General features: G+C 64.4%; 40 protein-coding genes, 2 rRNA genes and 1 pseudogene (1 of these 43 running past the window's edge). 31 read left to right on the top strand and 12 right to left on the bottom strand.

The features are described from left to right. Nucleotides 1-2 precede the first annotated feature (2 nt). Nucleotides 3-118 (top strand): 5S ribosomal RNA (gene rrf / locus AC19YX_RS12805). Nucleotides 119-227: 109 nt separating this feature from the next. Next, nucleotides 228-343 (top strand): 5S ribosomal RNA (rrf, locus tag AC19YX_RS12800). Between the two features lie 191 nt (nt 344-534). Here the strand turns inward: rrf (AC19YX_RS12800) and AC19YX_RS12795 are convergent. From AC19YX_RS12795 to AC19YX_RS12780, 4 genes are all read right to left on the bottom strand, one after another. Next, nucleotides 535-1,710, bottom strand: coding sequence for a PepSY-associated TM helix domain-containing protein (locus tag AC19YX_RS12795; RefSeq protein ID WP_500606375.1), 1,176 nt, complete (start codon nt 1,708-1,710; stop codon nt 535-537). Between the two features lie 72 nt (nt 1,711-1,782). After that, nucleotides 1,783-4,272 (bottom strand): TonB-dependent siderophore receptor, encoded by a 2,490-nt coding sequence (locus AC19YX_RS12790; RefSeq protein ID WP_500606374.1) that lies wholly within the window; start codon nt 4,270-4,272, stop codon nt 1,783-1,785. A gap of 100 nt (nt 4,273-4,372) precedes the next feature. After that, nucleotides 4,373-5,383 carry a FecR domain-containing protein gene (locus AC19YX_RS12785; RefSeq protein WP_421549376.1) on the bottom strand — a complete coding sequence of 337 codons (1,011 nt, stop codon included), beginning with the start codon at nt 5,381-5,383 and terminating at the stop codon, nt 4,373-4,375. Nucleotides 5,384-5,388: 5 nt separating this feature from the next. After that, nucleotides 5,389-5,889, bottom strand: a complete 501-nt coding sequence (locus tag AC19YX_RS12780) for a sigma-70 family RNA polymerase sigma factor (protein ID WP_500606373.1) — start codon at nt 5,887-5,889, stop codon at nt 5,389-5,391. A gap of 312 nt (nt 5,890-6,201) precedes the next feature. On the opposite strand from AC19YX_RS12780, the pseudogene AC19YX_RS12775 reads away from it, so the two are divergent. Both AC19YX_RS12775 and AC19YX_RS12770 read left to right on the top strand, forming a co-directional pair. Continuing rightward, nucleotides 6,202-7,227, top strand: a pseudogene (locus tag AC19YX_RS12775) (HAMP domain-containing protein); the annotation flags it as partial. 69 nt (nt 7,228-7,296) lie between these two features. After that, complete coding sequence (locus AC19YX_RS12770; protein ID WP_371106565.1) at nt 7,297-8,082, top strand: methyl-accepting chemotaxis protein; 786 nt, start codon at nt 7,297-7,299, stop codon at nt 8,080-8,082. 72 nt (nt 8,083-8,154) lie between these two features. Here AC19YX_RS12770 and AC19YX_RS12765 read toward each other — a convergent pair whose 3' ends face one another. Next, complete coding sequence (locus AC19YX_RS12765) at nt 8,155-8,949, bottom strand: thioesterase II family protein (RefSeq protein ID WP_500606372.1); 795 nt, start codon at nt 8,947-8,949, stop codon at nt 8,155-8,157. A 110-nt stretch (nt 8,950-9,059) separates the two neighbouring features. Continuing rightward, on the bottom strand, nt 9,060-9,749 hold the full coding sequence (locus AC19YX_RS12760; RefSeq protein ID WP_078469161.1) for a GntR family transcriptional regulator: 690 nt from the start codon (nt 9,747-9,749) through the stop codon (nt 9,060-9,062). Nucleotides 9,750-10,046: 297 nt separating this feature from the next. Here AC19YX_RS12760 and AC19YX_RS12755 point away from each other — a divergent pair, with 297 nt between their 5' ends. The 7 genes from AC19YX_RS12755 to AC19YX_RS12725 all read left to right on the top strand — a co-directional run bounded on the left by AC19YX_RS12755 (nt 10,047) and on the right by AC19YX_RS12725 (nt 19,313). Then, the gene (locus AC19YX_RS12755; protein WP_500606371.1) at nt 10,047-10,967 is read left to right on the top strand and encodes a LysR family transcriptional regulator; all 921 of its coding nucleotides are present in this window, start codon (nt 10,047-10,049) and stop codon (nt 10,965-10,967) included. A gap of 125 nt (nt 10,968-11,092) precedes the next feature. Beyond that, nucleotides 11,093-12,637 carry an MFS transporter gene (locus tag AC19YX_RS12750; RefSeq protein WP_078469163.1) on the top strand — a complete coding sequence of 515 codons (1,545 nt, stop codon included), beginning with the start codon at nt 11,093-11,095 and terminating at the stop codon, nt 12,635-12,637. Between the two features lie 25 nt (nt 12,638-12,662). After that, nucleotides 12,663-13,721 carry an HlyD family secretion protein gene (locus tag AC19YX_RS12745; RefSeq protein WP_078469164.1) on the top strand — a complete coding sequence of 353 codons (1,059 nt, stop codon included), beginning with the start codon at nt 12,663-12,665 and terminating at the stop codon, nt 13,719-13,721. Beyond that, nucleotides 13,718-15,217 (top strand): efflux transporter outer membrane subunit, encoded by a 1,500-nt coding sequence (locus tag AC19YX_RS12740; RefSeq protein ID WP_500606370.1) that lies wholly within the window; start codon nt 13,718-13,720, stop codon nt 15,215-15,217. The genes AC19YX_RS12745 and AC19YX_RS12740 overlap by 4 nt, the downstream gene beginning before the upstream one ends. A 71-nt stretch (nt 15,218-15,288) precedes the next feature. Then, the gene (locus tag AC19YX_RS12735) at nt 15,289-15,798 is read left to right on the top strand and encodes a sigma-70 family RNA polymerase sigma factor (RefSeq protein WP_020300726.1); all 510 of its coding nucleotides are present in this window, start codon (nt 15,289-15,291) and stop codon (nt 15,796-15,798) included. Then, nucleotides 15,795-16,748: a FecR domain-containing protein gene (locus AC19YX_RS12730; protein ID WP_500606369.1), complete on the top strand. Its 954-nt coding sequence runs from the start codon at nt 15,795-15,797 to the stop codon at nt 16,746-16,748. Before AC19YX_RS12735 ends, AC19YX_RS12730 begins: the two co-directional genes overlap by 4 nt. A gap of 102 nt (nt 16,749-16,850) precedes the next feature. Then, a complete protein-coding gene (locus AC19YX_RS12725; protein ID WP_500606368.1) occupies nt 16,851-19,313 on the top strand; it encodes a TonB-dependent siderophore receptor in 2,463 nt (820 codons plus the stop codon). Nucleotides 19,314-19,322: 9 nt separating this feature from the next. On the opposite strand, the gene AC19YX_RS12720 is transcribed toward AC19YX_RS12725, so the two are convergent. Further along, nucleotides 19,323-20,036: a DUF3142 domain-containing protein gene (locus tag AC19YX_RS12720; RefSeq protein ID WP_500606367.1), complete on the bottom strand. Its 714-nt coding sequence runs from the start codon at nt 20,034-20,036 to the stop codon at nt 19,323-19,325. A 3-nt stretch (nt 20,037-20,039) separates the two neighbouring features. Then, a complete protein-coding gene (locus tag AC19YX_RS12715) occupies nt 20,040-22,205 on the bottom strand; it encodes a PA5441 family protein (protein WP_500606366.1) in 2,166 nt (721 codons plus the stop codon). Between the two features lie 252 nt (nt 22,206-22,457). Between AC19YX_RS12715 and AC19YX_RS12710 the strand changes: the two genes are divergently transcribed. Genes AC19YX_RS12710 through AC19YX_RS12695 form a run of 4 tightly spaced genes read left to right on the top strand, consistent with a single transcriptional unit; the run spans nt 22,458 to nt 27,171 of the window. Further along, on the top strand, nt 22,458-23,237 hold the full coding sequence (locus AC19YX_RS12710) for an efflux RND transporter periplasmic adaptor subunit (RefSeq protein WP_500606365.1): 780 nt from the start codon (nt 22,458-22,460) through the stop codon (nt 23,235-23,237). Continuing rightward, on the top strand, nt 23,234-24,553 hold the full coding sequence (locus AC19YX_RS12705) for an efflux RND transporter periplasmic adaptor subunit (protein ID WP_500606364.1): 1,320 nt from the start codon (nt 23,234-23,236) through the stop codon (nt 24,551-24,553). The genes AC19YX_RS12710 and AC19YX_RS12705 overlap by 4 nt, the downstream gene beginning before the upstream one ends. Beyond that, entirely contained in the window at nt 24,553-26,649 is a 2,097-nt protein-coding gene (locus AC19YX_RS12700; RefSeq protein WP_078469172.1) for an efflux RND transporter periplasmic adaptor subunit, read from the top strand. Before AC19YX_RS12705 ends, AC19YX_RS12700 begins: the two co-directional genes overlap by 1 nt. A gap of 27 nt (nt 26,650-26,676) precedes the next feature. Then, nucleotides 26,677-27,171, top strand: coding sequence for a GNAT family N-acetyltransferase (locus tag AC19YX_RS12695; RefSeq protein ID WP_078469173.1), 495 nt, complete (start codon nt 26,677-26,679; stop codon nt 27,169-27,171). Here the strand turns inward: AC19YX_RS12695 and AC19YX_RS12690 are convergent. After that, nucleotides 27,164-27,475: a DUF6916 family protein gene (locus AC19YX_RS12690; protein ID WP_500606363.1), complete on the bottom strand. Its 312-nt coding sequence runs from the start codon at nt 27,473-27,475 to the stop codon at nt 27,164-27,166. The two genes, AC19YX_RS12695 and AC19YX_RS12690, sit on opposite strands and share 8 nt — an antisense overlap. 56 nt (nt 27,476-27,531) lie before the next feature. After that, nucleotides 27,532-28,122, bottom strand: coding sequence for a phage tail protein (locus AC19YX_RS12685; RefSeq protein WP_078469175.1), 591 nt, complete (start codon nt 28,120-28,122; stop codon nt 27,532-27,534). A 234-nt stretch (nt 28,123-28,356) separates the two neighbouring features. On the opposite strand from AC19YX_RS12685, the gene AC19YX_RS12680 reads away from it, so the two are divergent. From AC19YX_RS12680 to AC19YX_RS12650, 7 genes are all read left to right on the top strand, one after another. Further along, nucleotides 28,357-29,943, top strand: coding sequence for a glycosyltransferase family 39 protein (locus tag AC19YX_RS12680; RefSeq protein ID WP_500606362.1), 1,587 nt, complete (start codon nt 28,357-28,359; stop codon nt 29,941-29,943). A 164-nt stretch (nt 29,944-30,107) separates the two neighbouring features. Beyond that, nucleotides 30,108-30,953, top strand: a complete 846-nt coding sequence (locus AC19YX_RS12675) for a sulfotransferase family protein (protein ID WP_078469177.1) — start codon at nt 30,108-30,110, stop codon at nt 30,951-30,953. A gap of 98 nt (nt 30,954-31,051) precedes the next feature. Further along, nucleotides 31,052-37,099, top strand: coding sequence for an Ig-like domain-containing protein (locus tag AC19YX_RS12670; protein ID WP_500606361.1), 6,048 nt, complete (start codon nt 31,052-31,054; stop codon nt 37,097-37,099). 40 nt (nt 37,100-37,139) lie between these two features. Then, nucleotides 37,140-38,654: a TolC family protein gene (locus AC19YX_RS12665; RefSeq protein ID WP_500606360.1), complete on the top strand. Its 1,515-nt coding sequence runs from the start codon at nt 37,140-37,142 to the stop codon at nt 38,652-38,654. Continuing rightward, complete coding sequence (cysC, locus tag AC19YX_RS12660) at nt 38,638-39,243, top strand: adenylyl-sulfate kinase (protein WP_201128848.1); 606 nt, start codon at nt 38,638-38,640, stop codon at nt 39,241-39,243. Before AC19YX_RS12665 ends, cysC begins: the two co-directional genes overlap by 17 nt. Continuing rightward, nucleotides 39,240-40,031, top strand: coding sequence for an aspartyl/asparaginyl beta-hydroxylase domain-containing protein (locus AC19YX_RS12655; protein WP_500606359.1), 792 nt, complete (start codon nt 39,240-39,242; stop codon nt 40,029-40,031). The genes cysC and AC19YX_RS12655 overlap by 4 nt, the downstream gene beginning before the upstream one ends. Further along, complete coding sequence (locus AC19YX_RS12650; RefSeq protein WP_500606358.1) at nt 40,019-40,996, top strand: sulfotransferase family protein; 978 nt, start codon at nt 40,019-40,021, stop codon at nt 40,994-40,996. The genes AC19YX_RS12655 and AC19YX_RS12650 overlap by 13 nt, the downstream gene beginning before the upstream one ends. On the opposite strand, the gene AC19YX_RS12645 is transcribed toward AC19YX_RS12650, so the two are convergent. Continuing rightward, nucleotides 40,985-41,743 carry a slipin family protein gene (locus AC19YX_RS12645; RefSeq protein ID WP_078469183.1) on the bottom strand — a complete coding sequence of 253 codons (759 nt, stop codon included), beginning with the start codon at nt 41,741-41,743 and terminating at the stop codon, nt 40,985-40,987. The two genes, AC19YX_RS12650 and AC19YX_RS12645, sit on opposite strands and share 12 nt — an antisense overlap. Before the next feature lies 1 nt (nt 41,744). Continuing rightward, on the bottom strand, nt 41,745-43,115 hold the full coding sequence (locus tag AC19YX_RS12640; RefSeq protein WP_078469184.1) for an NfeD family protein: 1,371 nt from the start codon (nt 43,113-43,115) through the stop codon (nt 41,745-41,747). 234 nt (nt 43,116-43,349) lie between these two features. Between AC19YX_RS12640 and AC19YX_RS12635 the strand changes: the two genes are divergently transcribed. The 9 genes from AC19YX_RS12635 to AC19YX_RS12595 all read left to right on the top strand — a co-directional run. Beyond that, a complete protein-coding gene (locus tag AC19YX_RS12635; RefSeq protein ID WP_020296389.1) occupies nt 43,350-43,811 on the top strand; it encodes an aminoacyl-tRNA deacylase in 462 nt (153 codons plus the stop codon). Nucleotides 43,812-43,862: 51 nt separating this feature from the next. Next, on the top strand, nt 43,863-44,108 hold the full coding sequence (locus tag AC19YX_RS12630) for a DUF2789 domain-containing protein (RefSeq protein WP_020296390.1): 246 nt from the start codon (nt 43,863-43,865) through the stop codon (nt 44,106-44,108). 65 nt (nt 44,109-44,173) lie between these two features. Continuing rightward, the gene (locus AC19YX_RS12625; protein ID WP_201128853.1) at nt 44,174-44,419 is read left to right on the top strand and encodes a type II toxin-antitoxin system Phd/YefM family antitoxin; all 246 of its coding nucleotides are present in this window, start codon (nt 44,174-44,176) and stop codon (nt 44,417-44,419) included. Next, a complete protein-coding gene (locus AC19YX_RS12620) occupies nt 44,409-44,690 on the top strand; it encodes a type II toxin-antitoxin system RelE family toxin (protein ID WP_078469186.1) in 282 nt (93 codons plus the stop codon). The genes AC19YX_RS12625 and AC19YX_RS12620 overlap by 11 nt, the downstream gene beginning before the upstream one ends. Before the next feature lie 147 nt (nt 44,691-44,837). After that, complete coding sequence (locus AC19YX_RS12615; RefSeq protein WP_500606357.1) at nt 44,838-45,266, top strand: MarR family winged helix-turn-helix transcriptional regulator; 429 nt, start codon at nt 44,838-44,840, stop codon at nt 45,264-45,266. Continuing rightward, the gene (locus AC19YX_RS12610) at nt 45,263-47,347 is read left to right on the top strand and encodes an FUSC family protein (RefSeq protein ID WP_500606356.1); all 2,085 of its coding nucleotides are present in this window, start codon (nt 45,263-45,265) and stop codon (nt 47,345-47,347) included. The genes AC19YX_RS12615 and AC19YX_RS12610 overlap by 4 nt, the downstream gene beginning before the upstream one ends. Beyond that, nucleotides 47,344-47,553 (top strand): DUF1656 domain-containing protein, encoded by a 210-nt coding sequence (locus tag AC19YX_RS12605; RefSeq protein WP_020296394.1) that lies wholly within the window; start codon nt 47,344-47,346, stop codon nt 47,551-47,553. The genes AC19YX_RS12610 and AC19YX_RS12605 overlap by 4 nt, the downstream gene beginning before the upstream one ends. Beyond that, nucleotides 47,550-48,446, top strand: a complete 897-nt coding sequence (locus AC19YX_RS12600) for an efflux RND transporter periplasmic adaptor subunit (RefSeq protein WP_078469189.1) — start codon at nt 47,550-47,552, stop codon at nt 48,444-48,446. The genes AC19YX_RS12605 and AC19YX_RS12600 overlap by 4 nt, the downstream gene beginning before the upstream one ends. Next, on the top strand, nt 48,443-49,808 hold the 5' portion of the coding sequence (locus AC19YX_RS12595; protein WP_201128856.1) for an efflux transporter outer membrane subunit. Its footprint extends 83 nt past the window's final position; only the first 1,366 of its 1,449 coding nucleotides appear in the window; its start codon is at nt 48,443-48,445; its stop codon lies beyond the right edge, outside the window. Before AC19YX_RS12600 ends, AC19YX_RS12595 begins: the two co-directional genes overlap by 4 nt.

Raw genomic sequence — 49,808 nt, 5'->3', positions numbered from 1 at the left:
TTCTTGACGACCATAGAGCATTGGAACCACCTGATCCCATCCCGAACTCAGCAGTGAAACGATGCATCGCCGATGGTAGTGTGGGGTTTCCCCATGTGAGAGTAGGTCATCGTCAAGATTAAATTCCGAAACCCCTGATTGCTAACGCAATCAGGGGTTTTGTTTATGTAGAAGTCCATGATTTTCACCGGCACGTTGCTAGCGCAACGGACTGGTACACAGAATTTCTTGACGACCATAGAGCATTGGAACCACCTGATCCCATCCCGAACTCAGCAGTGAAACGATGCATCGCCGATGGTAGTGTGGGGTTTCCCCATGTGAGAGTAGGTCATCGTCAAGATTGAATTCCGAAACCCCTGTCTGCTCACGCAGACAGGGGTTTTGTTTTTGTGCGAGATAAAGCCTGAGGCGCGATTGAGCACGTGGCCCATGGCGAGCAAAGCCTTACTTCAGGATCACTAGTAGCGTCTATCGAAGCCGCTTGTAGCCAGCTTCGACACAGGCTCAACCCGTATTGGACAGCTCGCTAGCTCAACCCCTACGAGCCCTGGCGCTTCTGCGTGCAAGCAGCTTGCGCCACCAGATGTAGACACCCGTCACCGACAGCCCGGCAATCAATACGCCCAATACGGCAATCAGGATCTGCCCGGTCAACCCGATGATGCGCCCGCCGTGAATCGGCAGTTGCAGCCGATAAAAGCGCTCGCCGAGGGTGCCTTGGCCGGCGATTTCCTGGCCCAGCAAGCGCCCGTCTGTACCGTGGAAGAACAGCCAGGATTTACCATGGGCCTCGGTATCGTGCTGACCGAAACCGGCCCCGTAGAAGTTGTACTCGAAGCTGTAATACAGCTCACCGATCGCGGCTTTCAAACCCAGGCGCCGGCCTTCTTCCAGGGCGCGCTCATAGGCTTGTTGATAGCTGATTTGGGTCACCCCCAGCTCCGTCGCCGGCAGCCGCCCACGGGCCTCATACACGCTGGGTTCAACCGTGGAAAACAGTGACACCGCAGGCTTGAACACCTGACTGGGCAGGTTCATGGCCACGCTGCTGATGGCGATCGGCACCAGCAGCAGCCACAACCACAGGCCCCCGGCGCGATGCAGGTCATAGTTGAGCCGGTAGGCATGCCCGCCCTTGATCTTCCAGGCCGTCGACCACTTGCGCCAGAACGGCCGTCCGCGCGGCAAGGTCAGCAGCAGGGCCACCAGGCAATCGATGACCCAGGCGCAAGCCACCAGCCCCATCAGCCATAACCCCCAATTGCCCGGCAGGGCGAGGGTGTAGTGAAACTCCAGGAGGAACGGGATTAAGTTTTCCCGTTGCAGACAACACGCGCCCCATTCCCGGTGGCCTTGTTGCTCGCCGCTCACCGGGTCGAGGTAAAACACCTGATTGCTTTCGGCAAAGGGTTTGCCGGTGGCCGGATCGGTCCGGGGCACGGCGGCGAGCAATGCGGTATGCCCGCTTTCACTCGGGTACTCCATGTACCAGACCTGCAGCCGAGGATGTTGTGCCTGCAATCGGTCGACCAAGGCACCCGGTGGCAGCGCCTGGCCTTGGCTCGGGGTGGTGTAGAAGGTCGGGTTGAGCCATTCATCAAGTTCATGATGAAACGCCAGAATGCTCCCCGTGAGCCCGGCCAGCAGCAGGAACAGGGCAGTGGCCAGGCCAATGTAGCGATGCAGTAGAACCAGAAGTGCGCGCATGGAATTTTCCCGTAGAGACGACAAAGCCAGCGCCTGGTTTCGGGCGCTGGCTTTGGGGGGAACCGACAATGATTAGAACTGGTAGCTCAGGGTCGCCGCGACGTTGCGTTCTTCACCCATGTAGCAATAGCCCAGGCTGGCACAGGAGGCGATGTAGCTCTCGTTGGTCAGGTTGTTGGCATTCAGGCGCACGTCCAGGCCCTTGAGCCCGACCTTGCCCAGGTCGTAACCGACCGATGCGTCGAACAAGGTGTAGGCCGGCACCTTCATGGTGTTTTCCGCATCAGCCCAGCTGTACCCCACATAACGCACACCGCCGCCCAGGCGCAGGCCATCGAGGGCCCCCTGGCGGAAGTTGTAGTCGGCCCACAGCGACGCCATCTGGCGCGGGGCCTGAGTGGGCGAGTTGCCTTTGTTGTCGAGGGTGCTGCCTCTCAAGGCGCTCGGCATCGTCTTGGAATATTCGATATCGGTCAGGGTGTAACTGCCGAGCACTTTCAGGTTGTCGCTCAGTTGCATATGGGCTTCGAGCTCCAGGCCTTGGGATCGGACTTGGCCAACAGGGCGGAAGAAGTCCTCCTGAGGCTGTTTCGACGCGAGATTTTCCTGCTCGATGCGAAACACCGATGCCGTGAACAGGTTCTCGGTGCCTGGCGGCTGGTACTTGATACCCGCTTCCCACTGGGTGCCCTCGGTCGGCGCCAGAGGTTTGCCAGCCTGGTCGGTCACCGAGTTCGGATTGAAGGACTCGGAGTAGCTGATGTAGGGCGCGATGCCGTTTTCAAACAGGTACAGCACACCCGCACGACTGGTGAGTTTGCTCGGCGTGTCGGTGGACTTCGGCCCTTCGTTGATGCGGTCTTCACTGGAGGTCTTGACCCAGTCCTGGCGCACCCCGAGGGAGAAGCGCCATTGATCCAGCTCGATCAGGTCCTGCATGTACAACCCGGTTTGCTGCAGGCGGCGCAGGTAGCTGGTGGGCGGGTCGTATTGCACGCTGGTGTTGCCGTACTGCGGGTTGAAGGCGTTGAGGCTCGAAGCACTGCCGGTACGCCAGTCGACCACGGTTTTGCGTCGTTGGTAGTCCACGCCCAGCAGCATTGTGTGCTTGGCCGCGCCGGTAAGGAATTCGGCCTGGAGCATGTTATCGACGATGAACGAATGCAGTTTTTCATCGGCGCCGGAATAGTAGCGGTTCAGCTCGTTTCCGCTGGGGCCGCCCCAGGTGCCCAGGGAATAGATCTGATCGGATTTGACCGTCGAATCCAGGTAACGGAAGTTCTGCCGCGCGGTCAGGACATCGTTGAACCGGTGTTCGAACTGGTAACCGAACGATTGCTGATCACGGCTGTAACGATCGAGCCCCGGCTCGCCGTCGAAGAAGTGTTCGGAGATCCGCTGCCCGTTGTGCGGGTGCAAGGCACCATCCGCCGGGACCCCGCCGTGATAACCGCCATCGGGGTCATGTTGCAGATAGGCTTGCAGGGTCAGCGAGGTGTCTTCGCTGAAGTCGATGCTCAGGGTCGGGGCCAGGGCGTAGCGTTTTTCTTTGACGTGGTCGAACTGGGTGTCGGATTTGTCCGCAAGGCCTGTCAGGCGATAGGCAATGCGCTTGTCGTCATCCACCGGGCCACTGAAGTCGAAACCCACGCCGCGCTGGCCCTGGGTGCCTACCGTGGCTTGTACCTGATGGTAGGGCTCGTACAGCGGTCGCTTGCTGGTCAGCGCCACCAGGCCACCCGGCGAGCTGCGGCCGTAGAGCACCGAGGACGGGCCCTTGAGAATGTCCACTCGCTCAAGGAAGTACGGATCGACCTGCATGGTGCTGTAGGTCCCGCTGTCGCCCATGGACTTGAGGCCATCGAGGTAGATGTTATCCACCGAACCGTCGTTGAAGCCGCGCATGGCCACGTAGTCGAAGCGGTGTGTGGCGCCGTAGGGGTTGGTCAGTACGCCGGGGGTATAGCGCATGGTCTGGGCCACGGTTTGTGAGCCCTGGTCGTCCATCTGCTCGCGGGTCACTACCGAGACACTCTGCGAGGTCTCAAGCAGGGCGGTGCTGGTCTTGGTCGCGACCTGGCTGTGGGTGGCGTTGTAGCCTTCCATGCTGCCCAGGGCATTGCCCAGGGCGAAGCCCTTGATGTCGGTGGTCGGCAACGACAAGGCGCCGGTTTCAGGTGGCTCGCGCAGGATGTAGCTGCTGCCATCCTGGCTGACGGCCTCCAGCCCCGAGCCATTGAGCACCTGCTGCAGGCCTTGGTCCGCCGAGTACTGGCCCTGCAACCCCGGCGACTGCCGACCCTGGGTTTGCGCCGGGGTGGTGGACAAGGTGATGCCGGCCTGACGGGCGAACTGATTGAGTACGTCGCTCAAAGCGCCTGGGGCGATGTTGTAGCTTTGGCTGCTGAGGGCAGCATCAGCCGCGTGGCCCACGACCGGTAGCGCGCCCAGGCCCAGGGCCGAGCACAAGAGTGCGGCGCGGATGGCGTGGCGCAGTGCCTTGGGGGGAGTTGCAGTTCGCAAGTGTCCGAGATGGCAGTCAGGGGTGGCGCGGGCAGTCATGATGGTTTCCGTTGAAGTCGGTGAAGGCAGATTGAAGTGCTTACTGACTAAGCCGGACTTGCGGATAAAACCCGCCAAAAAAAATGCACGGTCTGATCGATCAGACCGCTCGCTCCAGGTTCACCCACCAGCGGGTGCGATAGCGCAGGCGCACCGGCAGGGTTTGCGGCAGGATCGCCAGCAACTTGTCGGTGTCTTGCAGGCGGAAGACCCCGGACAGGCGCAAGTCGGCAATCTCGCTCGAACAGCCCAGGTAGCCATGGCGATAACGTGCGACTTCCTGCAGGAAATCCCCCAGGCGCATATTACGCGTCACGATCAGCCCCTCGGCCCAGGCCCCCACATCCATATCCAGCGCCGGTGCCTGTTGCGCCTGGGAATGGCTGATGAGGTAGCTCTGCCCGGCCTGGACCATGGCCGGCAGGCCGCCGGCGGTGGTCGGCGTATGGATGGCGACGTGGCCGGCGGTCACGCTCAACCGGGTGCAGTTGCCCTCCAGGCGGACGATGAAGCGCGCATCTATCCCTTCGAATTGCCCATGACGGCTTTGCACCATCAGCGGGCGCGGATTGGCCACCTGCGAATCGGCGCCACAGGTGACCATGATCTCGCCGCGGGCAAGGCTGATCAGGCGCCGCTGCGGGCTGAAGTCGAGGTCGGCCGCACTGTCGGTGTTGAGCTCCAGGCGCGTGCCGTCAGGCAGCTGGAAACTGCGTCGCTCGCCGGTGGCCGTGGCGAAGTCGGCCGTCCACTGTTGCCAGCCCACCAGGTCCTTGCCGAGCCAGGCCGCCGTGCCCATCAGCATGGCGCCACTGAGCAGCTTCAACGCCTGGCGTCGACCCAGGCGCTGGCTGCTGTTTTCCAGGGTCTGCAGCGCCACCTGGGCGCCGGGTACGGCTTGCAGGTTGGCGCTGAGCTCCTGCTGCAGCGACTGCACCCGCTGCCAGGCCTGCTCGTGTTCGTGATGCGCCGCCCGCCACACCTCGCACTGCTGTTGCAGCTTGGTGTTGCCGGCATTGTTGCGCAGCCGCAGCAGCCAATTGATGGCCTGCCTGACCACCAGTTGATCGGGGTGTTTGTTCAAGCGCGGGGTGATCGAGGCAGTGTCCATGGTGCTCAAGGCTCGTAGCGCAGCAGGTAGCAGTGATAGAGCGCATCGGCGACATAGCGTTCGACCGTGCGCACAGAAATATCCATCTGTTGCGCGATCTGTTTGTGGGTCAGGCCTTCACACTGGGCCAGCAGAAATGCCTTGCGCACTTTGGGCTTCAGCCCTTCAAGCATGCGCGCGATGCTTTCCAGCAGCTCCAGCACCAGCGCCCGCGATTCAGCGCTAGGGGTCTGGGCTTCAGGCAGGCGGGCAATGGTTTCTAAGTAGGCGCGTTCGATTTCTTCGCGACGCCAGTGATCGATCACCAGGCCACGGGCGATGGTGCGCAAAAAGGCCCGGGGTGCCTTGAGCTCCAGGCGTTCGCCGCGCTGCAACAGGCGCACGAAGGTGTCCTGGGCCAGGTCCGCGGCATCGGCGGCATTGCCCAGGCGGCTGCGCAACCAGCTGTTGAGCCAGCCGTGGTGATGGCGGTAAAGCGTCTGTACGGCGAACGGCGATGATGACATTGAGGTACTGCCTGCATGTCACAAATGATAATCGGTCGCATTGTCTTTCATGGTCTGGCGATTTGGCAATATCGGCTCGACCAACCGGCATCGAAAAATATCGAGCAAAGGCTCTAAAGCGCCGTTCGGCGGGTTTCTGCTGGAACTAACGTGCATTTTCGATAAATCGCTAAGGGTTCTCGGATTGATGCCGACAGACTGGTGAGAAATGCGTGCACCAAAGTAGAGCGATCACAGAACATTGCCTGCGCTGTTAAATGGAATGTTGCATTCCGGACGCATCCCCCCTTTCGGCATAAGAAGTCCCATGACATGAATCTAAAGTTCAGCCATAAAATCCTTTTGGCCGCCTCTGGCGTAGTGGTTCTGGCTTTTGCGTTGTTCACTTTGTACAACGACTATCTGCAGCGAAATACCATCCGGCAAAACCTCGAGTCCTCGATCGAGCAAGCGGGCGAGTTGACCTCCAGCAGCGTGCAGAACTGGATGAGCGGGCGGATCCTGGTCCTGGAGAACCTGGCGCAGAACGTCGCTCACCAAGGCAGCAACGCAGACTTTCCGGGGCTGGTCGACCAGCCTGCCTTCACCTCCAACTTCCAGTTCACCTACGTTGGCCAGGCCAATGGCATCTTCACCCAGCGTCCCGACGCGAAGATGCCCGATGGCTACGACCCGCGTCAGCGCCCCTGGTACAAACAGGCGGTCGCGGCGGATAAAACCATGTTGACCCCGCCTTACATGGCGGCAGTGGGCGGCCTGGTGGTGACCATCGCCATGCCGGTCAAGAAGCAGGGTGAGTTGCTCGGTGTGGTTGGTGGCGACCTGAGCCTGGAAACCCTGGTCAAGATCATCAACTCGGTGGACTTCGGTGGCCTGGGCCACGCGTTCCTGGTCAGCGCCGACGGTCAGGTGATCGTCAGCCCGGACAAAGACCAGGTGATGAAGAACCTCAAGGACATCTACCCGGGCTCCAACGTACGCATCGAAAAAGGCAACCAGGAAGTGGTGCTGAACAAGCAGGATCGGATCCTCTCGTTCACCCCGGTGACCGGGCTGCCTAATGCCGATTGGTATATCGGTCTGTCCCTCGACAAAGAAAAAGCCTACGCACCCCTGAGCCAGTTCCGTACTTCGGCCTTGATCGCGATGTTTGTCGCGGTGGGCGCAATTGCCATTTTCCTGAGCCTGCTGATCCAGGTCCTGATGCGTCCGCTGACCACCATGGGCCGCGCCATGCAGGATATCGCCCAGGGCGAGGGCGACCTGACCCGGCGCCTGGTGTCGGTGACCAAGGATGAGTTCGGCGAATTGGCCGGGGCGTTCAACCAGTTCGTGGAGCGGATTCACGCGTCGATTTCCGAAGTGTCCTCGGCCACCCGCCAGGTGCATGACTTGTCCCAGCGCGTGATGGCGTCGTCCAACGCCTCGATCATCGGCTCCGACGAGCAGAGCGCCCGCACCAACAGCGTGGCGGCAGCGATCAACGAGTTGGGCGCGGCGACCCAGGAAATTGCGCGCAACGCGGCCGATGCCTCGCAACACGCCAGCGGTGCCAGCGAGCAGGCTGATGACGGGCGTCAGGTGGTGGAGAAAACCATCCTGGCCATGACCGAGCTGTCGCAGAAGATCAGCCTGTCCTGCACCCAGATCGAGACCCTGAATGCCAGCACCGACAACATCGGGCACATTCTGGATGTGATCAAGGGCATCTCCCAGCAGACCAACCTGTTGGCGCTCAACGCTGCCATCGAAGCGGCCCGTGCCGGTGAAGCCGGTCGCGGTTTTGCGGTGGTTGCCGATGAAGTGCGCAACCTGGCGCACCGGACCCAGGAATCGGCCGAGGAGATCCACAAGATGATCACCTCGCTGCAAGTGGGTTCGCGCGAGGCGGTCTCGACCATGAACGCCAGCCAGGTTTCCAGCGAAGAAAGCGTTGAAGTGGCGAACCAGGCGGGTGCCCGTCTGGTCAGCGTGACTCAGCGTATCGGTGAAATCGACGGCATGAACCAGTCGGTGGCCGCTGCGACCGAAGAGCAGACCGCCGTGGTTGAAACCCTCAACGTCGACATCAACCAGATCAATCTGCTGAACCAGCAGGGTGTGGCCAACCTCAACGAAACCCTGAAGGATTGCGATGCCCTGTCGCAGCAGGCCAGCCGTTTGAAACAGTTGGTGGACAGCTTCAAGATCTGATCGCGGCACCCCGGTGCCACGCTAAGGCCCGCTTTTGCAGTGATGCAGAGCGGGCTTTTTTCTGCCTGCAAACTAGTGCATCAGCGCCGAGCGGCGCAGAGGTTGTGCCGATTGCGGGCTCAGCAGCCCAAGGTGGGTGTTGATCACTTGCAGCAGGCGCTGGCGTTGCGACTTGATGAAGAAGTGATTGCCGGCCACTTCGATCAACTCGAATTCGCGGCGCGTGAATTCGCGCCAGTTCACCATGCGACTGGCCGGGGTCAGCAGGTCTTCGCTGCCGTACAGGGCCGTGAGGGGCACTTCGAGGCTGCCGCTGGAGGTGTCGAACCAGGTTTCGAAGAGTTTCAGGTCATTGCGCAGCAGGGCCTCATACAGCTGCTGGTCGGCTGCGCCGCGGGGTATTTCGATAGGGGTGGCGCCCAGGGTCAGCATCGCTTCGCGAAACGCCGGAGTCGGCAGCGAATGCAGCAATGGCCGGCCGGCGGGGCTGTCGGGGCTGCGGCAACCGGAAACGAACAGATGCTGGGTCTGGCCCGGGAAATGGGCCTGGGCGTACTTGGCCGTTTCGTAGGCCAGCAGCCCGCCGAGGCCATGACCGAACAATGCGTGAGGCTCACTGAGCAGCGGTTGCAGCGCCGCCAGTACCTCCTCGAGCAGCACCGGCCAGCTGGCGCAAGGTGCTTCGTCGCGGCGCACGCCGTGCCCGGCCAGGCGCACCACCACCAGTTCGATATGGTCGTCGAGTCCGGTGGACCAATTGCGCAGTTGTTCCGGTGCGGCGCCGGCCTGGGGAAAACAGATCAGGCGGATGCCGCTGGGTTGCCCGGAGTTGATCACCATCGTCCATTTCTTATTGTTGATATTCACAGCTCTTCCTTAAGCCTGAGTGACGGTTTTCCGTGAGTGCACCTGAGAAGCGCCGGGGTTCGCCCTGTCGATCCTGAAGGGCGCGCCGGGTGCGCGGTGTCGGGGTGGGCTCATGCCTCCCGTTGTTGCAGGTAATTCCTGATCGTGGTGGCGCCGCTTTCCAGGTGCCGTTCGAGGATGCCCAGTGCGCGCTCGATGTCTTTATCGCTCGCGGCATCGACCAATGCCCGGTGGTCATCCTGGGTGAGGGTGCCAAGGCCCATGGAGGATAGGTGAAAGCGCAGGAAGCGCTCTTCTTCATTGAGTTCGAGTTCGATCAGGTTCAGCAGCTTGCGGTTGGGCGCCTTGTGATAGAGCGCCATGTGGAACAAGCGGTTGAGCCGGCCGAGTTCGGCGTGATCGGTCTGGGTTTCCAGGGCCTCGATGTAGCTGCGTGCCAGGGCAATGTCCTGGGGCTCCAGCAACGGGATCGACAGGCGCAGGGCTTCTTTTTCCAGCAGCAGGCGCAGGGCGTAGGTGTCGACGGCGTCATAGTCGATCAGCGCGGCCACCACCGCACCCTTGTGCGGCACCACCTTGAGCAGCGATTGCGCTTCAAGCTGGCGCAAGGCCTCGCGCACGGGCATGCGGCTGACCCCGAACAGGTCCGCCAGATCCTGCTGGCGCAACGCTGCACCGCTGGGCAGGCGTCCATCGAGGATCGCCGCGCGCAGGGTTTCTTCGATCACTGAGCGCGCCAGATGGGCAGGTATGGGCCCGCTGACTTCGATCTTGCTCAGGATGCCGGGTTTTTTCGTCACGTTTGGGTGTCTCTACTTCTATAAATTGGATCCAATGCACACTAGGTAGTGTTGCAAGGCTTGTCAAAGCATCGGCGCCGCAAGGAGCGAGCGGCGCGCGGCGCGGGATTCTCCTTTGAAGCGGCGGTGATGCTCAAGCACCGGGGTGAAAACAGTCCGTGGATAGGCTCAAGTTTAGCGTTTGCTGCACACCATGCCGCGGGCAATGCTGCTGGCCTTGATCTTGCGCATTGCCGCTGTGGGCAAGGCTGCTAGGATTGCGCGGCAATCATTTCACCTCAGCCATGAGTGCTCAGCATGCAACTTCCGGATATGAACCTGCTGGTGGCCCTCGATGCCTTGCTCGACGAAGGCAGCGTGGTCGGTGCCGCACGCCGCATGAACCTCAGCCCGGCAGCGATGAGCCGGACCCTGACCCGGATCCGCGAGGCCCTCGGCGACCCGATCCTGGTCCGCGCCGGCCGCGGCCTGGTGCCCACGCCCAAGGCCCTGGAGTTGCGCGCTCAGGTGCGGGACCTGGTGGAGCAGGCCTCGCTGGTGTTTCGCTCCGGGGACCAGGTTGACCTCAATACCCTGCAGCGGCGCTTCAATGTGCGCGCCAATGACTTTTTTGTCGGGGTGTATGGCGGTCGGTTGATCGACACCCTGGAGCGCCAGGCGCCCCTGTGCGAGCTGCGCTTTGTGCCGGAAGGCGATGGCGACGACGAAGCCCTGCGCGAGGGGCGGATCGATCTGCGCATCAGCAACACGCGGCCGCTGACCCCGGAGGTCAAGGTGCAGAACCTGTTCTCCACCACCTTTGTCGGGCTGGTGCGCGAGGGGCATCCCTTGTTCGACGAAGAGATCACCGCCGAGCGCTTCGCCGCCTTTCCCCATATCAGCATGTCCCGCCGCGGTTTTGCCCGGGGGCCGATCGACACGGCCCTCAGCGCCCTGGGCCTGGAACGCCGGGTGCCGCTGATTGCGCCGAGCTTTCATGCGGCGATGTTTGTCCTGCCCGATTCGGACCTGATCCTGCCGGTGCCCAAGGAAACCCTGCTTAGCGTGAAACGCCTGGGGTTGCGCCTGCGTTCGTTTGCGCTGCCGATTCCGTTGCCGACCCTGGTCCTGACCCAGGCCTGGCACCCGCGCTATGACAAGGACCCGGCCCATAAATGGTTCCGCGAAACCCTGAAGGCGTCCTGCAGCGACACATGGCTGGCGGCGCAGCCGAGCTGACAGGGCACGTCTGATGCCTAGATAGTTGCGTCTGGTGCACTTATAAGCTGTCGATAAGTCAGTTTTCGTCAGTAGTCGGGCTGCCTAAACTGCTCCGGTATTTCCTGTCCGGAGTTGTACCTTTCATGAGTTCCCTCGCTGTTGCCGCGCCTGCGGGCGTGCCAGCCACCAGCAAGCCGGCAGTTGTTGCCCCGCCCGTGTTCGGCCCGCGGATCATTATCGGCCTGGTGGGTGTGTTGCTGGCGGTGCTGGTCTCGGGCCTCAACGAGATGGTGACCAAGATCGCCCTGGCCGATATCCGTGGCGCGCTGTACATCGGCTACGACGAAGGCACCTGGCTGGTGGCCAGTTACACCGCGACTTCGGTGGCGGCCATGGCCTTCGCGCCCTGGTGTTCGGTGACGTTTTCCCTGCGGCGCTTCACCCTCGGCGCCATCGCGCTGTTCACGGTGCTGGGCGTGCTCTGCCCGTTCGCCCCCAACTACCCCAGCCTGTTGCTGCTGCGCACCGTGCAGGGTCTGGCCGGCGGCGCGCTGCCGCCGATGCTGATGACCGTTGCCCTGCGGTTCCTGCCGCCCAACGTCAAGCTGTACGGCCTGGCCGGCTATGCCCTGACCGCCACCTTCGGCCCGAGCCTGGGCACGCCGCTGGCAGCGCTGTGGACCGAGTATGTCGGCTGGCAGTGGGCGTTCTGGCAAGTGGTGCTGCCGTGTGTGGTGGCCATGGCGGCGGTGGCCTACGGACTGCCCCAGGACCCGCTGCGCCTGGAGCGCTGCAAGCAGTTCAACTGGCGTGGCCTGCTACTGGGGTTCCCGGCGATCTGCATGCTGGTGATCGGCATCCTGCAAGGCAACCGTCTGGACTGGTTCGCCTCGCCGCTGATCACTCTGTTGCTGGGGGGGGGCCTGCTGTTGCTGGTGCTGTTTCTGATCAACGAATGGTCGCAGCCGATCCCGTTCTTCAAGTTGCAGATGCTGGGCATCCGCAACCTGTCGTTTGCCCTGCTGACCCTGGCTGGGGTGCTGGTGGTGCTGACGGCGGTGATCATCATCCCCTCCAGCTACCTGGCCCAGGTCCAGGGTTACCGCCCGCTGCAAACCGCGCCGGTGATGCTGGTCATGGCCTTGCCGCAGTTGCTTGCCCTGCCGCTGGTGGCGGCCCTGTGCAACCTGCGCCGGGTCGATTGCCGCTGGGTGCTGGGGATTGGCCTGGGGATGCTGGTCCTGTCGTGCCTGGGCGGGACGCAGCTGACCTCGGTGTGGAACCGCGACAATTTCTACTTGCTGCAACTGCTGCAGATTTTCGGCCAGCCGATGGCGGTGCTGCCGTTGCTGATGCTGGCCACCGGCAGTATCCAGCCTGTCGAGGGGCCTTTTGCCTCGGCCTGGTTCAACACCGTGAAGGGCTTGTCGGCGGTGATCGCCACCGGCGTGCTGGACGTCCTGACCACCCACCGCCTGCATTTTCACTCGACCATGCTGGTGGACAGCCTGGGCAATTCGCCCCTGGTCGACAGCGGCGTCGCCGGTCTGGCCCAGCGCCTGCACCAGCAGGCCGTGGTGCTGACCTCGATCGATCTTTATTACTGCATGGCAGGGCTGGCCGCGGCGCTGATCCTGCTGATTTTCTGGCTGCCGACGCGGGTCTACCCGCCGCGCGCGCCCACTTGAACGCTCAACGAGACAGAAGGTTTTTATGACGATTCATATCAAGCACAAAGTTGCCGTCAGCGTGACCGCGGTCGCGGTGCTCGGCGCATTGATCTACCTGGTCACCGGCAAGGCGACCGAGCAGACCACCAACGACGCCTACATCGCCGCCGACTACACCCTGGTGGCGCCCAGGGTCGCGGGGTTTATCAAAGAGGTGCTGGTGGAGGACAACCAGCAGGTCAAGGCCGGGCAGTTGCTGGCGCTGATCGATGACCGTGACCTGCGGGCCGCCGCCCAGGCCGCCGATGCCGACACCCTGATGGCCAAGGCGCAATTGCAAAACGCCCGGGCGACCCTGGAGCGCCAGAGTTCAGTGATCGCCCAGGCCCAGGCCACGCTGGTGGCGGCGCGGGCGGAAATGGCCTTCGCCGAGCATGAACTGGCGCGCTACAACCACCTGGCCGGTGTCGGTGCCGGCACGGTACAGAATGCCCAGCAAGCCAGGACCCGCATCGATCAGGCCAGTGCCCGGCAGGCGAATGCCGCGGCGGTGCTGGCGGCCGAGCGCAAGCAGGTGGAGATCCTCACGGCCCAGTGCGATGCGGCCGAAGGCGGCTTGAAACGGGCCCAGGCGGCGCTGGAAATGGCCAGCTACGAGCTGTCGTACACGCGCATCGTCGCCCCGGTGGACGGCATGGTCGGTGAGCGCGCGGTGCGGGTCGGGGCCTATGTCACCCCGGGCAGCAAGATCCTCGCCGTGGTGCCCCTGGAACGGGCCTATGTGCTGGGCAACTTCCAGGAGACTCAACTGACTGACGTCAAGCCCGGGCAAGAGGTGCAGGTGCGCGTCGACAGCCTCGGCGGCGAAGCCCTGTATGGCCGGGTCGAGAGCATTGCCCCGGCGACCGGCGTGACCTTTGCCTCGGTCAAGCCGGATAACGCCACCGGCAACTTCACCAAGGTGGTGCAGCGCATCCCGGTCAAAATCGTCCTCGACCCGGGCCAGGCCCTGGCCGAGCGCCTGCGGGTGGGGATGTCGGTGGAAGCCAGCATCGACACCCTGGGCAATGGCACCCGGGTGCGCGAGGTGACGCAGCGATGATGGGCCATTCCCCAAACCGCGATTCAGGCCAGGGCCATCGCATCAAGGCCGGCGTTCGCTCGGTGTGGGCGCTGAGCCTGCTGTCGTTGGCCGCCTGCAGTGTCGGCCCGGACTTCCAGCCGCCCCAGGCGCAGCAGGTCAGTGCCTGGTCCGTGCCGGACAAAGCCGCCGCCAGCCAGGCGGTCAGCCGCGACATGGATGAGCGCTGGTGGGACGTGTTCCACGACCCGCAGCTCTCGGCCCTGAGCCATCGCGTGCTGAGCGACAACCTCGACCTGCAACTGGCCACCAGCCGCCTGGCGCAGAGCCGCGCAGCGCGCCAGGTGATCGGCGCCGATCACTATCCAACCACCGCCGCGACCGGCAGCTACGGGCGCAAGCGCAACAGCGCCGAAGGCTTGAACGATCCGTCGGGGAACAGCGGCAAGTCCGCATTCAACCTGTGGGACGCCGGCTTCTCGGCGTCCTGGGAACTGGACCTGTGGGGTCGCGTACGGCGCGAAACCGAAGCCGCCGACGCCACCCTGGAGGTCGCGGAAAACGATCGGCGCGGGGTATTGCTGTCGGTGCTGTCCGAGACCGCCCAGGACTACATCCAGCTGCGCGGGGTGCAGAGTACCCGGGCCGTGACCGAGCAGAACCTGGAGGTGGCGCGGCACAGCCTGCAACTCTCGCGACTGCGCCTGGCCGATGGCGTGGCCACCGACCTGGACGTTGCCGAAGCCGCGGCCCAGGTGGCAACCATCGAAGCCCGGCTGCCGGCCCTGGAGCAACAGCAGGCGCAGTTGATCAACGCCCTGAGCCTGCTGCTCGGTGAGCCGCCCCAGGCCCTGCACGCCGAACTGGCGGCCGACGCCCCGGTGCCGCAAACCCCGCGTCAGGTGGCGATCGGCTTGCCGTCGCAACTGGCGCAACGGCGCCCGGATATCCGCCAGGCCCAGGCCCGGCTGCATGCCGCCACCGCCAGCATTGGCGTGGCCGAGGGCGATTTCTACCCGCGCATCACGCTGTCGGGCAACCTCGGTTCGCAAGCCATGCAGCTTTCGGATTTCGGCTCCTGGGGTTCACGCCAGTTCGGCATCGGTCCGCAGTTCAGCCTGCCGCTGTTCGACGGCGGGCGCCTGCGCGGCATGCTCCATCTGCGCGAGGCGCAACAGCAGGAAGCGGCCCTGGCTTACCAGCAGACCGTGCTCCGTGCCTGGCATGAAATCGATGATCAACTGACCCGCTACAACGCCAGCCAGCTGCGCCGCGACAGCCTGGCCGAGGCCGTGCACCAGAACCAGATCGCCCTGCGCACCGCGCAGCAGCAATACGTTGAAGGGGTGGTGGATTTCGTCAACGTGCTGACCGTGCAAGGCGCGTTGTTGACCACGCAAGAACAGTGGGTCGAAAGCTCGGCCGGCGTGTCGCTGGCCATGGTTGGCCTGTACAAGGCCCTGGGCGGCGGCTGGGAATCGGTGTATCCGCTGACGGACGCGCAAGCCTCCCGCTGAAGACGGGCTTTGCCTGGAGATATAAAAAAGTGTAATGATAATTGCTCTCAATCACGTGTGCGGTTCCTTTCATGGAAGCAACGACTGACGGCAAAGAGCAGGTTCATCGCCTTTACCGCGATCATCACGGCTGGCTGCAAGGCTGGCTGCGCAAGCGCCTGGGGGATCGTGAGCACGCGGCGGACGTGGCGCAGGACACCTTTCTGCGGTTGCTGGTCTCGGGGCGGTTTCCCGGGCCACTGGAAAGCCGCAGTTACCTGGCGCAGATTGCCCGCAACCTGGTGATCGACCAGTGGCGCCGCTTGCGCATCGAGCGCGCCTACCTGGAAAGCATCGCCCACCTGCCCGAGCCGGAGTCGCCGTCGCTGGAGACCCGCGCGCTGATTCTCGAAACCCTGATGCAGATCGACGCCATGCTTGATCGCATGCCGGAAAAAGTCCGCCAGGCCTTTGTCCTCTCGCAGTTCGAAGGCCTGAGCTACGCCTGCATCGCCGAGCGCCTGGAGGTGTCGGTCAGTTCGGTGCAGAAGTACATGATCCGCGCCATCCAGGCCTGCTATCAGGTCATCTACGAAGAATGAAACGCCACGACGCGCCGATTGCCCCGTCCATCGTCGAGCAGGCCAGCGAATGGCTGATGCTGCATTGGGGCGGGGAGATGGATCCGACCCAGCGCCAGGCTTTCGCCCGCTGGCAAACCGCCGATCCCGAGCACCAGCGTGCCTGGCAGCGCCTGCAGCAGTTGCAGCAGACCCTGGGTGCAGTGCCCGCCGAAAGCGCCCGCGCGGTGCTGCGCGATGTGCCGGATGCGCAACGACGTTCGGCGCTCAAGCTGCTGGGTCTGTTGCTGGTGGCCGGTGGCAGTGGCTACCTGGTGCAGGGCAGCCAGCCCTGGCGCAGCGCTTTCGCCGAGCAGCGCACCGCCACCGGCGAGATTCGCCACCTGACCCTCAGCGACGGCACGCGCCTGGACCTCAACAGCAACAGCGCCGTCGACTTGCGCTACAGCGCGCAGGAGCGGCGCATCCGCCTGATCAGCGGCGAGATCCAGCTGAGCAGCGGCCACGATGCCTCGCGGCCATTGATTGTCGAAACCGATGCCGGCGACATCCAGGCCCTGGGTACGCGCTTTACCGTGCGCGATGTCGACAACGGGACCCGGGTCGGGCTGTTCGAAGGCGCGCTGCGCATCAGCCCGCGCAACGCCCAGCCCGTGCACCTGGAGGCCGGCAACAGCCTGTGGTTCAGCGCCCGGCAGGTCGCGGCCAATCAGCCGTTGGACCTGAATGCCAGCAGCTGGAGCCAGGGCCGGCTGATTGCCGAGCGCCAGCCGTTGGGGCAGTTCATCGCCGAACTGTCGCGCTATCGCCCGGGCGTATTGCGCTGTGACGAGGAGGTGGCGCACCTGTTGCTGACCGGGGTATTTCCGCTCAATGACAGCGACGCGATCCTTGCCGCCCTGGAGCGCTCGCTGCCGGTGCGGGCCCAGGCCGTGACCCGTTACTGGGTCACGCTCAAGGCCCGGGTGTGACCCCCGCAAAAAAATAACTGCAGGCCCCTTGTCGATTTTGTCGTCTGGTCCGGGATAGCTGTTGAAAGCCGATCAAGACGCATTCTCATGGGGAGTTCCGGAATGCCTTACCAACCGTCACCGTCCACCCAAACCCTGAGCGCCGCCGTGCGCCATGGCCTGTTCGCCGGCCTGCTGGCGGTCGCGCCGCTGGTGCCCTGTGTGGCCCAGGCCGCCGAGGCCAGCCAGAGCGAGTCGCGCCAGTACAACATCGCCGCCGGCAGCCTCGACCAGGCCCTCAATCAATTTGCCAGTGCGGCCGGGATCCTGTTGTCGGTGGATGCGCAAATGACCCAGGGCAAGCGCAGCGCCGGCCTGCAAGGGCGCTATGACGTGGCCCAGGGCCTGCAACGCCTGCTGTTGGGCAGCGGCTTGCAGGCCCTGCAAGCGGGTGGTGGCTGGATGTTGCAACCGGCCCCGGCGGACGGTCCGCTGCAACTGGGCGCGACCCAGGTCAGCGCCCCTCAGGCCGAGGAAAGCGCCTGGGGCCCGGTGCAGGGCATCGTCGCCAAGCGCAGTGCCACCGGCAGCAAGACCGACTCGGCGCTGGTGGAGATCCCGCAGACGATCAACGTGGTCACTGCCACCGAGATCAAGGCCCGTGGCGCGCAAACGGTGACTGAAGCCTTGCGCTACACCCCGGGCATGACCGGCGGTGGCTTCGCCGACCGGGTGAAGATTTTCGATGAGCCGACCTCGCGCGGCTTCACGCCGACCCCGCTGTACCTGGACGGCCTGCACCTGCCCTATGGCGGCGGCAGCACTGGTGGCGCATTGCAGATCGAGCCCTATTCCCTGGAGCGCATCGAAGTGCTCAAGGGCCCGGCCTCGGTGCTGTACGGGCAGAACCAGCCCGGTGGCATCGTCAACATGGTCAGCAAGCGCCCCACAGCCGCGCCCCTGCATCAGGTGGTGCTCGAAGGTGGCAGCGATGACCACAAAAGCCTTGGCCTGGACCTGGGCGGCCCCCTGGACGAACAGGGGCAGTTCCTCTATCGCCTGACGGTCCTGGCCAATGACAGTGGCTCGCCGATCGATTACGTCGAGCAGAAACGCCAGTTCATCGCGCCCAGCCTGACCTGGCGTCCCAACGAAGACACCAGCCTGACCCTGTTCGCCCAATACCAGAAAGACAACGACGTGCCCGAGGCCCAGGGTTTGCCGCGCATCGGCACCCTGGTGCCCACGGTCAACGGCAAGATCAGCCGCGACCTGTTCCTCGGCGAGCCGGGAGTCAACGCCTACGACCGTGATCAGTTCGTCCTCGGCTATGAACTGTCCCATCGCCTGAACGAGGTCTGGACCCTCAAGCAGAACGTGCGCTACGCCGATGTCGACGACCATTACCGCGCGCCGCTGCACGGCTACAGCTTTGTCGCCAACCCGCTGACCGGGGCCAATGACCAGCGCTACATGACCCGCTTCGGTGTCGACTGGAAGCAGCACAACAAGGTGGTAGGGGTGGATAACATCGCCCAGGCCGAATTCGACACCGGGGCGTTCAAGCACACCCTGATCGTGGGCCTGGATTACTACCACTCCAACAGCCAGTTCGCCGGCAAGTACGACCGCACCAACCCGATCATCGATCTGTACAACCCGACCTACGGCACGCCGATCAATTTCAACGGGCTGTATCGCTGGGACAACACCGTGACCCAGACCGGCCTGTATGTGCAGGACCAGATCAAGCTCGACCAGTGGGTGCTGGTGCTCGGCGGCCGCTATGACTGGGCCGAGACCAACAACAAAGTGGTGCTGACCAAGCAGAACAGCGGCAGCAAGGACCAGGCGTTCTCCGGCCGTGCGGGGCTGGTCTACCTGTTCGATAACGGCCTGGCGCCGTTTGTCAGCTATTCCGAGTCGTTCATGCCGTTGAGCGGCACTGCCGAGGGCGGTAGCCCGTTCGAACCGTCCACCGGCAAGCAGTATGAAGTGGGCCTCAAGTACCAGCCGCCGGGGCAGGAAAGTTTCGTCCAGCTCTCGGTCTACCACCTGGACCAGGAGAACGTGCTCAACTCCATTCCCGCTAGCACGTTCAGTGACCAGAGCGGAGCGGTGCGCTCCCGTGGGATCGAGCTGGAGGCCAAGGCGGCCCTCAGCGAATCCCTGGACGTGATCGCTTCGGTGTCGCGCAACGACATCAAGTACACCAAGGACGATTCCGGCCGCGAAGGTCGGCACCCGGCCGGCAGCCCGCCGCTGACCGCCTCGGCCTGGGCCAACTACACCCTGCTCGGGGATACGCCGCTGGCCGGCCTGGGCGCCGGGTTGGGGGTGCGCTACGTGAAGGGCAATTACGGCGATGATTACGCCGGTGCGTTCCAGATCCCGTCCTACACCGTACTGGATGCGGCGCTGACCTATGACCTGAACCGCTCGCCGTTCAAGCTCAAGGGCGTGAAGCTGGCGCTGAATGTGAAGAACCTCGAAGACAAGACCTACGTCGACCTGTGCCGGACCGAGCTGGACTGCTATTACGGCGAAGGGCGCACGGTGGTCTCGAGCCTGACTTACGACTGGTAAAAAACAGCCCTAGTTCTGCAAAAACACCACATAGCCCCTGAACCAGGGGCTATCGCGCAGGTAAGCGGGTTCGGTCCAGGCACCGCCCTGGATCAGCCCGACCTTGTACGGCAGCCCCAAGCGGTCCAGGCGCGGCAGGTAGGCGGCGTAGTTGGGGATGCTGTGGCGGCCCTGGTAGGTCTGCACCACCACCTCGTCGATCACCCCCTTGAGCTGGCCGATGGCTTGCGGGTCGGCGTTGCTGCCCCAATCCATCAGTCCGGTAATGCTCAGGCGGTACTGCCGTGGCAGGCGCTGGCGCAGGTCACGCAGGAAATCGGCGTACTCCTCCAGGTAACGGGTGCCGGCGTCGAAGTCGATCTGGATTCCGACCACCGGGTTGCCCGCCTGTTGCCAGCGTTGCACCTGCCCCAGCAATTGGGCGTAGATCGGCTCCGGCCAGCGCAGGGTATGGGCGCGGTACACCACCCACACTTCACCTTGAGTCAGGCGCGGCACCGAGACGCCCTGGGCGATCAGGCGCACGCCGCGTTCCGGCTGGCGGCGCGAGGTGCTGATCTGGCCCTGGAGGATGTACAGGCTCTTGGCCTGGGCCAGCACCGGCTGCGGCTTGACCCCGCTCCATAACCAGAACGCGTCATAGTCGCCGGCGTCGACCGCGGCCCAGGCCTGGCCGCTGATTAATACGCCCAGCAGCCATCCAGCGCGCAACAGAGCGTTCATGGGTTACCAGTAATACGGCAGGGATTTGCTCCACTGGGTATCGGCGTAGGTGCCCTTGATCTGGCGGAACCAGGCCTTGCGCACCGCCGGCTCGACATCGGTGCCGCCGCAGCTGTTGTTGCCCGAGGGCGCGTAGCACTTGATGGCGCGGAACAGCGCGTAGGCGCGATCGTCCTTGGGCGCGTGCTGGTTGTCGATCACCTGGCGATAGCCGTCATGGCGGGAAAACACCGCCGGCTTGGCGTCGATACCGCTTGAGCCCAACTCGCCCTTGTACGGCGCGGCATCGAGCGGCGAATGGTCGAGGCCGTTGCGCAGAATAAACTCGCCCAGGCAGTTCAGGCCCTTGGGCTGCTGGTTGTTGGCCTGCAACACGGCGGCGATCTCGGCGATGCTCGGGCAGCCGTAGCCGGACTCTCCCGGCTCGCCTTGCCAGTTGAACATCGCCAGTGGCTTGCCGCTGTCGTAGAAGTAGCCGATGCCGACCCCGAGCTTGTCGGGCGAAGGGCTGGCGGGCATGCGCTTGAAGTCTTCGGCAAAGGCTGCGTACTGGCCGCGCAACAGCTCTTTGTAGAGCAGCACGAACAGGGCGCTGTCGCGTTCGCCGGCGTCCACGCCCTGGGTCACCTGTTGGCGCAGCAGCGGTAGGTCGGCGCTCAGGCGTTGCAGGCGATAGCGCAGTTGCGGGGTCTTGATCGGCGAGTCGGCGGCAAAGACTTTGTCCAGACGCTGGCTGAACTCGTAGTTCCAGGCCAGGGCCAGCTCCACGTAGTCACGCTGCAAGGGTTGCTTGACCTTGCCCAGCAGCTCCAGCCACAGGGCTTCGGCCGCCTTCCAGTCCTGGGTCTTGTGCAGCGCCAGGCCGCGCAGCACCTGCTGGCTGAAGGCGAAGTAATCGAGTTGCGCGGGCACGCTGCCTGGCAGCAACGCCAGGGCCTGCTGCGGCTTGTCCTCAAGGTTCAGGTAGGCCGCCGCCTGCAGGTAGTCGAACAGGGCCGGCTGTTCGGCGAACACGGCCTTTTGCGCCTGGAGCTGCTTGAGGTTGAAGGTGCCCTGGTAGGCGCTGATGCGGCTCAGGTCCTCGACCGCCAGCAACTGCGGGGTGCGGATATCCGGGGCCTCGGTGCCGAGCAGCTTGTTGTCGGTCTCCTGAATCAGCTCCGGCAGGCTGATATTGCGTTGCGCAGGCGTGGCGTGCAGCAGTTGCCAGCTGTAGTCCTCGGCCAGCTTGCGGTCATCGCCGGACAGCCAGTGCACCCGGCGCAGCAGGCCCTTGGCCGACGCACTGAAGTGCCCCTGGGGGTAGGCCGCCAGGTAGCGTTCCAGGTTCTGCTCGGCCAATTGCAGGTTGGGCCGATCGACCTTGTTCAGGTCCGGCAGGCCCATGTCATCAAACGTGTCGGCTTGCGCGGCGTTCAGTGGGATGCGCGCGCTCATGTACAGCGCGGTTTCCTTGAGCCAGGGCTGGGGGCTGTCGGTCAGGCTGGCGAAACGCTGGGTCGCCTTGTCGAAGCGGCCGCTGTAGAACTCGGCGGCGCCCCGCAGGTAATTGGCGAAGGCCTTGCCGGTTGCAGAGAAGTGCTGATCTTCGATCAGGACCTCGGCATTCCCGGCCTCCCACTCACAGACTTGCAGCATCTGCATGCGCTCGCCCGCCAGGTCGCTGCGTTCCTGCGTCGACAGTTCCGGGGTGTCGAGCAACTGGCCGATAAAGGCGCTGGCGCTTTCCAGGTTGTTACTGCGGCAGCGGTTGCCTTCGCCCTCGATAAAGTGCGGACGCTGATCCAGGGTGGCCACTGCCGGCAACTCCAGTTGTGCCAGTTGCTGGTCGAGGCGCGCGACCACCGCATCCTGTGCGGCGGGCGTGGCGTTTTCCGGCTCCGGGTCCAGGCGCATCAGGTCGAACGGCACCGGGCCGTAGCCGGCTTGCAGGTCATTGTTGCTCAGGGCGACAGGGCTCAGGGGCAGGGTGCCTTGGTCGGACATCAGCAGGCGCAGGTTGGTCCGGCTGTCGTTGTTCGGGCTCAGGAACGGCACGCTGTTGCAGGCGCCGCTGCCTTGCGGGGTCCAGAGCACTTCGCATATGGATTCGTCGAAACTGGCATAGGCCGGGGTCGCGCAGACGGCGCCAAGCGCCAGTGACACAGATGACAGAAAACCGATACGCATGAATTGTCCCTAATCCCTAAAGCACGAAGTGCGGTGGTCCGATAGTGGCGCAAATCATACAGAAGCTCCCGGGACGTACCTACTGGCTGGCGTATTGATTCCAGCGAACCTTTTTCGGGTGAGCCGGTAACAGGCCCGGGCTAGAGCGGGCGGCGTGAAATGGCTGCGGAGGCTCGATAAAGATGATGGCGTTGTGCTTGACGCTCACCCTCGCTGTCGTAGACTCCGCCCATCCGACAGGGAGTAAAGGTTATGCGGCGTTTTCGTGGTTTGGGATTCGGATTGACCTGCCTGGCGTGCCTGGCGCAAGCGCAAACTCCCGTCGCCGACGATCCGCTGCTGGCCAGCCTGGCCTCGGACGCCAGCTCGACCAGCACCCAAGCCCGTGGCGTACTGCGCGCCCGCGACCAGGCGATGATGGCCAGCGAGCTGTCCGGGCGGATTGTCGAACTGCCTTTCAGTGAAGGCGAATCCTTCAAAAAGGGCGATGTGCTCGCCCGTTTCGACTGCTCGGCCTATCAGGCCCAGCTCAATGCCGCGCAGGCCGCCAGCCGGGGTGCCAGTGAAGAGCTGGCCCACAACAAGCAACTGGCGGCGCTGAACTCGGTGGGGCGTTTCGAGGTGTCGCGGGCCGAGGCCAAGCTCACCGAAACCCAGGCCCAATCCCAGGTCTATCAGGTGCAGGTCAAGCGTTGCAGCGTGGTCGCGCCTTTCGACGGCCAAGTAGTGCAGCGCAAGGTGCAGCGCTTCGAGAGCGTGGCGGCCGGTTCGCCGCTGCTGGAAATCGTCGACAACCGCACCCTGGAAATCCACCTGCTGGTGCCGTCGCGCTGGATGGGCAAACTCAAGCCCGGGCAGACCTTCAGCTTTATCCCCGATGAAACCGGGCAGTCGCTCACGGCCACCGTCAAGCGCCTGGGCGCGCGGATCGACGAGGGCAGCCAGACCCTGCTGCTGGTGGCCACGGTGCCCAGTGCCGCCGGGCTGCTGGCGGGCATGAGCGGCACGGCGCGGTTTGCGGAGTCCCCATGAACGCGCCGCTGTCGGGCTCGGCGGAACAGGTATTCGCCCGCTTTCTCGACCTCGAACGCCAGACCCGCGCCGCGTCGACCGTGGAGCAGCTGGCCTACAGCCTGGTCAATGACGGCCAGGCGCTGTTCGGTTTTCGCCATGCCGCACTGCTGATTGCCGGCAAGGTGCGCGCGGTGACCGGGGTCAGCAGCCTCGACCCGAATGCGCCGTTCGTGGCCTTCGTCGAACATGCCGTGGCGCAGCTATTCAAGCGTGAACAGCTGCAGCAGGCGCGGGTGGTGACGCCGGATATGGTCAGCGACTCGGTGCGCGCCGATTGGCAGGGCCTGTCGGCGGCCCAGGTGTTCTGGTTGCCGCTGCTCGATCGCAAGGGTGAAGTTTTCGGCGGCTTGTGGCTGGCCCGGGACACCGCGTGGAATCCCGCCGAACAAGTGCTGTTGTCGCAATTGGGCGACACCTACAGTCATGCCTGGCTGGCCCTGCAACCGCGCCAGCCATGGCGCCTGCGCTGGACCCGCAAGCGCCAGCTGTTGCTGGTGGGCGTGGTGCTGCTGGGGCTGTTGATCCCGGTGCGGCAATCGGTGCTGGCGCCGGCCGAAGTCGTGCCCCTGGGCGGGCGGGTGGTGGCGGCGCCGCTGGATGGGGTGATAGCCGAGTTCCTGGTCAAGCCCAACCAGAGCGTGAAGACCGGGGATCTGCTGCTGCGTTTTGAAAGCACCACCCTCACGGCCCAGGCGGATGTTGCGGCGCGGGCCCTGGGTGTGGCCGAGGCCGAGCTCAAGGCCAATGCCCAGCGTGCCTTTGCCGATGCGGAGTCGAATTCGAAAATCGACCTGCTGGCGGCGCGGGTCGAACAGAAGCGTGCCGAGCGCGATTACGCCAGGGAGTTGCTCAAACGCAGCGAAGTGCGCGCCGAACGCGACGGCATCGCGGTATTCGCCGATGCCGAGCGCTGGACCGGCAAGCCGGTACAGACCGGCGAGCGGTTGATGGAAATTGCCGATCCGAACCAGGCCGAGCTGCGCATCGAGCTGGCGGTGGGGGATGCCATTGCCCTGGAGCCCCAGGCGGAAGTGGCGCTGTTTCTCGACAGCGACCCGTTGCAGCGACACCTGGCGACCCTCGAACACGCCGCCTATGAAGCCCAGCCCACGGCGGGCGGGCAATTGGCCTACCGGCTCGATGCGAGTTTTCGCCAGGCGCCGCCGCGGATCGGCTTGCGTGGCACGGCGAAGATCTTCGGCGAGCGGGCCCCTCTGGCCCTGTATCTGTTACGCCGTCCCCTGGCCGGTCTGCGCCAGAGCGTAGGTCTGTAATGAACCTGCCGGCCCTGCGCACCGACTTGCAGTTGTCGGCCGCCGCTGCGGCCCGGGATGGCTCGCCGCGCTGGACCCTGGCCGACCCGGTGCGCGGGCGTTATTTCAAGCTGGGGGCGGCGGCGATCCGCCTGTTGCGCCATTGGGCACTGGGCGACGCGCAGCAGGTGCTGCAAGCGGCCAACCGCGAGCCTGGCCTGGCATTGAGCGAAGGCGAGCTGGAGGAGTTGCTGGGATTCTTGCGGGCCCATGACCTGATCAGCGCGCTGGACCCGGAGCAACGCTCCAGTTACAGCCACAAGGCCGCGGCGCAGCGCCAGAGCCTGTGGCAGATCCTGTTGCATCAGTACCTGTTCTTTCGAATTCCGCTGTGGCGCCCGGACGCCTTTCTCAATCGTGCCTGGCCGTGGTTGCAGCGCTTCGGCCCTCACCTGTTGCGATTTGGCCTGCCGATCACCCTGGGGCTTGGGGTGTTTCTGGTGTCGCGGGACTGGCAGCGGTTTCTCGCGACCTTTCCCCATCTGTTCAGCCTCGGCGGGGCCCTGGCGTTCGGCGCGGCGCTGTTTTTCGCCAAGCTGTGCCACGAGTTCGGCCATGCCTTTATGGCCAAGCGCGCGGGGTGTCGGGTGCAGAGCATGGGGGTGGCGTTCATGGTGCTGTTGCCGATGTTCTACACCGATGTCAGCGATGCCTGGCGGGTCAACGACCGGCGCGCCCGGCTGCTGATTGGGGCCGGCGGCGTGCTGGCGGAATTGCTGCTGGCGTGCATCGCGTTACTTGCCTGGTCATTGCTGCCGGACGGCCCGGCGCGCACCGCCGCCTTCATGCTGGCCAGCGCCACCTGGATCACCACCCTGGTGATCAACCTCAACCCGTTCATGCGCTTTGACGGGTATTTCCTGCTCAGCGATCTGTGGGAGGTGGACAACCTGCAAGGCCGGGCCTTTGCCCTGTGCCGCTGGCACCTGCGCGAAGTGCTGTTCGGCTATGGCCAACCGGCGCCCGAGCCCTGGTCGCCACCCATGCAGCGGCGCCTGCTGTGGTGGGGCTACGGCTCGTGGCTGTGGCGTGCGGCGCTGTTCTTCGGGATCGCCCTGGCGGTGTATCACCTGTTCTTCAAGTTGCTGGGCATCTTCCTGATGCTGGTGGAGCTGGTGTGGTTCATCTTCCTGCCGATCTGCAAAGAGGGTTACCAGTGGTGGGCACGCCGCGAACAGGCCCACACCCCGCGCGTGCTGCTCAGTGGCCTGGGTCTACTGGCGCTGTTGCTGCTGCTGGCGGTGCCCTGGCGCAGCAGCGTCGAAGTGCCGGCGATGCTCGAAGCCGGGCGCGTCACCGCGCTGCATGCGCCGGTGGCGGCGCGGGTCAAACAGGTGCTGGTCGAAGACGGCCAGAGCGTGGCCCAGGGCGCGTTGCTGGTGGAGTTGGAGTCGCCGGATATCGACTCGCGGCTGGTGATCGTGCGGCGTGAAATCGACATCCTGCAATTGCAGATGCGGCGCCAGGCCGGTCGCAGCGAAACAGCGGCGGATGTTGGCGTGCTTGAACAACGCCTGGCCGAGGCGGTGGCCGAGTATCGCGGCTTGCAGGCCCGGCGCGAGCGCCTGCTGCTACGCGCACCCCAGGCCGGCCAGGTGCGGGACCTGATGCCGCAGCTGGTGGCCGGGCGCTGGGTGTCGACCCGCGAGCCCCTGGCGCGGATTGTCGAGGGCGGCACCCGGGTGCGCGGTTACCTGGCTGAAGCCGATTTGTGGCGGGTCACCCCGGGGGCAAGCGGGCGCTTTATCGCCGACGACCCGATGCGCCCGGCCTGGCCGCTGGAGCTGGTGGATGTGGACGTCAATGGCGTGGCCGCCATCGACCTGGAGGCCTTGACCTCCGACCACCACGGGCCGATTGCCGTGCGCCGTGATGAGAACAGCCGGCCCGAGCCGGTGCAGGCGCAGTACGGTGCGCGCCTCAGGTTGCTCGAAGAAGTGCCGACGCCGAGCCATCCGCTGCGCGGCGTGGCGGTGTTGCAGGGGCGCAGCGAGTCGTTGTTGGGCACGGCCTGGCGGCGCCTGGCGGCGCTAGGGGTGCGGGAAAGCGGGTTCTAGTGATCAGGTCTTGAGGGAGTACAGCCGATGTTGAACAGTTCGTCCGCCGCCGGGTTATCCATGCGCCCCTCGCGGCCCACGGATGGGCCCTTTATGCAGAGCCTTTACCAGTCGGCCCGGCCCGAGTTGCAGTTGATCGACGCCGAACCCGAGGTGGTGGCGCAGGTGGTGGCCCAGCAGTTTCTGGTGCAGGAACGGGGCATCGGCGACAACTTCCCCGACGCCCTTCACTACGTGGTGGAAAAGCTCGACACCCCGATCGGCGTGCTCAGTGCCGACTTCGGGCCCAATGAAATCCGCGTGCTGTACCTGGCGTTCATCCCCGGGGCGCGGGGCAAGGGCTATGGCCGCTCGGTGCTGCAAGGGGTGCAGAAGGCCGCCGAACAGGTGCGCTGCCCGGTGGCGACGGTGGTCTGGGCCAGCAACCCCCAGGCGCGCCAGCATTACCTGGCGCTGGGGTTTCGGGTCGAGGAAAGCACACCCGGCGCCGAGCGCCTGGTGTGGTACCCGGGGGTCAGTTGAAGATGATGTTGAAGTAGCCCTGGTCCGGGTCGCGACCCAGCGCTGGCTCGCGAGATACAAAAATCGCTTCTACGCGCCCCAACTGCGGCAGCTCCAGAGCGCATAGCCCATCGACAAAGTCGGTCGGTTGCAGGCTGCGCAACTGCACGTTGAACGGGATGCGGGTGTTTTCCGGCAGGCGCGATTGCGGGCGCGACACCACCGCTTCGACTTGCACCGGCAACGGGCTGCCGTCGGGCAGGTACAGCGGGCACGGCTGGTTCACCAGTGCCAGGAAGTGTTCGTTGCAAACCTGTTGCAGCATTGATGTTCTCCTGAAAAACCACTAACCGGAGCACTAGGCCCCGGCCAGCGGCTGGATCAATTGCGTGAAGGGAAGATCCCTTGCAAGGCAATGCTGAAGTTCACCGCCAGGAACGGATTGCTCACTTCCAGCGGCACGTTGCCACCGACGGTGCTCAGGGTGCCGCCGATGCTGCTGCTGGTGCCCTTGAGCGGGACCGGCGAGGCACCTTGCTGGTCCGAGAAAATCGCTGCCGAAGGTGGCCCGCCGGAGATGGAGGCGCCGATGTAGGAATTGGTCGGCGTGGGGGCGGTGAGCGGATTGCTGGGAACGTTTGCCAGGTTGACGGTGGTGGTGACGGTCAGCGAGTTAGTCGGAATCGCCTGGGCTGGCACGTTACTGGTCAATACATTCAAGCGCTCGACGCCGCCGATCTCGCCGATGGGCCGTGGCGACAAGCCAGGCCCTTGCCCCATCCCCATGGGCAGCCGGCTTTGCAGGTTGGGCAGGTTGAAGGTGGTCTGGCCATTGCCGCCGTAGTAGGTGCCGAGCAGGGCAAACAGCGCCGAATTCTGCGCGATGCCGATCACTTGCCCATTGCACAATGCCCAGCCATTGGGAGCAAAGTTGAAGCCGAGCATCTGGATACTGCCAAGATATACATCCATAGATCCTAGTCCTTGCGCTGTGTTGAGTGAGGTGCCCCGCCCGTTGGCAGCCGCGGTGCGGCCTGCCGGGTCTGCTTTGCACCGAGAGCAAGCGTAGACCTAACCTTGGGCGGCGTCTGGCATTAATTCGGTTGAGGTCGCGATTGGAACAACTGCGTGGATTGCGAGGCTTGTGGCCTACAATCAGCGCGTCATGCCCTGCCGGTGGCAGTGGACGATTTGTCGAGGATGGTGATGGGCGTTCCGAATAACGATGAAGTGGCCAACCTGCCTTACCGCCAGCCCGTCGCGGCTGAGCACTCTGTTCTGCACCTGCTGCGCGCGCCCTGGCTGATACCGCTGCTGGCCCTGGCCATTGGCGCGCGCCTGTATCAATTGACGGCGGCGGCGATCTGGGGCGACGAGGGCTCCAGCCTGTTGCTGGCCCAGTTTCCCCTGGCGGGCATCTGGTTCCATGCGGCCCATGATGTGCATCCGCCGCTGTATTTCATGCTGCTGCGGGCCTGGATCGGCCTGTTCGGCGACTCCATCGAATCGATCCGCATGATGAGCGCGGTGCCCGGGGTGATTGCGGTGTTCCTCGGCACCTGGCTGGCGCACCTGATCGCCAGCCGCCGGGCCACGATGCTCACCTGTCTGTTGCTGGCCCTGTTGCCCACGGCCGTGCGCTACAGCCAGGAAATACGCATGTATTCGTTGATGGGCGTGTGGCTGCTGGGGGCGACCCTGGCGCTGGTGTACTGGGTTCGCGCACCGCAGCGCCGGCGTTACCTGGCGATCTACGCGCTGCTGATGGCGGCGGCGTTCTATACCCACTATTTTTCCGCACTCTGTGTGCTGGCCCATTGGGCGTATCTGCTGGTGCTGCGAGCCCCTTTCGCCGGTGCCCAGCGCTATATCGCCCGCCGCGACTGGTGGCTGGCCAATGGGGCGATCGTGCTGCTGTTCCTGCCCTGGCTGCCGGGGTTGATCGACCTGGTGCTGCACATGGATGCCCTGGAGGTGGGTGGGGATGTCGGCTGGGAGCCGGCGGTCACCCTGCGCTCAATGCCGTCGATGCTGTGGCAACTGATGGCCCAGGACGATGCTGAAGGCATGCCGCTGTGGCTGCTGCTGACCCTGCCCGGCGTGCTGGTCGCGATGATGGTCTATGTGGTCTGCACCGACCGCAGCTGCTATCGGTTCGCCACCCTGGTGGTGCTCTACAGCGCGCTGCCGTTGCTGGTGCTGTATGGGGTGTCGTTTGTCTCGCCGGTGTTTATCGAGCGCTACCTGACCGCGCCGGCCCTCGGCTTGGCGATCATCCTGGCCCTGGGTATCGATAGCCTGGCGCGGCGCTTCAAGGTCCTGGCCCTGGCCTTGCTGCTGGCGGTGCTGGCCGTTGAGGGCGTGGGGCTGAAAAACAACTACACGGTGGACGCCGACGACCAGTTCAATGACCTGGTCGCCTACATGAACCGCCATACCCAGGCGGGGGATCAGGTGGTCCTCGGCGATATGTTCTGGTACCTCACCTGGGGCTACTACGACCAAAGCGCGACCGCCCCCAGGCTGTATACGCCGCCCACCGCCGCCGGCGTGTCCACCCGGCCCAACAGCTACGGCTTCGGCACGCTGATCGATGAAAACGCCGGGGTCTACCTCGACCACCTGCAAGACCTGCCCCAGGGCAACGGCCGGGTCTGGCTGGTGATGAGCCGGGAGGCACCGGACGAGTTTCCGTCCATTCCCAGTGGTTGGCGGAAAATTGACCAGCATGCGGGAGGCGATACCCAGGCGGTTTTATATGAGGCTTGTCATGTTCCCTGTGGCACTCGCTGAGGCTGGGAAGGCCGATTTAGAGCCGCCGACACGACTTTTGCCGGAAACCCCCGTGGTTATGGGGGTTTTCCGACTTAAAACCCCGGCCGTTGATATCAAAATACTACTAGTTAGAAACAATTCCTTACGCTACGCTTTGTCCTACAAAATGGACTGAATCGCAGGTGAAGGGATTGCCCAACTTCCACTTTATCTCTGGATTGCCGCGCTCAGGGTCAACCCTGCTCTCTGCCATTCTTCTGCAAAATCCGCGTTTTCATGCCGGCATGACCAGCCCGGTCGGGTCGCTGTTCGCCAGCGTCCTGGGTCAGTGCAGCGCCGGCAGCGAGTTCGGCTCGGTGATCGACACTGCCATGCGCCGGCGCCTGCTGGGCGGGCTGTTCGACTCCTACTACGCCGACAAGGCCGATAAACCGGTGATTTTCGACACCAATCGCCAATGGTGCTCGCGACTGCCGGCCCTGACCGACCTGTTTCCCCAGTGCAAAGTCATTGCCTGTGTGCGCAACGTGGCCTGGGTCATGGACAGCATCGAGCGCCTGTATCGGGCCAACCCTTTCGAAAACACCAAACTGTTCAACGACGATGTCGAGCGCAACACCGTCTACAGCCGAGTCGAAACCCTGGCCCAGCGCAACCGCCTGGTGGGGTTTGCCTGGGCGGCGCTGAAAGAGGCGTATTACGGCGAGCACGCCGACTCCCTGCTGATTGTCGACTACGACCTGCTGAGCCAGGCGCCGGAGCGGGTCATGCGCCTGGTCTACGAGTTCATCGGCGAGCCCTGGTTCGAGCATGACTTCGAACACCTGGCCTACGATGCGCCGGAGTTCGACCAGGCCCTGGGCGTGGCCGGGCTGCACAAGGTCAAGCCCCGGGTGGCCCTGCAATCGCGGCGCACCATCCTGCCGCCGGATTTGTTCGAGCAGTATTCCAAGCTGTCCTTCTGGCTCGACGGCTCGGCCAGCGCAGCCAATGTCATACGCATGAAGGCCGAAACCGCGATCAGTTGATCGCGGTTTTTTATTTCCCTTAGGTAAACGTTCGAGTTCGGGTGAGCAGCATGTGGTGGAGCAAAGGTAAGTCGCGGGTTACCCAAGGGGCCAGAGCCATGGCTTCGCCACTGATCATGTCCCTTGAGCCGCGCATGCTGTTCGACGGCGCGGTGGCGGCTACCGTGGCCGATGCGGCGCAACCCGAGAGCCACCCCACGGCGGACCCTACCGCAGACGCAGCCAAGGCCCCGGCCTCGGCCGATCACCCGGCCACCGGCAGCAACGCCAATGCCACCACCGGCACTAGTGACAGCCATGACCAGGCCGATGCGCCCCTGGCCGCCACACCGAACGCGGTGCCCGGGCAGACCGTGGTGTTCGTCGACTCCCGGGTCAAGGATGCCGCCGACCTGTTGAAGGACGTGGCGCCCGGCACTCAAGTGGTGCAGCTGGACGCGACCCGCGACGGCCTGCAGCAGATCGCCGACTACCTGGACCAGCACCAGGGCGTCAGCTCGGTGCAGATCATCGCCCACGGCAATGCCGGCGACCTGTGGCTGGGCAACAGCTACCTGTCAGCGGACAACGTCACCGAGCGCAGCGCGGTGCTGGCCGAGATCGGCAAGGACATGAACGTCGGCGGCGATATCCTGATCTACGCCTGCAACACCGCCCAGGGCGAGCGCGGCATCAGCTTCGTCGACTCCCTGGCCGCACTCACCGGGCGCGACATTGCCGCGTCCACCAATCGCACCGGCATCGGCGGCGACTGGACCCTGGAAATCGCCACCGGCAGCATCGAGAGCGTCAACGCGCTGTCGAGCCAGGCCATGGCCGGGTACGACTGGGGACTGGCCACGATCACCGTGCAAAACCTCAATGACAGCGGCGGCGGTTCGTTGCGCGATGCACTGGCGAGCGCGCAGAACGGCGATATCGTGACCTTCAAAGACACCCTCAGCGGCAGCTCTGTAGCGCTGAATACTCGGCTGGAAGTGACCAAGAACATCACCCTCGACGGTGACCTGGACAACAACGGCACCGCCGACATCACCCTCGACGGCCAGTACAAGACCAGCGTGATCAAGGTCGATGCCGGGACCAAGGTGGTGTTCGACGGCCTGGTAATTACCCGTGGCCTGAGCGCCGGCAATGGCGGCAATGGCGGTTTTGCAGCGGCCGATGCCCTGGGCGCGGGGATCAGCAACTTCGGCGACCTGACCCTGAAAAACGTCAGCGTGACGGCCAACGCGGCCTCGGGCGGCGGCGGTGGCGGCGGTGTGCTTGCGCCAACGGTTGGTGGCGCTGGCGGCGGCGGCGGTGCGGTCGGTGGGGGGACCGGCGGCAATGGCGGCATCGCCGGCGATGGCACCGGGACCTACGCCGGTACTTCGGGCACGGCCAACCATGGCGGTCACGGTGGTTCCTACGGGGCGACGATGAATATGGGCGGCCAAGGTGGGTCAACCACCGGGGGCGCCGGCACGACCAATACGTACGGCTATTCCAATGGCTCTGCGGGCGGAACCGCATCCGCTGGCGGCTTGTCGATCGGCGGCGGTGGCGGCGGCTCCGGCTGGGACTTTACCGGGGGCAAGGGCGGCTCGGCGGCCGGGGGTATCTACAACGCCAGCAGCGGCAAATTGACCATCGTCGGTACGTCGGTGATTACCGGCAATATCGGTGCCGGCGGCGGCGGTGGTGGGGGCTCGATGGTGGGCAGTGGTACCGAACTTAACGGCGGCGAGGCTGGCCGGGGCGTGGGTGCCATCTGGAACAAAGGCTCGGTGCTGATCACCGTGGCCAACTTTGCCGCCCTGAACGCGGCCAACAACGCCGGGGGCAGTGGCGTAGGCGGCTTGACCACCGTTTCCACGGCCTCGCAAGGCGTCTCGCCGACGGCGATTCCCGGCTTGTTCAATGACACCGGCGCCACCTCGAACACGGCCTACGATCCGTCGCCGACCGCGACCATCGTGGTCACGACCCCGGCCCAGCACATCGGCACCACCTCCCAGGTCACCATCACCTTCAGCGAAGCGGTCAGCGGTTTCACGCTGGCCGACCTGACGGCGCCCCACGGTGTCCTGAGCAACCTGGCCACCAGCGACGGCGGCAAGACCTGGACCGCGACCTTTACCCCTGATGCCGGTGTCATCGGCACTGGCCATATCACCCTGGACAACACCGGCGTCACCAGCGTGTCGCTGAACCTGGCCGGGGTCGGCAACACGCTGTCCGGCAACTACAGCGTCGACACCGTAAGGCCGACGGCGACCGTCACCTTTACCGGTCCGACCCTGAGCACCACCGCCACCGGCACGGTGAACATCACCTTCAGCGAGGCGGTGAGCAACTTTAGCCTGGCGGACATGACCGCGACCAACGGTGTCCTGAGCAACCTGAGCACCAGCGACAACATCCACTGGACCGCGACCCTGACGCCCGTGGCCGGCAACGCCAGCAGTGGCAACATCGTGACCCTGAACAACACCCTCTACACCGATACCGCCGGCAACGCCGGGATCGGCGATTCGACGTCCGGCAGCTACGTGGTCGACACCGTGTTGCCGACGGCGACCATCGTGGTGGCCAACCCTTCGTTGAGCATCAATGACACGTCTGTGGTGACCATCACCTTCAGCGAGGCGGTCACCGGGCTCACCACCGACGACCTGGCGGTGGCCAATGGCACCCTGAGCGCCTTGACCACCCTTAACGGTGGCCTGACCTGGACCGGGACCCTGACCGCGACCGCCGGCATTAAAAACACCGGCAATGTGATTACGCTGAACAACAGCGGTGTCAGTGACCTGGCGGGCAACGCCGGCAGCGGCAGCACCACCTCCGGTCAGTATTCGATCGACACCCAGCGTCCCACCGCGTCCATCGTGTTCGGCAATAACAACCTGGGTATCGGCCAGACCACCACCGTGACCATCACCTTCAACGAGGTCGTGAGCGATCTCGACCTGGGCGACCTGGCGGTGAGCAACGGCAGCCTGAGCAACCTGGCCACCAGCGACGGCGGCCTCACCTGGAGCGCGACCTTCACCCCGACACCCGGCATCTTCAGTGCCACCAACCACATCACCCTGGACAACAGCGGCGTGCATGACGCGGTGGGCAACGCCGGCGCCGGCACCACCGACTCCAATAATGTCCGGATCGATGGCGTACGCCCGACGGCCACCGTAGAGGTTGCCAGCAGCTCGATAAAGGTGGGTGGAACGTCGCTGGTGACCGTCACCTTCAGTGAGGCGGTGACCAACTTCAGCAACAGCGACCTGACCATTGCCAACGGCACCCTCAGCACCCTGATCAGCAGTGACGGCGGCATTACCTGGACCGCGACCCTGACCCCGAACGGCGCCGTTGAAGACGCCAGCAACCTGATTACCCTGAATAACACCACCTATCGGGACTTCAGCGGCAACGCCGGGGTCGGCACCACGGATTCCAACAACTACGCGATCGATACCCTGGCGCCCACGGCGAGCATTGTGGTGGCCGACCCGCAGTTGACCGCGGGCGAGACCACCACGGTGACCATCACCTTCAGCGAGGCGGTGACCAGTTTCGACAACACCGACCTGAGCGTGCCAAACGGCACCCTGAGCGCAGTCATCAGCAGCGACGGCGGCATTACCTGGACCGCGACCTTCACGCCGACGGTCAACGTGCGTGACACCACCAACCTCATCAGCCTGAACAACGCCGGGGTGAAGGACCTGGCTGGCAATGACGGTATCGGTATCACCAACTCGACAAACTTCACCATCGATACCGTGCGTCCCAACGCCACCATCGTGATCTCGGACCCGGTCCTGGGCATCGGCGAAACCTCGCTGGTGACCATCACCTTCAACCAGGCGGTGACTGACTTCAGCAACGCCGACCTGACGATCAGCAACGGCACCTTGAGTGCTGTGACCAGCGGCGATGGCGGCATCACCTGGACCGCGACCTTTACCCCGAGCGGCAATACCACCGACGCCAGCAACCAGATCATCCTCGATAACAGTGGGCTCCAGGCGACGGTTTCCGGCAATGTCGGCGTCGGTAGCAGTGTGTCCAACAACTATGCGGTCGATACCCAGCGTCCGACCGCCACTGTGGTGGTGGACACCGATCACCTTGGGGTCGGCGGTTCGTCCGTGGTGACCATCACCTTCAGCGAGGCTGTGAGCGGTCTGGACCTCGGCGACCTGACCACCGACAACGGCATCCTGAGCGGCCTGAGTACCAGCGACAACATTACTTACACCGCAACCCTGACCCCGGTCGGGGGCATCAACCAGGCCAACAACCACATTGTCCTGGACAGCAGTGGCGTGACCGATGGTGCTGGCAATACGGGCGGCGGTAACGTGAGCTCGAACGCCTATGTGATTGATAGCCTGCGTCCGACCGCGACCATTGTGATGTCCGATTCCGCGCTGTTGGCGGGGCAAACCTCGCTGGTGATCATCACCTTCAGCGAGCCGGTGATCGGCTTCGACAATAGCGATTTGACCGTGGTCAATGGCACCTTGAGCACAGTCAGCAGTAGCGATGGCGGCATTACCTGGACCGGGACTTTTACCCCGACCAGCGGCGTGAGCGACATCAGCAACCTCATCATCCTGAACAACGCCGGGGTCGAGGACCTGGCCGGCAACGCCGGTATTGGTGTGACCACCTCCGCCAACTACAGCATCCAGACGGTGCAGCCAACCGCCAGCATCGTGGTGGCGAACCCGGCGTTGCTGGCCGGTGGCGATTCCCTGGTGACCATTACCTTCAGCGAGGCGGTCAGCGGTTTTGACAACTCGGACTTGAGCGTGGCCAACGGCACCCTGAGCAACGTCACCAGCAGCGATGGTGGCGTCACCTGGATCGCGACCTTCACCCCGGGCAGCAATGTCACGGACACCACTAACCTGATCACGCTCAATAACACTGGAGTGCTCAACGCCGTCGGCAATACCGGCAGCGGTATCACCGATTCCAACAACTACAGCATCGACACCCAGCGCCCGACGGCGACCATTTCGGTGGCCAACGCGCACCTGGGCATCGGCCAGACCACCACCGTGACCATCACCTTCAGCGAAGCGGTCAACGGTTTTGACCTGTCGGACCTGGATGTGACCAACGGTGTGCTCTCCAACCTGGCCAGCGCCGATGGCGGCACGACCTGGACCGCGACTCTGACCCCGACGGTTGGCGTCACCGACGCTACCAACCTGGTGATACTCGATACCAGTCAGGTCACTGACCTGGCGGGTAACCAGGGCTCGGGTATCTCCATCTCCAACAACTATGGGGTCGATGCCGATCTGCCGAGCGCCACCATCGTGGTCGCCAACCCGAGCCTGACTGCCGGCCAGACCACCACCGTGACCATCACCTTCAGCGAAGCCGTCACCGGTTTCGATCTGTCGGACCTGAGCGTGGCCAACGGCACCCTGTCCAACCTGGCCACCAGCGATGGCGGCAAGACCTGGACCGCGACCCTGACGCCGACGGCCAACCTGACCGACCCCAGCAACTTCATCACCCTGGACAACAGCAGTTACACCGACCTGGCGGGCAACGCCGGCAGCGGCTTTGCCAACTCCAACAATTACTCGGTGACCACGGTGTCCCTGGCCGGCGATCCGGAGTTCCGGGTCAGCGAGCCGGTGGCACCGCCCGCACTGCCCAACGTCCCGTTGCAACCGATCATCTTCGGCCCGCCGAGCGGTGACCTGGGCTCGCCGCTGGTGATGCCGCCGCTGTTCGAGCAACGCACCAGCGGCGGCGGCCTGCCGCCAATCGGCAGCATATTCATCAATAACGGTGCGCCGGCCCCAAGCTTTATCGCCCAGGTGTTCAGCACCGACAGCGGTGGCGACGGCAATGGCAGCGGCTTCCTCGGCTTTGGCGGTGGCGATGGCGGGGTGTTCGGCAGCAGCACCCTGTCGAGCCTGTTCAACCAGGACTCGAGCACCCAAAGCGACTCCCTGAACGCCTTCGGCAAGCATTCGATCAGCAGTGATGCAACCCAGGGGCTGCGCGGGGTATTTGGCGCGCCGACCCTGGGCCAGCAACTGCAGCAACTCAAAGACAATGAACAACGGCAGATCCAGGATCTGACCTATGCTTTCGAACAGGCCGGCATCAGCGAAATGCAGGCTTGAAACTCACTTAATCGATGCAGTTCCCAGGGGCAATTCAGGGATGAGAAACAGTCAGAAGTTGTTCAGCGTCAGCCTGCTGGCGCTGGTAGTGAGTGGTTGCGCGGTCACCAGTGACCCCATCGAACGCAGCGTCAGCGAGCAGCGCGCGAAAAGCGACCTGTCGAGCATGTACAAGGACCAGGAGCCGCTCAGCGGCCCGCTGACCTTGCACCAGGCCATGGCCCGCGCGGTGAAGTACAACCTCGAAGGCCGCCTGAAAATCATGGAGGAGGCCCTGGCCAAGCGGCAGCTGGACCTCGCCAGCTTCGACATGTTGCCGCGCATGGCACTTTCCGCAGGCTACGCCGGGCGCAACAACGTCAGCGCCTCCAGCAGCGAAAGCGTGCGCACCGGCACCCAGTCCCTGGAACCCTCGACCTCCCAGGACCGCGACCGCAATGTGGCCGACCTGACCATGGTGTGGAACGTGCTCGATTTCGGGGTCAGCTACATCAGTGCCAAGCAGCAGGGTGACCAACGCCTGATCGTCCAGGAACGGCGGCGCAAGGTGATCAACACTATCGTCCAGGACGTGCGCTCGGCCTATTGGCGGGCGGTGGCCGCCGAGCGTCTGCTCGGCCAGATCGACAGCCTCATGGCACGGGTCGACAAGGCCCGGGGCAACAGCCAGAGCATGAGTGAACAGCGGATCGGCGACCCGGTGCAGGCCCTGGGTTACCAGCGCTCGCTGATCGAAGCCACACGCCAGCTCGAAGAGCAGCGTCGCGCCTTGTCCCTGGCCAAGACCGAGCTGGCGACCCTGATCAACCTGCCCCTGGGCACCCATCTGACCCTGGCGACCGTGGATGATTATTCGATCCCCGAGCTCAAGGTCGACATGGCCGTGCTGGAACAGGAAGCCCTGGCCAGCCGTCCGGAACTGCGCGAACAGGACTACCAGAGCCGCATCAGCTCGGCGGAAACCCGCAAGGCGATGCTGCGCCTGTTGCCGGGGCTGGAATTTTCCGCAGGCGGGCATTACGACAGCAACTCGTTCCTGGTCAACGACAAGTGGGCCGACTACGGGGTCAAGGTCACCTGGAACCTGTTCAACGTGATCTCCGCACCGGCGGCGATCAACGTCGCCAAGGCCGGTGAAGAAGTGGCCACCGCGCGGCGTCAGGCGATGTCGATCGCGGTGCTGGCCCAGCTCTACGTGGCCAACGCCAACTACCGTGAAGCCATGCGCCAGTTCAAGACCAACCAGCAGCTGGCGAATATCGACGGGCAGATCGTCGGTCAGTTGCGCAATCGTTATCAGGCCAACGGCCTGGGTGAGCTGGACCTGATCCAGGGCGAGCTCAATACCTTGCAGACCGACCTGCGACGTGACCTGTCCTACGCCGACCTGCGCAATGCCTACGGCCAGATCTTCGCCAGCGCCGGGCTCGACCCGCTGCCGGATGAGCTGCAATCGACCCAGGTCCAGTCCATCGCCACGGCCATGGCCGGTCGGGAAGCCGATTGGGCGGCGGGTAATATCGCGGCGCCGGTGGTCCATGCCCGGCAGCAGTGACCTGCAGGCACCCACGGCCAGCATCAGCCGCACCCGCCGCGAGGCCCGCAATGGCCATCGCGGTGCGGCGATCCTGCTCACCGGGTTGCCGGCTGCGGGCAAGTCGACCCTGGCTCAGGCCCTGCACGCCGAGCTGTTCGCCCTGGGCGCGCAAAGCCTGGTGCTGGACGGCGATGCCCTGCGGGGCGGGCTGAATCGCGACCTGGGTTTTACCGAAGCCGATCGCTGGGAAAACATTCGCCGGGCCAGTGAGTTGGCGGCGCTGTTGGTGGGCAATGGGCAGATCGTGATCATGGCGATGATTGCGCCCCTGATCGAGCTGCGCGAACTCTTCGCCCAGCGCCTGGGCGAGGACTACCACGAAGTCTGGTGCAGCGCCTCCCTGGCGGTGTGCGAACAACGTGACCCCAAGGGCCATTACGCCCGCGCGCGACGTGGCGAGATGGCGAGCTTTACCGGAGTCTCCGCGCCCTATGAAGTGCCGCTTGCCGCGGCGCTCGAACTGGACACCGGCCACGGTTCCGTCGAAACCTGCGTGGCCCGGCTGCTGGATTGGCTGGGCGAGTGCCGGGTACTGCCCCAGTCATGAGTCGAGTGGCGTATGCGCGGCTGCCGGTCAGCCTGGATCTGCCCCTTTTGCTGCAAGCCCTGGCCGAGATCAGGCCGGAGCAATGGCAGCGCCATTTCAACGCCGAGTACTACCAGGGTGACTGGAGCGGCGTAGCGCTGATTGCGCCGCAGGACGCCCTCACTGAACTGGCGCCGGGGCAGGGCGCGGCAGTCGAGCGCCAGCCCTGGCAGCGTGATCCGCGCTGGCAGCAGGCCCTGCGCGACCTCGGGCTGGAGATCCGCTCGGCGCGGCTACTGCGGGTGGGGCCGGGCAGCCGCATCTTCGAGCACCGCGACTACGATCTGCAAGGGCCCGAAGCTGATCTGCGCCTGCATATCCCCTTGCTCAGCCCGCCGCTGGTCGACTTTATGCTTGATGGCCAGCGCATGCCGCTGGCCGCGGGCGAATGCTGGTTTCTCGATCTTTCACGGCCCCACAGCGTGGACAACCGGGACCGCAGCGAGCGGATTCACCTGGTGCTCGACTGCCGCCCCGGCCCTTGGCTGAGCCAGGCCATCGAAGCCGGTTCGGCCACGACTCCTGCCCCGGGAGAGGGGGCGGCCGCTGCGGCGTTCGCTCAGTTCCGCCAGCTGCTGGAGGACCATCCGCACCTGTGCCAGAGCCTGCAGGCGCTGACCGACAGCGAAGCCTTTATCACTCGCACCCTGGCGCTGGCGGCGCAGCACGGGCTGGGCATCTGCGCCGACCAGGTGCGCGCGGCAATGCGCCAGGGCCGTCGCCAATGGAATGAACAATGGAGCCACTGAACCTGCACGGCTGGTTGCCGATTCGTATTTTTGCGCGCCAGGGTCAGTGGCGGGTCGACTGGTGCTGGTTTGGCGATACGCCCTTGCACCAGCCGTTTTTCCGCGAGGCGGTGGATGCGGCGCTGCGCTTGCCGTTCAACCAGGCGTTTCGGCGCGAGACGCCACTGGCGACCCTCAGCCAATGGCAGGCCGAGAGCCCGGGATGCGAGCCCCAGGCCTTTATCTGCCACGCCTCGCGCTGCGGTTCGACCCTGATCAGCCAGATGCTGGCGGCGCTCGATCACTGCACCGTGATCAGCGAACCGCCGCCGCTCGATAGCCTGCTGCGCAGCGGGCTGCCGGTCGACACCCTGGCGCCGGCGCTGCGGGGCCTGATCAGTGCCTATGGCCAGGCCCGGGGCTTTGTGGAACAGCGCCTGGTGATCAAGCTCGATGCCTGGAACATCGGTGAGCTGCCCTTGCTACGCCGCTGCTTTGCCACGACCCCCTGGTTGTTCGTGTACCGCGAGCCTTTGGAAATTGCTGTCTCTCATCTGCGTCGCAGCGGCATGCACATGGTGCCGGGGTTGATCGGGCCCAGTGCTTTGGATGATGCCGAGAGCGGTTTCGAGCGCGAGGCGTTTATCGCCCGACGCCTGGGGCGGCTGTTGCAGTTGGGGCTGGAGCGCTGCGTCGAGTTCCAGGGGCTGGCGGTCAATTACAGCGAGCTGCCCCAGGCAATGGCCGGGCGTCTGGCGCTGTTTTTCGGGCTCGACGCCGAGCAGTGCGCGCGGGCTTTTTCCAGAGTTGAACAACATGCCAAGCAGCCCGACCAGGTGTTTGTGGCCGACGGCGCGAGCAAGCGCGATGAGGCCTCGCCCCTGCTGCGAGAGCAGGTGGAGCGTTGGGCCCGAGGGCCTTACGCACGCCTGGAAAGCCTGCGCGCGGCGCAGGCTCGGGGCCGTGCTGCGGGTTCAGGGTTTTGAGGACAGGTCGGCCATGCCCTTGAGCAGTTCGATCGGCAGCGGGAAGACGATGGTCGAGGTCTTGTCACCGGCAATCGAACTCAGGGTCTGCATGTAGCGCAGCTGCATGGCGCCGGGTTGGCGGCCGAGCATTTCGGCGGCCTGCATGAGTTTTTCCGAGGCCTGCAACTCGCCCTCGGCGTGGATCACCTTGGCCCGGCGTTCGCGTTCGGCTTCGGCCTGTTTGGCGATGGCGCGGACCATGGATTCATTGAGGTCGACGTGTTTGATTTCGACGTTGGCCACCTTGATGCCCCAGGCGTCGGTCTGCGCGTCGAGCACCTGCTGAATATCCATGTTCAGGCGTTCGCGCTCGGCCAGCAGTTCGTCCAGCTCATGCTTGCCCAGCACCGCACGCAAGGTGGTCTGCGCCAGTTGGCTGGTGGCCATGAGGAAATCCTCGACCTGGATAATGGCTTTTTGCGGGTCCAGCACCCGGAAGTAGAGCACCGCGTTGACCTTGACCGAGACGTTGTCGCGGGTGATCACGTCCTGGGGCGGGACGTCGAGCACCACGGTGCGCAGGTCGACGCGAACCATCTGCTGCACCACCGGAATCAGCAGGATCAGCCCCGGCCCCTTGACCTGCCAGAAGCGCCCGAGCTGGAACACCACGCCGCGTTCGTATTCGCGCAGGATCCGAAAGGTCGACACCAGCAGCACAATCAGCAGCGCCACGAGCGCCCCGACACCTATTTCCAGGCCCATCTCATTCTCCTTGCGGCGCGGATGCGACCGCTGTGACGTGCAGATACAGGCCCTGGCGGGCCATCACGCGCACCGCTTGCCCGGTGTGCAAGGGGCTGGCGCCGAGGACCTGCCAATGTTCGCCCTGCAGCTGGACCCAGCCGTGACAGGGTTGGTCGATGTCTACGGCGGTCACCGGGGTCACGCTGCCCACCAGCCCAGCATCGCCATTGACCGGTTGTTTGCGTCGCGTGCGCAGTGCCAGGCTCGCCAGGGCCACCAGCAGCACGGCGCTGAGCACCGCCAGGCTGACGATCAGCGGCAGCGGGATGCCATAACCCGGGATGTCGGTGTCCATCAGGATCACCGAGCCGGCGATAAAGGCGACGATGCCGCCGAAGCCGATCACGCCGAAGGTCGGCAAGAAGGCCTCGGCCACCATAAAACCGATGCCCAGCAGAATCAGTCCTGCGCCCGCATAGTTCACCGGCAGCAACTGCAGGGCATACAGGCCCAACAACAGGCAGATGCCTCCCAGCACCCCGGGCAGCGCCGTACCGGGGCTGACGAATTCGAAAAACAAGCCATAGACGCCGAGCATCATCAGGATCATCGCCACGCTGGGGTGGGTGATCAGCGACAGCAGTTGGGTGCGCCAGTCGGGGTCATGGTGAGTCAGCGCTGCGCCCAGGGTATGCAGCTGTACCGCCTGCCCGGCGGCGTTGAGGGTTTTGCCATCCAACTGCTTGAGCAGGCCCGGAAGATCGTCGGCCAGGTAGTCCACCACCTTGATCTTCAGGGCCTCTTCGGCCGGCAGGCTGACGGCTTCGCGCACGGCCTTCTCGGCCCACTCGGCGTTACGCCCGCGCAATTGGGCCAGGCCACGGATATAGGCCGCGGCATCGTTGATCTGCTTGTGCGTCAGGCTGTCGACAGCGGGGTCGGGGGTGGTGGCTTTGTCGCTGCGCGGTGCGGCCGGCGGGTTGGCGGACCCTGGCAGGACGCCGAGCTGCACCGGGGTGGCGGCCCCCAGGTTGGTGCCGGGGGCCATGGCGGCAATATGGCTGGCGTAGAGAATGTAGGTCCCGGCGCTGGCCGCCCGCGCACCGCTGGGGGCGACAAAACTGGCGACCGGTACCGGGCTGGCGAGAATGGCCTTGATGATCGCGCGCATCGAGGTGTCGAGCCCACCCGGGGTGTCGATGCCGATCACCACCAGTTGCGCGTGTTCGGCGGCGGCCCGGTCCAGGCCGCGCAGCACATAGTCGGCGCTGGCCGGGCTGATCACATCGTTCAGCGTCAGTACCACCACCGGGTCCACGGCCCAGGCCGGCCCGACCGGTAGACCGATCAGCAACCCGAGCAGCACTGCCCGCCATCCACCTCTGTTCATATGACCCTCCTGGAGAGTCATGCACCGGGACGTCCATCCGTTCCCTGGCCTTGTGCTTGAGTCTAGTTGAGCAAGCGGGCGCCCGAATCGTGCAGCCCTGCACGGCGGGTGCCGTTGGGAAGTTAATCGGCCGGGCGGTGGTGGCGACCCCTGGCGCGACCTAGACTCAGGTGCAGTGAGCAACAGGTGGTCAACCCAAGTCCGGCAACCCTGTGGCGGACACCGAGGTGCAGCATGCGTATGGCAAAAACCGTGCAACGCAGCCTGGAGCAGGCGCATTGCGAATTTGATGTGGTGACTCACCCGCATTCGGCCAGCAGCCTGGAGACCGCGCGAGTGGCCGGGGTGCCCGCCGAGCGGGTGGCTAAATCGGTGGTCCTCGACGACCACCATGGGCATTACCTGATGGCGGTCCTGCCTGCGAGCCGGCACCTGGACCTGAGCAAGGTCCGCGGCAGTGGCGAATGGCAGATCACCCGCGAAAGCACCCTGGCCCATCTGTTTCAGGACTGCGAACGGGGCGCCGTGCCGGCTCTGGGCGAAGCCTACGGCCTGGACATGGTCATAGACCCCTTGCTGACACGGCAGAAAGACATCTACGTCGAAGCCGGCAATCACCACAACCTGGTGCACATGAGCATGGAGCAGTACCTGAAGATGGTGCCCCATGCCGAGGTGTGCGAGGTCAGCCACTAACCGGCCCGGGCGCTTTTCACCCCGGCCCCTTTGCAAATCCAGGAGCCCTCCATGGAGTCACCGACCCACAGCCTGCCGGCGCTGTTCAAGCAGCTCGGCCTGCCCGACGACCCGATCAGCATCGAGCGTTTTATCGCCACCCATTCGCCGCTCAAGCCCGAGCTGCACCTGGCGGACGCGTTCTTCTGGTCCCGCAGCCAGGCGGACTTTTTGCGCGATGAAGTGCTGGAGGATGCCGATTGGGCGGAGGTGGTGGATCAGTTGGATGTGTTGTTGCGCAAGGGGCGTGGGGGTTAGAAAGGGCACATTTGTCACTATGCGAAATTTAGACCAGAATTAGGTACTAATTTGAGGTCTTAATTATGCAAAGTGTGTTGGCTGATAAAGCCGTCAGTGTGTCGGAACTGAAGAGAAACCCCTCTGCTGTGCTCAGTGGCGCCCAGGGTGGTCCGGTGGCGGTTTTAAACCACAACCGGGTCATGGGTTACATGGTTCCGGCTGATGTTTTCGAAGCCATGATGGAGCGGCTTGATGATCTGGAGCTTGCGGAAATCGTACGGGCGCGCAGCAAGGAGACCCCGATATCGGTAAGTCTGGATGACTTATAAGCTTGAGTTCCTGCCTTCTGCGCTTAAAGAGTGGAACAAGCTGGGGCATACGCTGCGTGAGCAGTTCAAGAAGAAACTCGTGGAGCGCGTGCAGTTCCCGCGAGTGCCTGGCGATGCGCTGCATGGCATGCCTGACTGTTACAAAGTCAAATTGAAGGCCTCCGGGTACCGATTGGTTTACCAGGTGATAGACGAACGGGTGGTGGTTTCCGTGGTGGCGGTTGGCAAGCGTGAACGCGGCACGGTTTACGAGCGAGCCAAAAAACGCTGAGTCATTTCTTGTGCATGGACCCATAGCGGTCGCCAGGAATAGTTTGTATCAAAACTTGACCAAAAATATCCGCCAATGTCATATTGATAGTTAGCAAACTAACAGTGTGCGAATCCTCCCTTGTCCCAGAATCTCGATGCGCTCCAGATGAATATCAGCAGCGGCATGGTGGTCGCCTCGCGCCATTGGCGGCGGATCTGCCAGACCACGCTGCTCAACTATGGAATCTCCGAAGCCTGCGCCGTGCCGTTGTTGATGATCGGGCGCCTGGGCGAGGGCGTGCGTCAGGTGACGGTGGCCCATGCCGCCGGGATGGAGAGCCCGTCCCTGGTGCGCCTGCTCGATCAGTTGTGCAAGGCCGGTTACGTGTGTCGCACCGAAGACGCCCATGATCGCCGCGCCAAATGCCTGAGCCTGACCGTCAGTGGCCGCGAACTGGTACAGGCGGTGGAGGTGGAGTTGGCGCGCCTGCGTCGCGAAGTGCTGGACGGCATCGCGCCCGGCGACCTTGAGGCCGCGCTGCGGGTGATTCGCGCCTTCGAGTCGGCGACCCATTTGCCGGTGGCCGCTTCTTGAACGGATTTTTTACCGGCATGCCGCCGGCGCGGGACTGGTTCTACGGCGCGCGCACCTTCGCCGCGTCGATGATCGCGCTGTATATCGCCATGCTGATGCAGATGCCGCGTCCCTACTGGGCCATGGCGACCGTGTATATCGTCTCCAGCCCCTTTGTCGGTCCCACTAGCTCCAAGGCGCTGTACCGCGCGGTCGGCACCTTGCTTGGGGCGGCGGCGGCAGTGCTGTTTGTGCCGATGTTCGTGCAGAGCCTCTACCTGCTGGTGCTGGTGATTGCGCTCTGGACCGGCATCCTGCTGTTTTTGTCCCTGCACCTGCGTACCGCCAACAGCTACGCGCTGATGCTGGCCGGCTACACCTTGCCGCTGATCGCCCTGCCGGTGGTGGATAACCCCCTGGCGGTGTGGGACGTGGCCGAGGCGCGTACCGAGGAAATCTTCCTCGGCATCGTCTGCGCTGCGGTGGTTGGCAGCATGTTCTGGCCGCGGCGCCTGGCCCCGGTGTTTGTCGACGCGGCCGGCAAGTGGTTTGCCGATGCGTCCACCTACAGCCAGCGCTTCCTCAGTCGCACCGTGGACCCGCAGGAAGTCAGCGCCCTGCGCGGTTCGATGGTCGCCACCTTCAACAGCCTGGAGCTGATGATCGGCCAACTGCCCCACGAAGGCGCGCGGCCACAGACCGTGCGCAATACCAAGGAACTGCGGGGGCGCATGATCCACCTGCTGCCGGTGGTGGACGCCCTGGATGACGCACTCTATGCCCTGGAGCGACGCACTCCGGAATTGGTGGCGCAGTTCGCACCGCTGCTGGAACAGGCCAATGCGTGGTTGCAGGACACGGCCGCGGGCGCCTCGGTGGAGCGCTGGCAAGCGCTGCGCAATCAGCTCGACGCCTTGCAGCCGAGCGCCGAAGCGCTGGATGACCGACGCCAACTGCTGCTGTCCAACGCCCTGTATCGGTTGGGCGAATGGATCGACCTGTGGCAGGACTGCCGTAGCCTGCAACACGCCATTCAATGCGAAAGCCAGGACACCTGGCGCGCAGTCTACCGGCATTGGCGCCTGGGCCGGCTGACGCCGTTTCTCGATCGCGGGTTGATGCTGTATTCGGTGGTCTCGACCATCACCGCGATCATCGTCGCCTCGGTGCTGTGGATCCTCCTGGGCTGGACCGACGGCGGCAGCGCGGTGATCCTGGCGGCGGTGGCGTGCAGCTTCTTCGCCTCCATGGACGACCCGGCGCCGCAGATCTACCGCTTCTTTTTCTGGACCGCGATGTCGGTGCTGTTCGCCAGCCTCTACCTGTTCCTGATCCTGCCCAACCTGCATGACTTCCCGATGCTGGTGCTGGCCTTTGCCGTGCCCTTTATCTGCGTCGGAACCCTCACCGTACAGCCGCGCTTTTACCTCGGCATGCTGCTGACCATCGTCAACACCTCGTCCTTTATCAGCATCCAGGGCGCCTACGACGCCGACTTCCTGAGCTTCGCCAACTCCAACCTGGCCGGGCCCATGGGCTTGCTGTTTGCCTTCGTCTGGACCCTGATTGCCCGGCCCTTCGGTTCAGAGCTGGCGGCCAAGCGCCTGACGCGCTTCAGCTGGCGCGACATTGTCGGCCTGACGCAGCCGGCGACCCTGGCCGAGCATCGGCACCTGGGGGCGCAAATGCTCGACCGACTGATGCAGCACCTGCCGCGCCTGGCCATGACCGGCCAGGACACCGGCGTCGCCCTGCGCGAACTGCGGGTGGCGCTGAACCTCCTCGACCTGCTGGCCTATTCGCCACGGGTGCAGGGTTCGGCGCAGGCACTGGTGCGGCAAGTGGTGGCCGAGGTCGGGGCGTATTTTCAGGCCTGCCTCAAGGCCGGTGAACGCCTGCCGGCGCCCAGTGCTCTGCTGATGACCCTGGACCGTACCCGGCGCGCCCTCAACGCTCAGGCCCAGGACGACCACGAAACGCGCCTGCATCTGCTGCACGCCCTCAGCGGCCTGCGCCTGGCCTTGCTGCCGGGGGTGGAATTCGTCGGTGGCGGCGAGCTTGAAGAACCGCTTCCCCATGGCATCGATGGAGCGCCTTTATGATCGGTGATCTGGATATCAGTGGGGTATTCCTGCCCACGCTGCTGGTGCTGATGGGCATTACTTATGTGTTGTACCTGGTGGTGCACGGGTTGTTGACGCGCATGCACTTCTATCGCCTGGTCTGGCACCGGGCACTGTTCAACGTGGGTCTCTACGCCTTGCTGCTCGGCGTGGTGGATTCACTCAGTCGATACCTGATGACATGAAAAAACCTTTATTGACCATCGGTCGCGTAGTCCTGACCTTGCTGGTGGTGACCTTCGCAGTCGTGGTGGTGTGGCGCATGGTGATGTACTACATGTTCGCGCCCTGGACCCGGGACGGGCATATTCGCGCCGACATCGTGCAGATCGCGCCGGATGTGTCCGGGTTGATCCAGCAGGTCCAGGTGCGCGACAACCAGTTGGTGCAGCGCGGCCAGGTGCTGTTCAGCATCGACCAGGACCGTTTCAAGCTGGCCCTGCGCCAGGCCAGGGCGGCCCTCGCCGACCGCCAGGAAACCCTCGACCAGGCCCAGCGTGAAGCCCGGCGCAACAAGGGCCTGGGCAACCTGGTGCCACGCGAGCAACTGGAAGAAAGCCAGTCGCGGGTGGCCCGTGCCCAGTCGGCCCTGGCCGAAACCCTGGTGGCGGTGGACAGCGCGCAGTTGAACCTCGACCGCTCGGTGATCCGCAGCCCGGTCGACGGTTACGTCAACGACCGTGCGCCGCGGGCCCAGGAATTCGTCACCGCCGGGCGCCCGGTGTTGTCGGTGGTGGACAGCAACTCCTTCCACATCGACGGTTATTTCGAAGAGACCAAGCTCGACGGTATCCATGTCGGCCAGGCGGTCGACATCCGGGTCATCGGTGACCGTGCACGGTTGCGCGGGCATGTCGAAAGCATCGTCGCCGGTATCGAGGACCGCGACCGCAGCAGCGGTTCCAACCTGCTGCCCAACGTCAATCCGGCCTTCAGCTGGGTGCGGCTGGCGCAGCGGATTCCGGTGCGAATCGCCTTTGACGATGTACCGGCGGATTTCCGCATGATCGCCGGGCGCACCGCCACGGTGTCGATCATCGATGGCCAGGGCAAACCGCAGCAGGAGCCCGGGCAATGAACACGGCGGCGCGTTTGGCCCTGGCCGGGTTCGGCCTGCTGCTCTCGGCCTGCCACATGGTCGGGCCGGACTACCAGTTGCCGGCGGACGCCGCGCTGCAGCGTCCCGACTTGCAAGGTGAACTGGCGGCCAAGGATGCGGATGTGGTTTCGGCGCCGGTGCCCGGCGATTGGTGGCGCCTGTATCAGGACCCGCGCCTGGACCAGTTGGTGCAGCAGGCCCTGGCCTCCAACACCGACCTGCGGGTCGCCGCGGCCAACCTGGCGCGGGCCCGGGCCCAGGTCGACGAGGCCCAGGCTGCCGGCGGCTGGAGCGGCGGGGTGAAGATGGGGGCGCAGCGCTTGCAGGAGTCGGGCGAAGCCTTCCTCCAGGCCGGCAAGGTGCCGGTGGCCAATGTCGGTGATATCGCGATCAGCACTTCCTATCAGTTCGACCTGTTCGGCACCCTGCAGCGAGGCATCGAGGCGGCCAAGGCCAATGCCGACGCAACCCAGGCCGCGGCCGACACCGCACGCATCACCTTGGTGGCCGACGTGGTCCGGGCCTATACGCAAATCTGCGCGGCCAACGAGGAGCGGCAGATCGCCGAGCATTCCCTCGACCTGCAAGCCCAGAGCACCCAGCTGACCCAGCGCCTGCGGGATGCGGGACGCGGTGACGAGACCCAGGTCACCCGCTCTCAGACCCAATTCAAGTCATTGCGCGCCGAATTGCCGCGCTATGAAGCGGCGCGCCAGGCCGGGCTGTTCCGCCTGTCGATGTTGCTGGCCAAACCCCTGGACCAACTGCCCGCCGGCACCAGCAGTTGCGCCGAGCTGCCGCACATTGCGCAATTGTTGCCGGTGGGTGACGGCGCGACCCTGCTCAAGCGCCGGCCCGACGTGCGCCAAGCCGAACGCCGCCTGGCGGCCGCCACCGCCGACATCGGCGTGGCCACCGGCGCGCTGTACCCGGACATCAGCATCGGCGCCACCGTCGGCACGGTCGGCATCCTGGAAAACCTCGGCAAGCCCGCCACCAATCGCTGGGGCTTTGGCCCGCTGTTGAGCTGGAGCGTGCCGTCCAATGGCGCCCGCCAGCGTATTCATCAGGCCGAAGCCGTGAGTCAGGGTGCCCTGGCGCATTTTGACGGGGTGGTGCTCAACGCCATCCGCGAAACCCAGACCGGCTTGGCGCAATACAGTGCCCAACTGCAACGCCGCGACGCCCTGGCGGATGCCGAAGTGTCGGCGCAGCAGGCGGCGGACCAGACCCACCGCTTCTTCCAGGCCGGCCGTGCGTCGTTCCTGGCCGACCTGCAAGCCACCCGGACCTACACCGATATGCGCGCGCAACTGGCCTCGGCCAACACCCAGGTCGCCA

The organism is Pseudomonas sp. MF09150, assembly GCF_059862355.1.
This window is presented reverse-complemented; position numbering and strand designations above follow the sequence as displayed.

Bases quoted from the DNA above. Each gene is read 5' to 3' on its own strand.
- AC19YX_RS12740 (WP_500606370.1), top strand. From the start codon at position 13,718: ATGATGGGCCATTCCCCAAACCGCGATTCAGGCCAGGGCCATCGCATC.
- AC19YX_RS12600 (WP_078469189.1), top strand. From the start codon at position 47,550: ATGAAAAAACCTTTATTGACCATCGGTCGCGTAGTCCTGACCTTGCTG.
- AC19YX_RS12790 (WP_500606374.1), bottom strand. From the start codon at position 4,272: ATGACTGCCCGCGCCACCCCTGACTGCCATCTCGGACACTTGCGAACT.
- AC19YX_RS12725 (WP_500606368.1), top strand. From the start codon at position 16,851: ATGCCTTACCAACCGTCACCGTCCACCCAAACCCTGAGCGCCGCCGTG.
- AC19YX_RS12785 (WP_421549376.1), bottom strand. From the start codon at position 5,383: ATGGACACTGCCTCGATCACCCCGCGCTTGAACAAACACCCCGATCAA.
- AC19YX_RS12710 (WP_500606365.1), top strand. From the start codon at position 22,458: ATGCGGCGTTTTCGTGGTTTGGGATTCGGATTGACCTGCCTGGCGTGC.
- AC19YX_RS12680 (WP_500606362.1), top strand. From the start codon at position 28,357: ATGGGCGTTCCGAATAACGATGAAGTGGCCAACCTGCCTTACCGCCAG.
- AC19YX_RS12715 (WP_500606366.1), bottom strand. From the start codon at position 22,205: ATGCGTATCGGTTTTCTGTCATCTGTGTCACTGGCGCTTGGCGCCGTC.
- AC19YX_RS12650 (WP_500606358.1), top strand. From the start codon at position 40,019: ATGGAGCCACTGAACCTGCACGGCTGGTTGCCGATTCGTATTTTTGCG.
- AC19YX_RS12750 (WP_078469163.1), top strand. From the start codon at position 11,093: ATGAGTTCCCTCGCTGTTGCCGCGCCTGCGGGCGTGCCAGCCACCAGC.
- AC19YX_RS12690 (WP_500606363.1), bottom strand. From the start codon at position 27,475: ATGCTGCAACAGGTTTGCAACGAACACTTCCTGGCACTGGTGAACCAG.
- AC19YX_RS12780 (WP_500606373.1), bottom strand. From the start codon at position 5,889: ATGTCATCATCGCCGTTCGCCGTACAGACGCTTTACCGCCATCACCAC.
- cysC (WP_201128848.1), top strand. From the start codon at position 38,638: ATGCCCGGCAGCAGTGACCTGCAGGCACCCACGGCCAGCATCAGCCGC.
- AC19YX_RS12735 (WP_020300726.1), top strand. From the start codon at position 15,289: ATGGAAGCAACGACTGACGGCAAAGAGCAGGTTCATCGCCTTTACCGC.
- AC19YX_RS12615 (WP_500606357.1), top strand. From the start codon at position 44,838: ATGAATATCAGCAGCGGCATGGTGGTCGCCTCGCGCCATTGGCGGCGG.
- AC19YX_RS12655 (WP_500606359.1), top strand. From the start codon at position 39,240: ATGAGTCGAGTGGCGTATGCGCGGCTGCCGGTCAGCCTGGATCTGCCC.
- AC19YX_RS12795 (WP_500606375.1), bottom strand. From the start codon at position 1,710: ATGCGCGCACTTCTGGTTCTACTGCATCGCTACATTGGCCTGGCCACT.
- AC19YX_RS12705 (WP_500606364.1), top strand. From the start codon at position 23,234: ATGAACGCGCCGCTGTCGGGCTCGGCGGAACAGGTATTCGCCCGCTTT.
- AC19YX_RS12630 (WP_020296390.1), top strand. From the start codon at position 43,863: ATGGAGTCACCGACCCACAGCCTGCCGGCGCTGTTCAAGCAGCTCGGC.
- AC19YX_RS12745 (WP_078469164.1), top strand. From the start codon at position 12,663: ATGACGATTCATATCAAGCACAAAGTTGCCGTCAGCGTGACCGCGGTC.
- AC19YX_RS12755 (WP_500606371.1), top strand. From the start codon at position 10,047: ATGCAACTTCCGGATATGAACCTGCTGGTGGCCCTCGATGCCTTGCTC.
- AC19YX_RS12605 (WP_020296394.1), top strand. From the start codon at position 47,344: ATGATCGGTGATCTGGATATCAGTGGGGTATTCCTGCCCACGCTGCTG.
- AC19YX_RS12625 (WP_201128853.1), top strand. From the start codon at position 44,174: ATGCAAAGTGTGTTGGCTGATAAAGCCGTCAGTGTGTCGGAACTGAAG.
- AC19YX_RS12720 (WP_500606367.1), bottom strand. From the start codon at position 20,036: ATGAACGCTCTGTTGCGCGCTGGATGGCTGCTGGGCGTATTAATCAGC.
- AC19YX_RS12645 (WP_078469183.1), bottom strand. From the start codon at position 41,743: ATGGGCCTGGAAATAGGTGTCGGGGCGCTCGTGGCGCTGCTGATTGTG.
- AC19YX_RS12695 (WP_078469173.1), top strand. From the start codon at position 26,677: ATGTTGAACAGTTCGTCCGCCGCCGGGTTATCCATGCGCCCCTCGCGG.
- AC19YX_RS12770 (WP_371106565.1), top strand. From the start codon at position 7,297: ATGGCGTCGTCCAACGCCTCGATCATCGGCTCCGACGAGCAGAGCGCC.
- AC19YX_RS12640 (WP_078469184.1), bottom strand. From the start codon at position 43,115: ATGAACAGAGGTGGATGGCGGGCAGTGCTGCTCGGGTTGCTGATCGGT.
- AC19YX_RS12730 (WP_500606369.1), top strand. From the start codon at position 15,795: ATGAAACGCCACGACGCGCCGATTGCCCCGTCCATCGTCGAGCAGGCC.
- AC19YX_RS12670 (WP_500606361.1), top strand. From the start codon at position 31,052: ATGGCTTCGCCACTGATCATGTCCCTTGAGCCGCGCATGCTGTTCGAC.
- AC19YX_RS12620 (WP_078469186.1), top strand. From the start codon at position 44,409: ATGACTTATAAGCTTGAGTTCCTGCCTTCTGCGCTTAAAGAGTGGAAC.
- AC19YX_RS12665 (WP_500606360.1), top strand. From the start codon at position 37,140: ATGAGAAACAGTCAGAAGTTGTTCAGCGTCAGCCTGCTGGCGCTGGTA.
- AC19YX_RS12700 (WP_078469172.1), top strand. From the start codon at position 24,553: ATGAACCTGCCGGCCCTGCGCACCGACTTGCAGTTGTCGGCCGCCGCT.
- AC19YX_RS12635 (WP_020296389.1), top strand. From the start codon at position 43,350: ATGCGTATGGCAAAAACCGTGCAACGCAGCCTGGAGCAGGCGCATTGC.
- AC19YX_RS12685 (WP_078469175.1), bottom strand. From the start codon at position 28,122: ATGGATGTATATCTTGGCAGTATCCAGATGCTCGGCTTCAACTTTGCT.